The 57,671-nt window shown below is 35.3% G+C and carries 53 protein-coding genes, 4 tRNA genes and 2 pseudogenes (1 of these 59 running past the window's edge); 41 read left to right on the top strand and 18 right to left on the bottom strand.

The annotated features are described in order from the left end of the window. Nucleotides 1-258: 258 nt before the first annotated feature. The 6 genes from gyrA to dnaA all read right to left on the bottom strand — a co-directional run bounded on the left by gyrA (nt 259) and on the right by dnaA (nt 8,931). Nucleotides 259-2,733, bottom strand: coding sequence for a DNA gyrase subunit A (gene gyrA / locus ACTDJC_RS05035; protein ID WP_253628321.1), 2,475 nt, complete (start codon nt 2,731-2,733; stop codon nt 259-261). Between the two features lie 91 nt (nt 2,734-2,824). Beyond that, complete coding sequence (gene gyrB / locus ACTDJC_RS05040; protein WP_440602780.1) at nt 2,825-4,747, bottom strand: DNA topoisomerase (ATP-hydrolyzing) subunit B; 1,923 nt, start codon at nt 4,745-4,747, stop codon at nt 2,825-2,827. A 38-nt stretch (nt 4,748-4,785) separates the two neighbouring features. Next, complete coding sequence (recF, locus tag ACTDJC_RS05045) at nt 4,786-5,913, bottom strand: DNA replication/repair protein RecF (protein ID WP_440602781.1); 1,128 nt, start codon at nt 5,911-5,913, stop codon at nt 4,786-4,788. A 12-nt stretch (nt 5,914-5,925) separates the two neighbouring features. Then, entirely contained in the window at nt 5,926-6,138 is a 213-nt protein-coding gene (yaaA, locus tag ACTDJC_RS05050; RefSeq protein WP_098310159.1) for a S4 domain-containing protein YaaA, read from the bottom strand. A gap of 122 nt (nt 6,139-6,260) precedes the next feature. Further along, nucleotides 6,261-7,406: a DNA polymerase III subunit beta gene (gene dnaN, locus ACTDJC_RS05055; RefSeq protein WP_440602782.1), complete on the bottom strand. Its 1,146-nt coding sequence runs from the start codon at nt 7,404-7,406 to the stop codon at nt 6,261-6,263. A 181-nt stretch (nt 7,407-7,587) separates the two neighbouring features. After that, nucleotides 7,588-8,931, bottom strand: a complete 1,344-nt coding sequence (gene dnaA / locus ACTDJC_RS05060; RefSeq protein ID WP_440602783.1) for a chromosomal replication initiator protein DnaA — start codon at nt 8,929-8,931, stop codon at nt 7,588-7,590. Nucleotides 8,932-9,492: 561 nt separating this feature from the next. Between dnaA and rpmH the strand changes: the two genes are divergently transcribed. From rpmH to ACTDJC_RS05110, 10 genes are all read left to right on the top strand, one after another. After that, on the top strand, nt 9,493-9,627 hold the full coding sequence (gene rpmH / locus ACTDJC_RS05065) for a 50S ribosomal protein L34 (protein ID WP_000831901.1): 135 nt from the start codon (nt 9,493-9,495) through the stop codon (nt 9,625-9,627). Between the two features lie 78 nt (nt 9,628-9,705). Beyond that, on the top strand, nt 9,706-10,071 hold the full coding sequence (rnpA, locus tag ACTDJC_RS05070) for a ribonuclease P protein component (RefSeq protein ID WP_253631055.1): 366 nt from the start codon (nt 9,706-9,708) through the stop codon (nt 10,069-10,071). Nucleotides 10,072-10,110: 39 nt separating this feature from the next. After that, nucleotides 10,111-10,878, top strand: coding sequence for a YidC family membrane integrase SpoIIIJ (spoIIIJ, locus tag ACTDJC_RS05075; RefSeq protein ID WP_098310155.1), 768 nt, complete (start codon nt 10,111-10,113; stop codon nt 10,876-10,878). Then, the gene (gene jag, locus ACTDJC_RS05080; RefSeq protein ID WP_098310154.1) at nt 10,875-11,492 is read left to right on the top strand and encodes an RNA-binding cell elongation regulator Jag/EloR; all 618 of its coding nucleotides are present in this window, start codon (nt 10,875-10,877) and stop codon (nt 11,490-11,492) included. The genes spoIIIJ and jag overlap by 4 nt, the downstream gene beginning before the upstream one ends. 380 nt (nt 11,493-11,872) lie before the next feature. After that, nucleotides 11,873-13,249, top strand: a complete 1,377-nt coding sequence (gene mnmE, locus ACTDJC_RS05085; protein WP_440602784.1) for a tRNA uridine-5-carboxymethylaminomethyl(34) synthesis GTPase MnmE — start codon at nt 11,873-11,875, stop codon at nt 13,247-13,249. Nucleotides 13,250-13,268: 19 nt separating this feature from the next. Then, complete coding sequence (mnmG, locus tag ACTDJC_RS05090; protein ID WP_440602785.1) at nt 13,269-15,158, top strand: tRNA uridine-5-carboxymethylaminomethyl(34) synthesis enzyme MnmG; 1,890 nt, start codon at nt 13,269-13,271, stop codon at nt 15,156-15,158. Nucleotides 15,159-15,179: 21 nt separating this feature from the next. Next, nucleotides 15,180-15,899, top strand: a complete 720-nt coding sequence (gene rsmG / locus ACTDJC_RS05095) for a 16S rRNA (guanine(527)-N(7))-methyltransferase RsmG (RefSeq protein ID WP_230575655.1) — start codon at nt 15,180-15,182, stop codon at nt 15,897-15,899. A 248-nt stretch (nt 15,900-16,147) separates the two neighbouring features. Continuing rightward, a complete protein-coding gene (gene noc, locus ACTDJC_RS05100) occupies nt 16,148-16,996 on the top strand; it encodes a nucleoid occlusion protein (RefSeq protein ID WP_098310150.1) in 849 nt (282 codons plus the stop codon). 241 nt (nt 16,997-17,237) lie between these two features. Then, on the top strand, nt 17,238-17,999 hold the full coding sequence (soj, locus tag ACTDJC_RS05105) for a sporulation initiation inhibitor protein Soj (protein ID WP_098310149.1): 762 nt from the start codon (nt 17,238-17,240) through the stop codon (nt 17,997-17,999). Then, on the top strand, nt 17,992-18,843 hold the full coding sequence (locus tag ACTDJC_RS05110) for a ParB/RepB/Spo0J family partition protein (RefSeq protein ID WP_440602786.1): 852 nt from the start codon (nt 17,992-17,994) through the stop codon (nt 18,841-18,843). The genes soj and ACTDJC_RS05110 overlap by 8 nt, the downstream gene beginning before the upstream one ends. A gap of 18 nt (nt 18,844-18,861) precedes the next feature. Here ACTDJC_RS05110 and yyaC read toward each other — a convergent pair whose 3' ends face one another. Beyond that, entirely contained in the window at nt 18,862-19,458 is a 597-nt protein-coding gene (gene yyaC / locus ACTDJC_RS05115) for a spore protease YyaC (RefSeq protein ID WP_098310147.1), read from the bottom strand. A gap of 435 nt (nt 19,459-19,893) precedes the next feature. Between yyaC and ACTDJC_RS05120 the strand changes: the two genes are divergently transcribed. The 23 genes from ACTDJC_RS05120 (at nt 19,894) to rlmH (ending at nt 38,398) form a co-directional block, all read left to right on the top strand. Continuing rightward, complete coding sequence (locus tag ACTDJC_RS05120) at nt 19,894-20,763, top strand: mechanosensitive ion channel family protein (protein WP_098310146.1); 870 nt, start codon at nt 19,894-19,896, stop codon at nt 20,761-20,763. A gap of 20 nt (nt 20,764-20,783) precedes the next feature. Next, a complete protein-coding gene (locus ACTDJC_RS05125) occupies nt 20,784-20,981 on the top strand; it encodes a DUF951 domain-containing protein (RefSeq protein WP_302850595.1) in 198 nt (65 codons plus the stop codon). A 209-nt stretch (nt 20,982-21,190) separates the two neighbouring features. Beyond that, the gene (gene ychF / locus ACTDJC_RS05130) at nt 21,191-22,291 is read left to right on the top strand and encodes a redox-regulated ATPase YchF (RefSeq protein ID WP_440602787.1); all 1,101 of its coding nucleotides are present in this window, start codon (nt 21,191-21,193) and stop codon (nt 22,289-22,291) included. Nucleotides 22,292-22,483: 192 nt separating this feature from the next. Continuing rightward, nucleotides 22,484-22,771 (top strand): 30S ribosomal protein S6, encoded by a 288-nt coding sequence (gene rpsF / locus ACTDJC_RS05135; protein WP_098310143.1) that lies wholly within the window; start codon nt 22,484-22,486, stop codon nt 22,769-22,771. Nucleotides 22,772-22,801: 30 nt separating this feature from the next. Then, the gene (gene ssb / locus ACTDJC_RS05140) at nt 22,802-23,311 is read left to right on the top strand and encodes a single-stranded DNA-binding protein (protein ID WP_098310142.1); all 510 of its coding nucleotides are present in this window, start codon (nt 22,802-22,804) and stop codon (nt 23,309-23,311) included. A 44-nt stretch (nt 23,312-23,355) separates the two neighbouring features. Next, entirely contained in the window at nt 23,356-23,592 is a 237-nt protein-coding gene (gene rpsR / locus ACTDJC_RS05145) for a 30S ribosomal protein S18 (RefSeq protein WP_098310141.1), read from the top strand. Nucleotides 23,593-23,759: 167 nt separating this feature from the next. After that, nucleotides 23,760-24,698: a YybS family protein gene (locus tag ACTDJC_RS05150; RefSeq protein ID WP_440602788.1), complete on the top strand. Its 939-nt coding sequence runs from the start codon at nt 23,760-23,762 to the stop codon at nt 24,696-24,698. Nucleotides 24,699-24,887: 189 nt separating this feature from the next. After that, a complete protein-coding gene (locus ACTDJC_RS05155) occupies nt 24,888-26,861 on the top strand; it encodes a DHH family phosphoesterase (protein WP_098310139.1) in 1,974 nt (657 codons plus the stop codon). Continuing rightward, nucleotides 26,858-27,304, top strand: coding sequence for a 50S ribosomal protein L9 (rplI, locus tag ACTDJC_RS05160; RefSeq protein ID WP_098310138.1), 447 nt, complete (start codon nt 26,858-26,860; stop codon nt 27,302-27,304). Before ACTDJC_RS05155 ends, rplI begins: the two co-directional genes overlap by 4 nt. A 27-nt stretch (nt 27,305-27,331) precedes the next feature. Further along, complete coding sequence (gene dnaB, locus ACTDJC_RS05165) at nt 27,332-28,681, top strand: replicative DNA helicase (protein WP_098310137.1); 1,350 nt, start codon at nt 27,332-27,334, stop codon at nt 28,679-28,681. A gap of 214 nt (nt 28,682-28,895) precedes the next feature. After that, nucleotides 28,896-30,185 (top strand): adenylosuccinate synthase, encoded by a 1,290-nt coding sequence (locus tag ACTDJC_RS05170; RefSeq protein WP_253631046.1) that lies wholly within the window; start codon nt 28,896-28,898, stop codon nt 30,183-30,185. A gap of 163 nt (nt 30,186-30,348) precedes the next feature. Continuing rightward, a tRNA-Lys gene (locus ACTDJC_RS05175) sits at nt 30,349-30,424 on the top strand. A 12-nt stretch (nt 30,425-30,436) separates the two neighbouring features. Further along, nucleotides 30,437-30,508 (top strand) — tRNA-Glu (locus tag ACTDJC_RS05180). Between the two features lie 21 nt (nt 30,509-30,529). After that, nucleotides 30,530-30,605, top strand: a tRNA-Asp gene (locus ACTDJC_RS05185). Between the two features lie 43 nt (nt 30,606-30,648). After that, nucleotides 30,649-30,721 (top strand) — tRNA-Phe (locus tag ACTDJC_RS05190). Nucleotides 30,722-30,879: 158 nt separating this feature from the next. Continuing rightward, entirely contained in the window at nt 30,880-31,587 is a 708-nt protein-coding gene (walR, locus tag ACTDJC_RS05195; protein WP_253631045.1) for a cell wall metabolism DNA-binding response regulator WalR, read from the top strand. 3 nt (nt 31,588-31,590) lie between these two features. Continuing rightward, the gene (gene walK / locus ACTDJC_RS05200) at nt 31,591-33,426 is read left to right on the top strand and encodes a cell wall metabolism sensor histidine kinase WalK (protein WP_098310134.1); all 1,836 of its coding nucleotides are present in this window, start codon (nt 31,591-31,593) and stop codon (nt 33,424-33,426) included. Beyond that, nucleotides 33,423-34,763: a YycH family regulatory protein gene (locus tag ACTDJC_RS05205; RefSeq protein WP_440602789.1), complete on the top strand. Its 1,341-nt coding sequence runs from the start codon at nt 33,423-33,425 to the stop codon at nt 34,761-34,763. The genes walK and ACTDJC_RS05205 overlap by 4 nt, the downstream gene beginning before the upstream one ends. Further along, complete coding sequence (locus ACTDJC_RS05210) at nt 34,750-35,568, top strand: two-component system regulatory protein YycI (RefSeq protein WP_098310132.1); 819 nt, start codon at nt 34,750-34,752, stop codon at nt 35,566-35,568. Before ACTDJC_RS05205 ends, ACTDJC_RS05210 begins: the two co-directional genes overlap by 14 nt. Continuing rightward, nucleotides 35,565-36,359: an MBL fold metallo-hydrolase gene (locus tag ACTDJC_RS05215; RefSeq protein ID WP_098310131.1), complete on the top strand. Its 795-nt coding sequence runs from the start codon at nt 35,565-35,567 to the stop codon at nt 36,357-36,359. Before ACTDJC_RS05210 ends, ACTDJC_RS05215 begins: the two co-directional genes overlap by 4 nt. A gap of 63 nt (nt 36,360-36,422) precedes the next feature. Then, nucleotides 36,423-37,622 carry a S1C family serine protease gene (locus ACTDJC_RS05220; RefSeq protein WP_440602790.1) on the top strand — a complete coding sequence of 400 codons (1,200 nt, stop codon included), beginning with the start codon at nt 36,423-36,425 and terminating at the stop codon, nt 37,620-37,622. Nucleotides 37,623-37,673: 51 nt separating this feature from the next. After that, nucleotides 37,674-37,859, top strand: coding sequence for a CxxH/CxxC protein (locus tag ACTDJC_RS05225; RefSeq protein WP_098310129.1), 186 nt, complete (start codon nt 37,674-37,676; stop codon nt 37,857-37,859). 59 nt (nt 37,860-37,918) lie between these two features. Next, nucleotides 37,919-38,398 (top strand): 23S rRNA (pseudouridine(1915)-N(3))-methyltransferase RlmH, encoded by a 480-nt coding sequence (gene rlmH / locus ACTDJC_RS05230; RefSeq protein ID WP_440602791.1) that lies wholly within the window; start codon nt 37,919-37,921, stop codon nt 38,396-38,398. Between the two features lie 390 nt (nt 38,399-38,788). On the opposite strand, the gene ACTDJC_RS05235 is transcribed toward rlmH, so the two are convergent. Both ACTDJC_RS05235 and ACTDJC_RS05240 read right to left on the bottom strand, forming a co-directional pair. Beyond that, nucleotides 38,789-38,911 (bottom strand): hypothetical protein, encoded by a 123-nt coding sequence (locus tag ACTDJC_RS05235; RefSeq protein WP_440602792.1) that lies wholly within the window; start codon nt 38,909-38,911, stop codon nt 38,789-38,791. Then, nucleotides 38,904-40,037, bottom strand: a complete 1,134-nt coding sequence (locus tag ACTDJC_RS05240) for an oxygenase MpaB family protein (RefSeq protein WP_440602793.1) — start codon at nt 40,035-40,037, stop codon at nt 38,904-38,906. The genes ACTDJC_RS05235 and ACTDJC_RS05240 overlap by 8 nt, the downstream gene beginning before the upstream one ends. A gap of 822 nt (nt 40,038-40,859) precedes the next feature. Here ACTDJC_RS05240 and ACTDJC_RS05245 point away from each other — a divergent pair. The 3 genes from ACTDJC_RS05245 to ACTDJC_RS05255 all read left to right on the top strand — a co-directional run bounded on the left by ACTDJC_RS05245 (nt 40,860) and on the right by ACTDJC_RS05255 (nt 43,767). After that, nucleotides 40,860-41,855, top strand: coding sequence for a glycosyltransferase family 2 protein (locus ACTDJC_RS05245; RefSeq protein ID WP_098310126.1), 996 nt, complete (start codon nt 40,860-40,862; stop codon nt 41,853-41,855). Nucleotides 41,856-42,027: 172 nt separating this feature from the next. Continuing rightward, nucleotides 42,028-42,186 (top strand): hypothetical protein, encoded by a 159-nt coding sequence (locus ACTDJC_RS05250; RefSeq protein WP_253631038.1) that lies wholly within the window; start codon nt 42,028-42,030, stop codon nt 42,184-42,186. A gap of 18 nt (nt 42,187-42,204) precedes the next feature. Further along, entirely contained in the window at nt 42,205-43,767 is a 1,563-nt protein-coding gene (locus ACTDJC_RS05255; RefSeq protein WP_440602794.1) for a hypothetical protein, read from the top strand. Nucleotides 43,768-43,950: 183 nt separating this feature from the next. On the opposite strand, the gene ACTDJC_RS05260 is transcribed toward ACTDJC_RS05255, so the two are convergent. Then, nucleotides 43,951-44,253 carry a helix-turn-helix domain-containing protein gene (locus ACTDJC_RS05260; RefSeq protein WP_440602795.1) on the bottom strand — a complete coding sequence of 101 codons (303 nt, stop codon included), beginning with the start codon at nt 44,251-44,253 and terminating at the stop codon, nt 43,951-43,953. Nucleotides 44,254-44,397: 144 nt separating this feature from the next. Further along, nucleotides 44,398-44,763, bottom strand: a pseudogene (locus tag ACTDJC_RS05265) (multicopper oxidase domain-containing protein); the annotation flags it as partial. Between ACTDJC_RS05265 and ACTDJC_RS05270 the strand changes: the two are divergent. Then, a pseudogene (locus ACTDJC_RS05270) lies at nt 44,764-44,880 on the top strand (23S rRNA (pseudouridine(1915)-N(3))-methyltransferase RlmH); the annotation flags it as partial. 78 nt (nt 44,881-44,958) lie between these two features. On the opposite strand, the gene ACTDJC_RS05275 reads toward ACTDJC_RS05270, so the two are convergent. From ACTDJC_RS05275 to ACTDJC_RS05300, 6 genes are all read right to left on the bottom strand, one after another. Beyond that, nucleotides 44,959-45,150 carry a hypothetical protein gene (locus ACTDJC_RS05275; RefSeq protein ID WP_098310123.1) on the bottom strand — a complete coding sequence of 64 codons (192 nt, stop codon included), beginning with the start codon at nt 45,148-45,150 and terminating at the stop codon, nt 44,959-44,961. 34 nt (nt 45,151-45,184) lie between these two features. Then, the gene (locus ACTDJC_RS05280; protein WP_440602796.1) at nt 45,185-46,513 is read right to left on the bottom strand and encodes a YheC/YheD family endospore coat-associated protein; all 1,329 of its coding nucleotides are present in this window, start codon (nt 46,511-46,513) and stop codon (nt 45,185-45,187) included. A 151-nt stretch (nt 46,514-46,664) separates the two neighbouring features. Further along, on the bottom strand, nt 46,665-47,348 hold the full coding sequence (locus tag ACTDJC_RS05285; RefSeq protein WP_440602797.1) for an aspartate/glutamate racemase family protein: 684 nt from the start codon (nt 47,346-47,348) through the stop codon (nt 46,665-46,667). A gap of 587 nt (nt 47,349-47,935) precedes the next feature. Further along, a complete protein-coding gene (locus tag ACTDJC_RS05290) occupies nt 47,936-49,045 on the bottom strand; it encodes a YheC/YheD family endospore coat-associated protein (protein ID WP_440602798.1) in 1,110 nt (369 codons plus the stop codon). A 967-nt stretch (nt 49,046-50,012) separates the two neighbouring features. Beyond that, entirely contained in the window at nt 50,013-51,905 is a 1,893-nt protein-coding gene (locus ACTDJC_RS05295; RefSeq protein ID WP_098310119.1) for a PhoX family protein, read from the bottom strand. A 260-nt stretch (nt 51,906-52,165) separates the two neighbouring features. Then, nucleotides 52,166-52,729: a DUF1836 domain-containing protein gene (locus tag ACTDJC_RS05300; RefSeq protein ID WP_440602799.1), complete on the bottom strand. Its 564-nt coding sequence runs from the start codon at nt 52,727-52,729 to the stop codon at nt 52,166-52,168. A 316-nt stretch (nt 52,730-53,045) separates the two neighbouring features. Between ACTDJC_RS05300 and trhA the strand changes: the two genes are divergently transcribed. The 4 genes from trhA to msrB all read left to right on the top strand — a co-directional run bounded on the left by trhA (nt 53,046) and on the right by msrB (nt 57,241). Next, entirely contained in the window at nt 53,046-53,693 is a 648-nt protein-coding gene (gene trhA / locus ACTDJC_RS05305; RefSeq protein WP_440602800.1) for a PAQR family membrane homeostasis protein TrhA, read from the top strand. Between the two features lie 514 nt (nt 53,694-54,207). Beyond that, nucleotides 54,208-54,840 carry an AmiS/UreI family transporter gene (locus ACTDJC_RS05310; RefSeq protein ID WP_098310166.1) on the top strand — a complete coding sequence of 211 codons (633 nt, stop codon included), beginning with the start codon at nt 54,208-54,210 and terminating at the stop codon, nt 54,838-54,840. A gap of 324 nt (nt 54,841-55,164) precedes the next feature. Further along, nucleotides 55,165-56,199, top strand: a complete 1,035-nt coding sequence (locus ACTDJC_RS05315; protein WP_098310116.1) for an AI-2E family transporter — start codon at nt 55,165-55,167, stop codon at nt 56,197-56,199. A gap of 82 nt (nt 56,200-56,281) precedes the next feature. Continuing rightward, nucleotides 56,282-57,241 carry a peptide-methionine (R)-S-oxide reductase MsrB gene (msrB, locus tag ACTDJC_RS05320; protein WP_440602801.1) on the top strand — a complete coding sequence of 320 codons (960 nt, stop codon included), beginning with the start codon at nt 56,282-56,284 and terminating at the stop codon, nt 57,239-57,241. Between the two features lie 105 nt (nt 57,242-57,346). On the opposite strand, the gene ACTDJC_RS05325 is transcribed toward msrB, so the two are convergent. Then, nucleotides 57,347-57,671 carry the 3' portion of an ArnT family glycosyltransferase gene (locus tag ACTDJC_RS05325; protein ID WP_440602802.1) on the bottom strand. It continues 1,121 nt past the right edge of the window, so only the last 325 of its 1,446 coding nucleotides appear in the window; its start codon lies off the right edge, out of view; the stop codon is at nt 57,347-57,349.

Below are 57,671 nucleotides of genomic sequence, written 5' to 3' on the forward strand. Positions count from 1 at the left end.
CCAGGATCAAACTCTCCAATAAAGTGTTTGTCTAGCATCATAAATAAAAATTGACGTTTCACGTTGTTTGTTTCGTTTAGTTTTCAAAGTTCAACATCGCGTTTCAGCGACTTTTATAATATAACATAACATTTCATGTTCGTCAACAATTTGTTGTAATATTTTGTTTCAGTGAATTGCTGACTCTGCCTATTATATAGACTTCACTCCTCCTATGCAAGCACTTTTTATAAAAAAAGAAGAATAAGGAGAATCCCCTTATTCTTCTGAGCTTTCTTGATCTTCTTGTATGTCTTCTTCATCTTCTTTTTGTGTTTTTGCTACCGTCGCTACTTCTTGCTCGCCTTCTAAACGAATTAAACGAACACCTTGCGTATTACGTCCCATTTGAGAGATTTGATCAACCGGCATACGAATCAAAACACCTGCTGCTGTAATCAGCATAATATCTTCTTCACCATTTACAGACTTAACAGCAATTAACTTGCCATTCTTATCTGTAATATTACATGTTTTAAGACCTTTACCCCCACGGCTTTGGAGGCGATATTCTTCAACCGGTGTCCGCTTACCATAACCATTTTTCGTTACAATTAAGACATCCATTTCTTCTTCAACGATTTCCATGCCAACTACTTGATCTTCCTCACCTAACGTAATAGCTTTCACACCTGCTGCATTACGTCCCATCGAGCGAACATCTTGTTCATGGAAGCGAATTAACATACCGTTACTTGTTCCCACAATCATATCTTTTTCGCCTGTTGTTAATCGAACAGAAATAACTTCATCATCTTCACGAAGTGATATTGCAATTAAACCATTATTACGTATGTTAGCGAACGATGAAAGGGGTGTTCTTTTTGCAATACCCTGTTTCGTCGTAAAGAATAAGTAATGGTCATCGCTAAATTCTCGGATTGGGATAATCGCATTTACCCATTCATCTTTATCTACTTCTAATAAGTTGATAATTGGTATACCCTTAGCTGTACGGCTATACTCTGGGATTTCATATCCCTTCGTCCGGTATACTTTCCCTTTATTTGTGAAGAATAGAATATGATCATGTGTAGATGTTGTTAACAAATGTTCTACAAAATCATCATTGTTCGTCCCCATACCTTGAACTCCACGTCCGCCACGATTTTGCGTTTTGTACGTAGAAGCTGGTAAACGTTTCACATACCCATTATGAGTAAGTGTGATTACAATGTTTTGCTCTGGAATTAAATCTTCATCCTCGATTGCTTCCATACCGCCAATTGTAATTTCTGATCTTCGTGTATCATTAAAGCGATCTTTAACTTCTGTTAATTCTTCACGAATAATTTCAAGAACTTTCTCTTCATCTGCGAGAATTGCTTTTAGCTCCGCAATCAACGCAAGTAGTTCTTGATATTCTTGTTCGATTTTTTCACGCTCTAATCCTGTTAAACGTTGCAAACGCATATCTAAAATTGCTTGTGCTTGCTTTTCACTTAAGCCAAAACGTTCCATTAATCCTTGCTTTGCAATGTCTGCTGTCTTCGAATTACGAATTAGAGTAATTACTTCATCAAGATGATCTAACGCGATGCGTAAACCTTCTAAAATATGAGCACGAGCTTCTGCTTTCTCTAATTCATATGCAGTACGTCTACGGATAACGACCTTCTGATGATCCAGGTAATGATATAGACATTCTTTTAAATTTAATACTTTTGGTTCTCCATTTACGAGCGATAGCATATTAATACCAAAGCTTGTCTGAAGTGCTGTATGTTTATATAAGTTATTCAATAACACATTTGCGTTTGCATCTCGTCGTAATTCCATGACGATACGCATACCATTTCGATCTGATTCATCACGTAAATCTGTAATACCATCAATCTTTTTGTCTCGAACAAGCTCCGCAATCTTTTCAATCAACCTTGCTTTATTCACTTGATATGGTAATTCAGTTACAATAATAGATTGCTTCCCATTTGCCTTTTCTTCAATCTCTACTCTTGCACGAAGAATTACTGTACCACGCCCTGTTTCATACGCTCTTCGAATTCCACTTCGTCCAAGAATTTGACCAGCTGTTGGGAAATCTGGGCCGGGAATATACTCCATTAATTCCGCAATTGTAATCTCTGGATTGTGACTTAACGCTAATACCCCATCAATTACTTCACCAAGCTGATGCGGAGGAATATTCGTTGCCATACCAACCGCGATACCAGTTGCACCATTTACTAATAAATTAGGAAAACGCGCAGGTAATACAATTGGTTCTCTTTCCGAACCATCATAGTTATCTTGATAGTCAATTGTATTTTTTGTGATATCACGCAATAGTTCCATAGAAATCTTGGACATTTTTGCCTCTGTATAACGCATCGCAGCCGCCGAATCACCATCGACAGAACCGAAGTTACCATGTCCATTTACTAGCATATAACGTTGACTAAAGTCTTGGGCCATTCGTACCATTGTTTCATATACCGCTGAATCACCGTGTGGATGATACTTACCAATTACTTCACCAACAATACGTGCAGACTTCTTATACGCTTTATCAGCAGTAATTCCTAAATCGTTCATCGCATATAAAATTCTGCGGTGCACAGGTTTTAGCCCATCTCGAACATCTGGCAGTGCACGAGATACGATAACGCTCATCGCATAATCTAAAAACGAGGTACGCATTTCCTGGCTAATATTAATTTCTCGAATTCGGCCTTGTTGTTGGTTGTCTGACATCAACCAGCACCTCCTCATTACATTTCCGATCGATATATCATGTTCATTTATACGTAGAAGACAGGAATACTCCGATTCCTGTCATCAGTCATTAAATATCAAGGTTTTGTACATATTTTGCATTTTCTTGGATAAAGTTACGACGTGGTTCAACTTTATCACCCATTAAAATTTCAAATGTTTCATCTGCTTCGATTGCATCTTGAAGCGAAACTTGAAGAAGCGAACGTACTTCTGGATCCATTGTTGTTTCCCATAGCTGCGCTGGATTCATTTCTCCAAGACCCTTATAGCGTTGAATACCTGGTTTTGGTTGTTTCGGAATCTCCACTAATATATTTTCAAGTTCTTTATCGTTGTAAGCATACTCAACTCTCTTACCCTGTTGCACTTTATATAATGGCGGCTGTGCAATATATATATAACCGTGCTCAATAATTTGACGCATATAACGGTAGAAGAACGTTAATAATAGGGTACGAATATGAGCGCCGTCGACATCAGCATCCGTCATAATAATAACTTTGTGATAACGCGCCTTTTCAATATCGAAATCTCCACCAATACCAGTCCCAAGCGCAGTAATAATTGTTCGCACCTCATCGTTTGATAAAATTTTATCTAAACGCGCTTTTTCTACATTAATAATTTTTCCTTTAAGCGGTAAAATCGCTTGGAAGTGACGATCACGCCCTTGCTTTGCTGAACCACCCGCAGAATCACCCTCTACGATATAAATTTCACTAATAGAAGGATCTTTAGAAGAACAATCTGCAAGTTTTCCCGGCAAGCTCGATACTTCTAGCGCACTTTTTCTGCGTGTTAATTCACGAGCCTTTTTCGCCGCTACACGTGCACGCGCTGCCATCGTTCCCTTATCTACAATTTTTCGAGCGACATTTGGGTTTTCAAGTAAAAACTTTTCAAGTGCTTCAGAGAAAACTGATTCTGTAATTGTTCTCGCTTCGCTATTTCCGAGTTTCGTTTTCGTTTGCCCTTCAAATTGCGGATTTGGATGTTTAATGGATACAATAGCCGTTAAACCTTCACGAACATCTTCACCCGTTAAATTACTATCAGCATCTTTTAAAATATTATTTTTTCGACCATAATCATTAATAACACGTGTTAATGCTGTTTTAAATCCAACTTCATGCGTACCACCTTCATACGTATGAATGTTATTTGTAAATGAATAAATGTTAGTTGTATATCCTTCGTTATATTGAAGAGCAACTTCAATTTGAATTCCATCTTTCGAACCTTCTACATATACCGGTTCCTCATGTATCGGTTCTTTAGAGCGGTTTAAGTGCTCAACATAAGACTTAATACCGCCTTCATAATGGAATTCTTTCTTTTGTTTATGTTCACGTTTATCTTCAATTGTTAGTTTAATATTACGATTTAGAAACGCTAGTTCTCGTAAACGAGTTGCTAACGTATCAAATTCATATTCCGTAGTTTCAGTAAAAATTTCTGCATCTGGTTTGAAACGCGTTACTGTTCCTGTATGATCTGTATCCCCAATCACCTTTAAGTCTGCAACTGGAATACCACGTTCATACTTTTGATAATGAATTTGCCCGTCACGATGAACGAATACCTCTAACTCCGTTGATAATGCATTCACGACAGAAGCACCTACACCATGTAAACCGCCAGAAACTTTATAACCGCCGCCACCAAATTTACCACCCGCATGAAGAACTGTCATAATAACTTCTACAGCGGGGCGACCCATTTTCTCGTGCATCCCAACCGGAATACCACGGCCATTATCTGTTACTGTAATACTATTGTCTTCTTCAATAGCTAGATTAATCTCATCACAATATCCTGCTAATGCCTCGTCAATACTATTATCAACAATTTCCCATACAAGGTGATGAAGACCTTTTCCGCTCGTTGAACCAATATACATCCCTGGACGTTTTCGAACTGCTTCTAGTCCTTCTAACACCTGTATTTGACTTTCGTCATATGCGTTTTCTTCAATTTGTTTTTGTTCCATTGACACAAAGATCACCTACTTTTCCATTTAGACAGAAGCTATTTATCTTCTTCTCCACAATCCACTGTGCCGTTCGTTACATGAATTGTTTTTGCTTGTTTTAATGTATCATGCTCAATTCCATCAACACTTGTCGTTGTCACAAACGTTTGCACCTTTCCTTGAATCGTATTAAGCAGATGTGATTGTCTGTAATCATCTAGTTCTGATAACACATCATCTAATAAAAGGATTGGATATTCGTTAACTTCTGAATAAATCAATTCGATTTCAGCTAACTTTAGGGAAAGTGCGGTCGTTCGTTGTTGCCCTTGCGAACCAAAGACTTGAACATTTTTACCATTAACGAAGAATTGTAAATCATCACGATGAGGCCCAATTAAGGTTGTACCACGGAAGAGTTCACGTTGTTTCACAGATTGGAAACTTTCATAGTATACTTCTTTTATTTTCGACAAATCCATGGATTCTGATACATCTATACTTGGTTTATAGATTATTTCCAGCTCCTCAAGTCCTCTGCTAATTCCTCGATGAATTGGAGCTGCCCATTCTTGCAATAAACGTAAAAATTCAAAACGTTTTTTTAATACTTTTACACCATGTTCAACGAGTTGAAGTGTAAACACATCTAGCATAGCTTCATCATTCATACTGTTTCCTTGCATTTTTTTGAGCAAATGATTACGCTGTGTAAGAACTTTTTGGTATTGACTTAGTTCATACAAATATACAGGAGCTATTTGTCCAAGCTCCATATCTAAAAAACGTCTTCGTACTTGAGGACTTCCCTTTACAAGGTTTAAATCTTCAGGAGCAAACATAACAACATTCATTACGCCAATATATTGACTCAATTTTTGTTGCTCAAGTTGATTTAACTTTGCCTTTTTCCCTTTTTTGGAAACGTTCAGTTCTAAGGACAAAGAGTTATTTCGTTTTTGCAGTCTCCCTTTTATCTTACCACAATCTTCATCCCATCTGATAAGTTCACGATCATTAGAAGTTCGATGAGATTTGGCCATCGCTAGTACATAAATCGCTTCCATCAAATTTGTCTTTCCTTGCGCATTTTCACCAATAATTACGTTTACTTTATCTTCGAAGGAGAGATCTAACTTTTCATAATTGCGATAGTTTTGTAAATGTAATTCTGTAATATACAAAGGGATCCCCCTTTATCCTTGAACTTGAAATGTTCCGATCCCCGGAATTTCAACAATATCATTTGTATATAATTTTCGCCCTCGTCTATTTTCAGGCTCTTTATTCACATACACTTCATACTCTTGTAAAAACCATTTTACCGCTCCGCCTGTATCAATCACGTCAGCCAGCTTTAAAAATTGTCCTAATGTAATATATTCTGTCGAAATTTGAATATGTTTCATACAAATCGCTCACTTTCTAAAAGTGTTCATTCTTTCATTGTACTAAATAAACAAGCATTAGGAAAGTAATAGGGAAAAATCAAAAGGGTTACCAGTACATCTACACTAGTAACCCTATCCTTTTAGTACGTACGTACTGGTAAAATTAATTGAGTAATGGAATCATCGTTCACTGTACGAATTAAAAATGGTCTCATTGCACCAGTGAAGCTAATTTTAATCTCTGTACTATCTAATGCTTTTAATGCATCCATCATATATTTTGCACTAAAGGAGATTTTTAACTCTTCACCTTCAATTTCCTCGCACTGAACTTCTTCTACTACTTTCCCGATTTCTGGAGAGTTCGATGAAATTTCTAACATTTGATCTTCTAAAGTTGATAATTTTACAACATTATTACGTCCATCTCTTGCTAATAAAGAAGCTCGATCAATTGCTTGTAAAAATTCTTTTGTATTTACAAAAATATCGGTTTTACTATCTGGTGGGATTAGTCTTGTTGTATCAGGATAGTTACCTTCTAACAATCTAGAGAAGAATAATAAATGTTTCGTCCGGAATAACACTTGATACTCCGTTATAACAATATCTACCATTTCTTCTGATTCATCAAGAATTTTACTTAACTCACTCAAACTTTTTCCTGGAATAACAACATTTGCTTGAAATTCATTCGAAATAGTTTGTCCCGCAATTTTCGCTTTGCGCAGCGCCAAACGATGACTATCTGTTGCAATACAAATCAATTCGCTGTTATATACTTTCCAGTTTACACCTGTCAAGATTGGACGTGTTTCTGATGTAGATACAGCAAAAACAGTTTGACGAATCATATGTTTTAACAGATCTGTTGGAATTTGAAATACATGATGTTCTTCAATCTGTGGTAACAATGGATACTCAGCTGAGTCTAAACCATTTAAGTTAAACTCGGATTTTCCAGATTTTATTTTCGTCATAAAATGACTTTCGACAGAAATTTCAACTGTATCTTTCGGTAATTTTTTTACAATTTCACTAAAATATTTTGCTTGTAAAACAATACTTCCTGATTGTAGGACTTTTACAATTTCTTTTCCATCCTCTTCAATTGGAATAAAGGATTCGATGGATATATTCGCATCACTACCTGTTAATGTAACACCTTCTTCATGTGCTACGATTTTAATCCCTGTAAGAATTGGAATTGTTGTACGAGAGGAAACAGCTTTCATTACATCTTGTACACTTCTGACAAGGTAATCTCTTTGAATTGAAAAATGCATAACGAAAACCTCCGGCAAGTATAAAATTGATTTTATTTAATAATAATAAAAAATTAGTAGTAATAGTAATAGGTCTTGTGGATATGTGGATAACCCGTTTAAAATGCGGAAAAACAGTCTATCTACATGTGGATAGACTGTGTATAAAATAAAGAGAGTTATTCACGTTATTCACATCCTATTACTTTAAAATATCGTGAATGTCTTCAAGTTGCCTCTGTAATTGTGCATCTGTTTTTAACAGTTTTGAAATTTTTTCATGTGCGTGAATGACTGTAGTATGATCACGACCTCCAAACTCCTCACCGATTTTTGGTAAGGATGAATCTGTTAGTTCACGAGACAGATACATTGCAATTTGACGAGGGAAAGCGACTGATTTTGTACGCTTTTTCGCTTTAAAGTCTTCTAATTTCACTTGAAAAACATCCCCTACAGCTTTTTGGATGTCATAAATTGAAATAATTTTTGGTTTTGAATTTGGAATAATATGCTTTAGTGCCTCAGCAGCTAAAGCGGCATTAATATCCTTATTAATTAAAGACGAATACGCTACAACACGAATTAGAGCACCTTCTAATTCACGGATGTTAGAGTCAATTTGATTTGCGATATAGAGCATAACTTCATTTGGAATATCCAAACCTTCAGCTTTTGCTTTCTTGCGCAAAATCGCAATTCTTGTTTCTAAATCTGGAGGAGTAATATCTGTAATGAGTCCCCATTCAAAGCGTGAACGTAAGCGATCTTCTAATGTAGGAATTTCTTTTGGCGGACGATCACTTGAAATTACAATTTGCTTACTCTCTTCGTGCAACGCGTTAAATGTATGGAAGAACTCTTCTTGTGTTTGTTCTTTTCCAGCAAGAAATTGAATATCGTCTATAAGTAGAACATCGACGTTCCGATATTTATTACGAAAATCAACGGCCTTATTATCACGAATAGAATTAATAAACTCGTTTGTAAATTTTTCAGATGATAGATAAACAACCTTTGCGTTTGGATTATGTTCGATGACATAATGACCGATTGCATGCATTAAATGCGTTTTTCCCAGTCCAACTCCTCCGTAAATAAATAAGGGATTGTATGCTTTAGCTGGCGCCTCAGCTACAGCTAACGAAGCTGCATGGGCAAAGCGATTGCCAGCACCGATTACAAAGGTATCAAATATATATTTTGGATTGAGCATGCTTTGTGGGAAATGATTAGGTTCATCATGCGTTGTTGTATTTTTTTTAACAGGAGGATAGTCAAATTCCTCTTCTGTTTGACTTTGTGGAATGATAAAGCGAATCTCAAGCTCTGCTCCCATTAAATGAATGATTGTCTCCGAAATAAGATCTGAATAGTGGGATTCCAACCAATCACGTGCAAATTCATTTGGAGCTGTAATGGTTAAAACGTCCTTTTTTAAAGAATAAGCTTTTGTAGATTTAAGCCATGTTTCATAACTAGGCTTACTCACCTTTTTTTCTAGTTCTTTTAAGGTGCTATTCCATAAATCTGAAATGTTTTCCAAAGTTGTCCCTCCTTTACAAAAGATGATAAGTAACAAAGTGTTTAATGTTTGTACAACGTAACAAAACAACACTGTATATTTATACGTAACACTTTTTAAAAGTGAAAAAGCGGTTCAAATACGAAATAGAGTTTTCGACAAAAAAACACATTGTGGAAAACTCCTTATGCACATGTGTTTATACATGTCCACAAGTTATTCACAAATTGTGGATAAATAATAATTGTGGAAAACTTGTCCAAGGTGAAAACACAACTATAATATCAAAAAAAGATAGCAATAGCAATGTATTTCAAAAAGTTATCCACAAAATCAATACCTTGTGGAATAAACTTGTCCACAATACGATATACTGTGTAAAAACAAAAAATGATTTGTGGATATAAAAAAGTGGTGAAAAAAATTATCCACAACCAATGAAAGATACTGTGAACAACATTGTGAATAGGTAAAAAATGAATATTTTATTAAAATCTCGAGAGGCATTGACATTCTCCTACCAAATTAACTATAATTTATAGGACTGTCTTTAACAGTTATTCCTCAGGGAGGTGTCATATAATGAAAAGAACTTATCAACCAAATAAACGTAAGCGTAGCAAAGTACATGGTTTCCGTAGCCGTATGAGCACAGCGAACGGACGTAAAGTTTTAGCAGCTCGTCGTCGTAAAGGTAGAAAAGTATTATCTGCGTAGGCCACTGATCGTTCAGTGGTCTTTTTTTCTAGTAATTATGAATTTTCCGCTGGCGAAATACAGGAGTGTTCAATTGATATGAAGAAAAAGAATCGTGTAAAGAAGAATGAGGAATTTCAAGCTGTTTTTCAAAATGGAAAATCAAATGCCAATCGTCAATTTGTTGTATATCAGTTAGAAAAACCAAATCAACCATATTTTCGAATTGGTCTTTCCGTTAGTAAAAAACTAGGGAATGCGGTCATGCGTAATCGTATTAAACGTATGATTCGTCAAGCTTTTACAGAATTAAAAGATGAGATAGATTCTGGAAAAGATTTTGTTATAATAGCAAGGAAGCCTTGTTCAGAGATGAACTATGAACAATTAAAGAAAAGCTTAATTCATGCTCTGCAGCGCTCAGGAGTAAAACAGGCAAAAAATGGCGAAATAAGAGGAAAATGAATTACACTATATACATACCGAAACAAGGAGGAGCAGGCTGTGAAAAAAAAGATAAGCCTACTAGTCATGGTTATTGCTGTCACGGCAATTTCTGCTGGCTGTAATCAAACAAATCAGCCGATTACACCGGAAAGTACAGGAATTTGGAATGAATATTTCGTATATCCACTTTCTCAGTTAATCACGTTTTTTGCAAAATTATTTGGCAATAACTATGGTTTAGCGATTGTTGTTACAACCCTTATCATTCGTTTTGCATTGCTACCATTAATGATTAAGCAAACAAAGAGTACAAAAGCAATGCAATTATTGCAACCTGAAATGGCAAAATTAAAAGAGAAATATAGTTCTAAAGATCAAGCGACTCAACAAAAATTGCAACAAGAAATGATGCAATTGTATCAAAAATATGGTGTAAATCCATTAGCAGGATGTTTACCAATATTTATTCAAATGCCAATTTTATTTGCATTTTATCATGCGATTATAAGAACAGCAGAAATTAAACAACATACTTTTTTATGGTTTGACTTAGGTCATCCTGATCCATATTACATTCTGCCAATTCTTGCGGCAATTACAACGTTTATTCAACAAAAGTTGTCAATGGCTGGTACTGCTGGGCAAAATCCACAAATGACAATGATGTTATGGCTTATGCCTATCATGATTTTAGTTTTCGCAATTAACTTCCCAGCTGCATTATCTCTTTACTGGGTAGTAGGTAACATCTTTGGTATTGCACAAACATATTTGATCAAAGGGCCGGATCTTAAGGCTAGTAAGGCAGGAGGATCAAGTAAGTGAGTATGATTACTGCTAAAGGACAAACAGTCGAACAGGCAGTGCAATCCGCATTAGAACAATTACAAGTATCAAGCGATAAAGTGGAGATTCGCATCATTGATCAAGGTAAAAAAGCTTTTCTGGGTTTCATTGGAGGGCGTCCTGCTATTGTAGAGGTTATTGTAAAAAAAGATCCTGTAGAAGAAGCGGAACTTTACTTGAAAAGTATCATAAAAGAAATGGATGTTGATGTAACTGTTGGAAAAGAGGTAAAAGGACGTGAAATTCATTTTACACTTTCCGGTAGTGAGGTTGGTGCGTTAATTGGAAAAAGAGGGCACATACTAAATTCTTTACAATATGTAACGAAGCTTGTTGCGAATCGTAGCACGAAACAATATATCGGTGTAACAATCGATGCTGAAAATTATCGTGATAAGCGAAAAGATACACTAGAGTCACTTGCACTTCGGTTAGCAAAGCAAGTTAGCAATACGAAAAAAAGAATTGTGTTAGAACCAATGCCTTCTTTTGAAAGAAAAGTTATACATCAAGCACTTGCGAGTCATCCATATGTGATTACGACATCTGAAGGGAAAGAACCACATCGACATGTTGTCGTATCTCCAAAATAAAATGAAACTTCCATCCTGAGGGATGTATCCTAAATGGTTGGCTAGTTGAACGAATCAGGTTTTTATGGGCAGCCTATCTGCTTTGAATTTCTTAGAAGATTGAGATGGGAGTTTTACTGTCCTTTAGAGCGGGATAAACCGGTAACTCATTTGAGTGCCGGTTTTTTACTGGATAAAATATGAAGATAGGAATTTTTCTGTGGATAAATAAAACGCATTAAATTTATACACAGTGGATAAGTTTAGTGCGTTTTATGAGGGGACATAATAAAATAAGTTATTATTCTTTTTTACACAGTTTCGTTATGGTATCCTAATAATTTAGTGAAAGAAAAAATCGTGTTGAAATAGAGAGAAATAAGTAAGTGAGGTGAAAGAACATGGAATTTGATTCAATTGCTGCAATTTCCACAGCTCTTGGAGAAGGTGCAATTGCCATTGTTCGAGTAAGTGGAGATGATGCGGTAGAGAAGGTAAATCGCATTTTTAAAGGGAAAGATTTAACGACAGTTCCATCTCATACAATTCAGTATGGGCATATTGTGGATTTAGATACAAATAAAGTTATTGAAGAAGTTATGGTTTCAATTATGCGGGCACCAAAGACATTTACGCGTGAAGATATCGTTGAGGTAAATTGTCATGGTGGCCTTGTTTCTGTAAATAAAGTATTACAACTTATTTTATCGCAAGGTGTTCACTTGGCAGAGCCAGGGGAGTTTACAAAGCGTGCTTTTTTAAATGGACGTATCGATTTATCGCAAGCAGAAGCGGTTATGGATTTAATTCGTGCGAAAACAGATCGTGCAATGAATGTTGCGATTAACCAAATGGAAGGTCGTTTATCAAAATTAATTGGTCGTCTGCGTCAAGAAATTTTGGAAACATTAGCTCATGTAGAAGTGAACATTGACTACCCGGAATATGATGATGTAGAAGAGATGACGCACGGAGTTTTGATTGAGAAGGCGGAATACGTTCAATCAGAAATTGGGAAGCTATTGCAAACTTCAAAGCAAGGAAAGATTTTGCGTGAAGGAATTGCAACGGCTATTATTGGAAGACCGAATGTTGGAAAGTCATCTTTATTAAATAGTCTTGTACAAGAAAAGAAAGCGATTGTAACGGATATAGCAGGAACAACTCGAGATGTTATTGAAGAATACGTGAACGTACGCGGTGTACCGCTTAAACTGATTGATACAGCTGGAATTCGTGAAACAGAGGATATTGTAGAACAAATCGGTGTAGAGCGTTCAAAAGAGATGATGAATAAAGCAGATTTAGTTCTTCTAGTTGTAAACTATAGCGAAGTGTTAACAAACGAAGATGAAGAATTATTCCGAGCGGTGCAAGGAAAAGATTTTATTGTTATTGTAAATAAAACAGATTTACCTCAGCAAATTGATATGGAGCGCGTTACACAATTAGCTGGTTCAGCTCGTGTTATTACAACAGCTTTAATCGAAGAAAAAGGTGTAGATGAGCTAGAGCAGGCAATTGCTGATCTCTTCTTTGAGGGAGCAATTGAAGCGGCAGATATGACATATGTGTCAAATGCGCGTCACATTGGTTTATTAGCACAAGCAGAAAAGACGATTGGTGATGCAATCGAGGCTATTCATAGCGGCGTACCAATTGATATGGTGCAAATTGATTTAACAAGAACGTGGGAAATACTCGGTGAAATTACGGGAGACACTGTACATGAAAGTTTAATTGATCAGTTATTCTCTCAATTTTGTTTAGGAAAGTAATCGTAAGGAGGAATGGAAAATGGGATACAACGCTGGTTTTTATGATGTTATTGTAATCGGTGCGGGTCATGCGGGGTGTGAGGCTGGTTTAGCGGCAGCTCGTATGGGAGCAAAAACATTAATGTTAACAATTAACTTAGATATGGTTGCGTTTATGCCGTGTAACCCTTCGGTTGGTGGACCTGCAAAGGGAATTGTTGTTCGCGAAATTGATGCACTCGGCGGTGAAATGGGAAGAAACATTGATAAAACGCATATTCAAATGCGTATGTTAAACACAGGAAAAGGTCCAGCCGTACGTGCGCTTCGTGCTCAAGCAGATAAATTTGCATATCAACATGAATTGAAAAAAACAATTGAAGAAACACCAAATTTAACATTGCGTCAAGCTATGGTTGAGCGCCTAATTGTAGAAGACGGCGTATGTAAAGGTGTCGTCACACAAACAGGAGCGGAATATACAGCGAAAACAGTTGTTATTACAACAGGTACGTTTTTACGCGGTGAAATTATCGTTGGAGATTTAAAATATTCAAGCGGGCCAAATAACCAACAACCATCTGTGAGATTATCAGAGCATCTAGAAGAACTTGGATTTGAACTTGTGCGCTTTAAAACGGGTACGCCTCCGCGTGTAAATAGTAGTACAATTGATTATAGCAAAACAGAAATTCAACCAGGTGATGATACACCACGTGCATTCTCTTTCGAAACAACGAAGTTCATCATGGATCAAATTCCATGTTGGTTAACATATACGAGTGAAGAAACGCATCGTTTAATTGATGGAAATTTACATCGTTCTGCCATGTATTCTGGCATGATTAAAGGAACAGGCCCAAGATATTGTCCTTCAATTGAAGATAAGGTTGTCCGTTTCCACGATAAACCACGTCATCAAATCTTCTTAGAGCCAGAAGGACGAAATACACAAGAAGTATACGTACAAGGTTTATCAACAAGTCTACCAGAAGATGTACAACGTGAGATGCTAAAGACCATTCCTGGCTTAGAAAATGTAGAAATGATGCGTACAGGATATGCAATTGAGTATGACGCGATTGTACCAACACAACTGTGGCCAACACTTGAAACAAAAAAAATAGAAAATTTATATACAGCAGGACAAATTAATGGAACATCTGGTTATGAGGAAGCTGCAGGTCAAGGGTTAATGGCGGGTATTAATGCAGCCTGTCGTTCGTTAGATAAAAAAGAAGTGATTTTAAATCGTTCAGATGCGTATATTGGCGTTTTAATCGATGATTTAGTAACAAAAGGTACAAATGAGCCATACCGTCTATTAACATCTCGTGCAGAATACCGTTTATTATTACGTCATGACAATGCAGACCTTCGTTTAACAGAAATTGGCCATGAAATTGGCTTAATTCCAGAAGCGCGTTATGAACGTTTTACAGTAAAAAAAGAGCAAATTGAAAAAGAAAAAGAACGTTTAGCAAGTATTATTATTAAGCCGCGTCCTGAAGTACAAGAGCTAATTCGCGAAGCTGGCGGAAGTGAACTAAAGGATGGTATACGTGCGAGTGACTTATTACGTCGTCCAGAAATGACATATGAGCATATTCATCTTCTTGCTCCAAGTGAAGAAGAGATTAGTGATGAAGTGGCAGAGCAAGTTGAGATTCAGCTTAAATATGAAGGATATATTGAAAAATCCTTACAACAAGTAGATCGTATGAAGCGTATGGAAAGCAAAAAGATTCCGGTTGACATTGATTACGATGCGATTTCTGGAATAGCTTCTGAAGCACGTCAAAAATTAAAAGATGTCCGTCCGCTATCTATGGGGCAAGCATCTCGTATTTCCGGGGTAAATCCAGCTGATATTTCCATTTTACTTGTGTATATAGAACAAGGAAAAATTGCACGAGTATCGAACCAATAAATAGTTAGGAGATATAGCGAGATGAATATAGAACAATTTCAATCTATGCTAGTAGAAAGAGGTATTACTCTTTCTGCTAGGCAGTTAGAGCAATTTGAAATCTATTTTGAAACGTTAGTTGAGTGGAACGAAAAAATGAACTTAACAGCAATTACAGAGAAGGAAGAAGTGTATTTAAAGCACTTTTTTGATTCCATTACAGCTGCTTTCTATCATGATTTTTCAAAGCCATTTTCTGTTTGTGATGTTGGTGCAGGAGCGGGGTTTCCTAGTATTCCTTTAAAAATCTGTTTTCCAAATTTAAAAGTCACAATTGTCGATTCCTTGCAAAAACGTATTACATTTTTAAATCATTTAGCAACAAAGTTAGAATTAACTGACGTAGCGTTTTGTCATGATCGTGCTGAAACATTTGGAAAAAAAGAAGGCGTACGTGAATCTTTTGATATTGTAATGGCACGTGCGGTTGCTCGTCTCTCTGTTTTAAGTGAATTGTGTTTACCGCTTGTGAAAGTCGGGGGAACATTTATTGCAATGAAAGGTTCCGCCGCAAACGAAGAAATTGAGAATGGCAAGTATGCTCTGCAAGTGCTTGGTGGCGAATTGAAAGGAATTGCTACGTTCCAATTACCATTTGAGGAAAGTGAACGTAACATCTTATCAATTGAGAAAAAGAGAAAAACACCAAATAAATATCCGCGTAAACCAGGGACACCGAATAAATTACCTATTGAAAAATAAATCTTATTAGACGTAAGATTAAGTTATATAAAGTGAAGCTTCTATCAGTAAGTTTGTTTATCGTTACTGATGGCTAGTTGAACGAATCGGGCTTTTACAGGCAGTTATCCACCACCTATCTTTTTGGATTCCTCACAATATTGAGGCGGGGGCTTACTGTCCGTTAGAGCGGGATAAAGACGTAAATGTTTCACATGGAACATTTTTGTATAGAGTATTCAATAGGATTCAAAGGTGGTGGAATATGTATGAGAAACACGTTTTCTCGTTTATTTGGCTTTGGAGAGAAAGAGGCTGAATTAGCACTACAAGAAGAAAGCCATGAAGAGATAAAGCAAATTTCGTTATCAAAAATTGTTCCAAATCGCTATCAGCCACGTACAATTTTTGATGATGCTCGTATTGAAGAGCTTGCGCTTACAATTCATACGCATGGATTAATTCAACCGATTGTTGTTCGCCAGTATGAAGAAGAGAAATATGAGATTATTGCTGGTGAAAGACGTTTTCGGGCTGCAACAAAATTAGGATGGGAAACTGTCCCAGCTATTGTTAAAAATTTGAATGATACTGAGACCGCTTCTGTTGCCCTAATTGAAAATTTGCAACGAGAAGAACTTACGGCAATCGAAGAGGCTGTTGCTTATCAAAAGCTAATTGAATTACATAATTTAACGCAAGAAGCACTAGCGCAGCGACTAGGTAAAGGGCAATCTACAATTGCAAACAAACTAAGATTATTAAAGTTGCCAGAAGATGTTAAACAAGCATTATTAGAGAAGAGTATTACAGAACGCCATGCTCGTGCCCTTATTCCGCTTAAAAATGAAGAGCTTCAATTAAAGATTTTACAAGAAATTATTGAAAAGCAATTTAATGTGAAGCAAACAGAAGATCGAATTGATAAATTGTTAGAAGAAACGAAGCCGAAACGAAAAGCAAAGCAAAAAGCAGTAAGTCGCGATATGCGTATTGCAATGAATACAATTCGTCAATCTTTACAAATGGTTACGAATAGTGGCTTGAATGTGAATTCGGAAGAAGAAGAATTTGATGAATACTATCAAATTACAATTAAAATTCCTAAAAAAAAATAAGAGAATAGAAAGACCTCAACCGTTGGTAGAGGTCTTTTTGCTTTATCACGCATTAATAGCTAGTAAGACCTCGGTGATGGAGGTTTCGCTTTATTAGTACTATATTTTCTTTTAAAATTAAGAAGGAGTTTGTAAATAAATTTTGAAGTTTAATATAAACAAAAGAAACATGATTGTTTCATGTTAAAATAAAAACAATCATTTGTAGAATAAGACAGAAAGGTTGAAAGTAGGTGACATCATGGGGAAAATCATTGCCATTGCTAATCAAAAAGGTGGGGTTGGAAAAACAACGACATCGGTAAATTTAGGAGCTGGATTGGCACAAGTAGGAAAAAAAGTACTTCTTGTTGATATTGATGCACAAGGGAATGCAACGACAGGAGTCGGAATTGAAAAATCAGATTTAAATGAATGTATTTATAATGTGCTTGTAGAAGATACGGATGTTCGTGGGGTTATACAGAAAACAGCAACTGAAAATCTAGATGTGCTTCCTGCTACTATTCAGCTAGCGGGAGCTGAAATAGAACTTGTACCGACAATTTCCCGGGAAGTTCGCCTGCAGCGTGCGCTGCAGCCAATTCGTGATGAGTATGATTATATTATTATTGATTGTCCCCCATCTTTAGGTTTATTAACCATTAACGCATTAACTGCTGCAGATTCTGTTATTATTCCTGTTCAATGTGAGTATTACGCCTTAGAGGGGTTAAGTCAATTATTGAATACAGTTCGCCTTGTACAAAAGCATTTAAATAAAAATTTAGCAATTCAAGGTGTTTTACTAACAATGTTGGATGCTCGTACAAACTTAGGATTACAAGTAATTGATGAAGTGAAGAAATATTTCCGAGATAAAGTATATAGTTCGATTATTCCGCGTAATGTACGTTTAAGTGAAGCGCCGAGTCATGGTAAACCAATTATGATGTATGATGCTAAGTCGAGGGGGGCGGAAGTGTATTTAGATTTAGCAAAGGAAGTGATTGCAGGTGGCTAAAGGACTAGGAAGAGGAATTAATGCGTTTTTTCCAGATTTGGATGTGAAAGAGGAAGAAACAATTCAAGAATTGCAAGTAAACGAATTACGTCCTAACCCATATCAGCCGCGTAAATATTTTCACAAGGAAGCAATTCAAGAGTTAGCATTATCCATTAAAGAACATGGGATTTTACAACCGCTTATCGTTCGAAAAAGTATTAAAGGATACGAAATTGTTGCAGGAGAACGGAGATTTCGTGCTGCAAAAGAAGCAAATCTCGAAACAGTTCCTGTTGTTGTTCGAGATTTAAACGAGCAACAAATGATGGAGCTTGCGCTACTAGAAAATTTGCAACGTGAAGATTTAACGCCTATTGAGGAGGCGTTAGCATATCAAATGCTGATGGAACAACTTAAGGTAACACAAGAACAGTTAGCAAAGCGGCTTGGAAAGAGCAGGCCACATATTGCAAACCACATTCGCTTACTGTCTCTCCCATCTTTTGTACAAGAGATGATTTCAAATGGAACGATTTCTATGGGACACGGACGAACATTACTTGCTTTAAAAGATAAAACACAAATTAATAGCTTATTACAACGAATTGAAAAAGAAGGATTAAATGTCCGTCAGTTGGAGCAAATTATTCAGGAGATGAATGAATATGTTTCACGTGAAACAAAGAAACAAAAACCAGCAAGAAATATTTTTTTTGAGGAGCAAGAAACGGTGTTACGAGAGCGATTTGGAACTGCTGTGAAAATTAAAGAAACGAAACAAGAAAAAGGAAAAATTGAAATTCAATTTTTCAATAAAGGTGATTTACAACGTATTTTAGAACTTTTAGCAGGAGAACAGTAAAAAATAAACCATCTTGACTTATAGATGGTTTATTTTTTTCATTACAGCAAGTTTTTTATCTGTTTCAATAATACTTTCCGCAATGCTGGTGGCCATGTTCATAACAAGGTTTAATCTTGTATTTTGCAGTACAAAAAATTCCATAAATCCATTTAAATTTACAATGCCGTGGATATGCATATCACCAATTGCAGGGAGTTTTTTATTCATAGCGGCTCCAGGTTTACTAGGTCCTTTTCCGATTGTAATGGAACCAATATTTTGAGATTTTCCTAGACACGCATCAATTGCGATAATAAAGGGATCCATAAATGTTTTATGTATTTCTGTAATCGTTTCTTCTAAGTTTAAAGCGTGGACTGGTGATTCTAGTGTTCCGTATAAATGAAAATGTTGAATGTTATAATCTTGTAGTTTTGAACCAACAAGGGGACCTAATGCATCACCAGTTGATCGGTCTGTCCCAATACAAAGTACAATAAGTGGAGAGTCTTTTTCAATTGGGAGATGAGAGAGCAGAAAGCTACTAACTGTTTGATTGCAATTTGCATCATGATACATAACTTGCTCCGAATCTTTTTCGAAAAAAGGTAAGCGAAAACTTCCGATATTCATGAAGCATCCATCCTTTAATAGAATTTATCAAATTCATATGAATTTGATTTTCCCAAAAATTATTGCATGTCATATATTCTTTTGAATGTAAGAATTATATTGAGTTTATGGTTAGGGGAACTGCATTTTATGCTATGTGTAAATTAAGAAAGTTTCCATTCCCCCCCTGTTGATGGAGAATGAACCCTGTTGTAAAAAGATGAAGTATGAGTAGAAAGAGATATACACTTTTGTATCTAAATATTCATAAAATATAAATGCGGGTGAAGTATGTCGTGTAGCCTAAAGAATACTAGTACTAGTATATAAAAAAAGTTGTTATTTTATACCTTATAGAGTGTAAAAATAAAAGCGTATGAAAGAACTTTTTTCGTAAAATATAGGAGAAATTCTGTTACAATAAATAATGAATATGAGATAGAAAGGTAGGTCGCGATGAAAGGACTTCACGACTTATATACAAAATTGTTAGATGCAGGATTATGGGAAAATATTGGTCTTGGTTTACTACAAATTGCACTTATTTTCCTTATTTCAAGCATAGTTATTCGAATTGGCAGGGCAATTATCAGTAATGCTTTCAAAATAAAGACAAAATCACCAATTCAAATTTCTGAAAGAAGAACGATGACGTTAGCAAAGTTATTAGAAAATATTTTTACGTATGTTATCTTTTTCGTTGTAATAATCGCTATTTTAGGGGTATTTGGAATTGATACAAAAGGATTATTAGCTGGCGCAGGGGTTGTTGGTTTAGCAGTTGGTTTTGGTGCACAAAACTTAGTTAAAGATGTTATCACTGGATTCTTTATTTTATTAGAGGATCAATTTTCTGTAGGGGACTATGTACGCTTAGGCCAATTTGAAGGAGTTATTCAAGAGATTGGATTACGTACAACGAAAATGAAGAAATGGACAGGTGAAATTCATATTATTCCAAATGGAAATATTAAGGAAGTAACAAATTTCTCTGTTAGTAATAGTGTCGCCTTTGTAGATGTATCTATTTCATATGAAAGTGATATTGAACATGCAGAAAAAGTTCTTGAAAAGTTATTGGATGAATTACCAACAAGGTATGAGCAAATGGTTGCTCGTCCGCAATTATTAGGTGTACAGAGTTTGGCAGCGTCAGAAGTTGTTTTGAGGGTTACAGCTGAAGTAGAACCGATGCAACATTTTGTGGTAGCGAGAGCGCTTCGTAAAGAAATTAAAAATCGTCTTGATTTACATGGTATTGAAATTCCATATCCACGTATGGTTCTATATAACCGTGAAGAGCTGATGAGTGAAAAGGCAAATTAGCAGTGAGAGGAGTTTGGGGAGTGGAGCAAAAGCAATATAACTTGTACGATGTAGTGGAAATGAAGAAAGCTCATCCATGCGGTGAAAATCGTTGGAAAATTATTCGCATGGGAATGGATATTCGTATTAAGTGCGAGGGGTGTGGCCATTCGGTAATGATTCCTCGAAGAGAGTTTGATCGTAAGGTGAAGAAAATACTTATAAAGCATGAAGAATAGATGAAAAAATAAACAGTAGCTGATGCAGCTGTTTATTCTTTTTTCGCCATTACTACCTGTAAAAGCTCGATTGGTTTAACTAATAATTAGTGTGGGATAAAGCGCCCTCTCCACTTCATAGAGTTTCGTTTTATGAAACTCTATGAAGCTTGTCATTTTATTCGTTACTATCTATAATGATGGAAGATTGAGACATAGGAGTGAAGAATATGGGATTAACGGCTGGTATCGTTGGACTACCGAACGTAGGTAAATCAACATTATTTAATGCAATTACACAAGCGGGGGCAGAATCCGCAAACTATCCATTCTGTACAATAGATCCAAACGTTGGGATTGTAGAGGTTCCAGATTATCGTTTAAATAAATTAACTGAACTTGTTGAACCAAAGAAAACAGTGCCAACTGTCTTTGAATTTACGGATATTGCAGGTATTGTAAAAGGTGCGAGTAAAGGTGAAGGATTAGGAAATAAATTCTTATCCCATATTCGTCAAGTAGATGCAATTTGCCAAGTAGTTCGTTGCTTTGAAGATGAAAATATTACACACGTAGCGGGTAAAGTAGATCCGATTTCAGATATTGAAACAATCAACTTAGAACTTATTTTAGCGGATTTAGAATCTGTTGATAAACGCATTGATCGCGTGGCAAAATTAGCGAAGCAAAAAGATAAAGATGCTGCATTTGAACATGAAATTTTAGTCCGTTTAAAAGAAGCGTTCGAAGAAGGAAAACCGGCTCGTGCAGTTGAATTTACAGAAGAGCAAATGAAAGTAGTAAAAGGTCTTCACTTATTAACAATAAAAGAAATGCTATATGTAGCAAACGTTGGTGAAGATGATGTAATGGATCCATCTGGAAATGAATATGTACAAATTGTAAAAGAATTTGCTGCAAAAGAAAACTCTCAAGTAATTGTTGTTTGCGCAAAAATTGAATCGGAAATTGCTGAGTTAGATGAAGAAGAAAAGAAAGTCTTCCTTGAAGAACTAGGCATTGAGGAATCTGGTCTAGATCAATTAATTCGTGCGGCGTATGATTTATTAGGATTGGCTACTTATTTCACAGCAGGTGTACAAGAAGTACGTGCTTGGACATTTAAAACAGGAATGAAAGCACCGCAATGTGCTGGAATCATTCATACAGATTTTGAACGTGGATTTATTCGTGCAGAAACAGTATCTTATGATGACTTAATGGAACATGGTTCTATGACAGCTGCTAAAGAAGCTGGAAAAGTACGATTAGAAGGAAAAGAATACGTTATGAAAGACGGAGATGTTGTGCACTTCCGCTTTAATGTATAATTTTTTTATTTCCTAGGAAAAAAATAAAGTATTTAACTTGGCAAATTCATTAGGTTTGCCAAGTTTTTTATGTTTTCGTGAGTTGCTTCCTCTAACTTACTATGATATAATCTAAACTCGTGAGTAATTACTATAAATTAATTGCTCCTTGCCCAATTTGGGCCGTTTAGACCAAAAGGAGGTGAAAGTGTAATGAAAAAGTACGAAATCATGTACATCATTCGTCCGAACATGGAAGAAGAAGCTCAAAAAGCTTTAGTTGAACGTTTTGCAGGCGTTTTAACTGACAATGGTGCAGAAATCATTAACACAAAAGATTGGGGTAAGCGTCGTTTAGCTTACGAAATCAACGACTTACGTGACGGTTTCTACATGATCTTAAACGTAAATTCTAACCCAGAAGCGGTTAATGAATTTGATCGTTTAGCTAAGATCAGCGAAGATATCATTCGTCACATCGTTGTTAAAAACGAAGCATAATCATTAAGATATATAGGGAGAGTGGTTCGATTGATGAATCGTGTTATACTCGTTGGTCGTTTAACTAAGGACCCTGACTTACGTTACACGCCCAATGGTGTTGCAGTAGCTACTTTCACGTTAGCTGTGAATCGCGCATTTACGAATCAGCAAGGTGAGCGTGAAGCTGACTTTATTAACTGTGTAATATGGCGTAAACAAGCAGAGAACGTGGCGAATTATTTGAAAAAAGGTAGCTTAGCAGGCGTAGATGGACGTCTTCAAACTCGTAATTACGATGGACAAGATGGTAAGCGTGTATATGTAACAGAAGTTCTAGCGGAGAACGTACAATTTTTAGAACCGCGTAATAGCGGTGGTGAGCAACGCGGTTCATTCAATCAGCAACCATCGGGAGCAGGTTTCGGAAACCAAGGCTCTCAAAACCCATTTGGTCAATCTGGTAATAATGGTCAGAATGCTGGCTTTACTAGAAATGACGATCCATTTGCAAATGTAGGTCAACCAATTGATATTTCAGATGATGACTTACCATTTTAATGGTATAGAACGGGTATTTTAAAACAGAATGGAGGGAAATGAACATGGCAGGTGGACGCAAAGGTGGACGTGCGAAACGTCGTAAGGTATGTTTCTTTACATCTAACGGTATCACTAACATCGACTATAAAGATGTAGATTTACTAAAACGCTTCGTTTCTGAGCGCGGTAAAATTTTACCACGTCGTGTAACAGGTACTAGCGCAAAATACCAACGCAAATTAACAGTTGCAATCAAACGTGCTCGTCAAATGGCACTTTTACCATATGTTGGTGAATAATAACGCATGAAATGCACAGTAGAGTGTCACTCTACTGTGCATTTTGCTATTCTTTTCTTTTTTATTCCTAAGAGCTTCATCTTAAGATTTAGAAGGAAGAAAATCAGTCGGAGATGAAGAAATCCCACTGATGGAAGTTTCACTTTATAAGAAAGAAGGTGTGGATAATGAAGCGCACACGACTTATTACAGAAGGAGCAGTTTTACTTGCTTTATATGCTATCTTGCTCCTCGCCTCTCTGTATATGCCCATTTTAGGGGCTATATTTATATTTGCATTGCCGTTACCATTTCTTATTTTTACGATAAGATCCCCATTAAGTAGTGCTTGTATGTTATTAGGAGCAGCGATTCTTGTAACACTTATTGTTAGTTCGCCTCTTAGTATTGTGAATACACTTATGTTTGGGATAACGGGTATTGTATTAGGACATATGTATAAAAAGAAAAAAAGTATTATTGAAATTTTATTGGTAGGGACACTTGTATATCTTGTGAGTTTTGTATTGCTGTATGTTGTCAGCGTAAAGTTTTTTAACATCGATTTTATTAAGCAAATGGAAGACATATTTAAACAATCGATGGAACAAAGCGAGAAATTTATGAAAATGGCAGGTGCACCTGTAAATGAAGAGCAACTGGCTGAATTGAAAAAAGTAGGGAATATGCTTCGCTTGCTTGCACCAGCTTTACTTGCTATGGGGTCATTTTTTTATTCTTGGATTACGATTTTAATTGCTAATCGTGTCTTAAAACGATTAAAGTACACGGTGGAATCTTGGCCGACATTCCGTGATATACAGATTCCTAAGAGTATCGTTTGGTTGTACGTCGCTGTTATTTTGCTTTCTTCTTTTACGAAAATAGAAGCAGGCTCATATTTAGAAATGGTGGTTTTAAATTTATCAACAATTTTCACCTTATTACTGTTGTTTCAAGGTTTTTCGTTCCTTGCTTTTTTTACAAATGCAAAAGGATATACTAAAGCTATTCCAATTTTAATTTTTGTCGTAGGTTTGTTTGTACCAGTTTTGTTCCCTCTTGTGACAATCTTAGGTATAATTGATTTAGGCTTTTCGTTACGGTCGAAAGTACAGGTAAAATAAGTAGTTGAAACAAAGTGTTTTTTATAAGCCTTTTTTTGTAACGAAACATAGAAATATAAACTTTTATCCTGCACTTAATGGGACCGTAAGACTCTGTAAATAGGGGATAAGTCTGGTGAATTTGACTAAATATCAGTAGCGGAATGAAGACCTAACTGATAGAAGTTTCACTTTATAGGAGTTGTATATATGCCTGAATTTTATAAGAAACAGCGGTTTTTGTATCCTGTTTATGTGTTGGCATTTTTAGCGTTTGTACTCATTACAATTCTCGTCTATTTTCATTGGTTGATGGGGATGATTTCCTTCGTCGTCTTTTGTATCGTTTTATTTTTCACTATTAAATTTGAGCTTGCATTTCAAAAACGCTTTGAAAAGTATACGAATGATACGATTACAAGAGTTAAAAAGGTAAGTAATGAGGCTTTCAATCAAATGCCAATTGGAATTTTACTATATAACAAGGATTATGGAATCGACTGGGCAAACCCATATTTATCTTCCTGTTTAGGGCAGCATTCGTTAGCTGGATGGCATCTGTATGATCTATCAGAGACCCTACTTCTATTTACAAAAGGTGAAACAGCTAATGATATTGTATCTTTGAACAATCGGAAATTTCGCGTGTTTGCCAGAAAAGAAGAAAAGTTAATTTATTTCTTTGATGTGACAGAGCAAACAGAGATTGAGAAAATGTATGAAGACCAAAGAACGGTACTCGCTGTCATCTATTTAGATAACTATGATGAAGTGACGCAAGGACTAGATGATCAATTGCGTACAAACATTACAAGCCATGTTACATCTTTGTTGAATGAATGGGCTGTGAAACATGGAGCTTATTTGAAACGTGCTTCATCCGAGCGATTTTTCGTTGTATTAAATGAAAGTATTTTAGCGCAAATGGAGAAAGGGAAATTTGATATTTTAGACCAAGTACGTGAAGAAACGTCTAAACGAAATATTCCTCTTACATTGAGCATTGGTGTTGGTTCTGGTGATTTATCGCTAGCGGAGCTTGGAGCTATGGCGCAATCAGGTCTTGATTTGGCACTTGGACGAGGCGGAGATCAAGTGACAATTAAACAGGCGACAGGGAAAGTAAAGTTTTATGGCGGGAAAACGAATCCGGTGGAAAAACGTACTCGTGTACGTGCACGTGTTATTTCTCACGCTTTAAAAGATCTTGTGCTAGAAAGCAGCAATATTATTATTATGGGGCACCGAGCACCGGATATGGATGCTATTGGGGCAGCAATTGGTATTTTAAAAGTAGCACAACTTAATGAACGAGAAGGATATATCGTATTGGATGAAAATGATTCTGATAAAGGAATTAAACGTCTAATGGATGAAGTTAAGCAGCAAGGTGAATTGTGGTCGCGTTTTATTACACCGCAACAGGCGCTGGAATTTGCGAATGATGATTCGCTTCTTGTTGTAGTGGATACACATAAACCGTCCATGGTCATGGAAAAAAGGTTGCTTGATAAGATTGAAAATGTAGTTGTAATTGACCATCATCGCCGTGGTGAGGATTTTGTTGAAGACCCATTGCTTGTCTATATGGAACCATATGCGTCTTCCACGGCAGAACTTGTAACAGAGCTATTGGAATATCAGCCTAAGCGCTTAAAAATGAATATGCTAGAGGCGACAGCTTTACTTGCTGGTATTATCGTAGATACAAAGAGCTTTACATTCCGCACCGGAGCACGTACGTTTGATGCAGCTTCGTATCTTCGTTCACATGGTGCAGATACTGTGTTAGTACAAAAGTTATTAAAAGAGGATATGGAGCATTATTTACAGATTGCAAAAACAATCCGAAATGCATACATTTATAAAAATGGGATTGCGATTGCAAAGGTAGATGGTGATGGGTTTTATGATCAAGTATTAATTGCACAATCGGCTGATACATTACTGACAATGACAGGAATAGTAGCTTCTTTCGTAATTGCGCGGCGTAGTGAAACTGTTATTGGTATTAGTGGGCGTTCTTTAGGAGAGGTAAATGTACAGCTTATTATGGAGCATTTAGGCGGGGGCGGTCATTTAACAAATGCTGCAACGCAGATGCAAGACATATCAATTGATGAAGCAGAAGTAAAACTACAATCTGTTATAACTGAGTATTTAGAGGGAGGAACACAATCATGAAAGTAATTTTTCTAAAAGACGTAAAAGGTAAAGGTAAAAAAGGGGAAGTAAAAAACGTACCAGACGGTTATGCGAATAACTTTTTATTAAAACAAGGTCTTGCGGTTGAAGCAACAAATGCAAATGTGAAAACATTAGATGCGAAAAAACGCAAGGAAGAAAAAGATGCAGAATTAGAGCTTGAAAAATGTAAGGAGTTAAAAGAAACTCTAGAAAAGTTAACGGTAGAATTAAAAGCAAAATCAGGTGAAGGTGGCCGTTTATTTGGCTCTATTACAAGTAAACAAATTGTAGATGGTTTACAAAAAGCTCATAACATTAAACTTGATAAACGCAAATTTGAGATGGATGACGCAATTCGTGCGTTAGGATATACGAATGTTACTGTGAAATTACACCCACAAGTGACGGCGACAGTAAAAGTACATGTTACTGAACAATAAACAAAAGATTGAAGAGGAGGTTTGCGCATGAGTGACGTATTTGCTGATCGTACCCCTCCGCATAATATTGAGGCTGAACAAGCCGTTTTAGGGGCTATTTTTCTCGATCAAGAAGCATTAACATCAGCTTCGGAAATGCTAATGCCAGAAGACTTCTATCGAACGGCACATCAAAAGATTTATCAAATGATGCTTGATCTTTCTGATAAAGGAGAGCCAATTGATTTAGTTACTGCAACAGCAGCGCTTGCTGATCAAAATTTGTTAGAAGAAATTGGCGGTGTTTCCTATTTAGCTGAACTAGCGGAAGCTGTACCGACAGCTGCCAATGTAGGATATTATGCACGCATTATCGCTGAAAAATCGATTTTGCGCCGACTTATTCGAACAGCAACGCATATTGTGTCGGATGGTTATGAACGAGAAGATGATGTAGAGAGCCTGTTAAATGAAGCAGAGAAAAAAATACTAGAAGTATCTCAGCGTACGAACACAAAAGGATTTCAAAATATTAAAGATGTTCTTGTGACAGCTTACGATAAAATTGAATTACTGCATAATCAAAAAGGTGAAATTACAGGAATTCCAACTGGTTTCACAGAGTTAGATCGTATGACAGCAGGTTTCCAGCGTAATGATTTAATTATTGTAGCGGCGCGTCCATCTGTAGGGAAAACAGCATTTTCTTTAAACATTGCTCAAAATGTTGCTACGAAAACGGATGAAAATGTTGCGATTTTTAGTTTGGAGATGGGATCCGATCAGCTCGTTATGCGTATGCTTTGTGCAGAAGGAAATATTGATGCGCAGCGTCTTCGTACGGGATCTTTAACTTCAGAAGACTGGGCGAAATTGACGATGGCGATGGGGAGTCTCTCAAATGCAGGTATTTTTATTGATGATACACCGGGGATTCGCGTTAGTGAAATTCGGGCAAAATGCAGACGCTTGAAACAAGAACACGGTCTTGGAATGATTTTAATCGATTATTTACAACTTATTCAGGGTAGTGGAAAATCGGGTGAAAACCGTCAACAAGAAGTATCAGAAATTTCTCGTACACTAAAAGGGCTCGCTCGTGAACTAGAAGTTCCAGTGATTGCCTTATCTCAGCTCTCTCGTGGTGTTGAGTCCCGTCAAGATAAGCGTCCAATGATGTCTGATATTCGTGAATCAGGAAGTATTGAGCAGGATGCTGATATAGTAGCCTTTTTATATCGTGAAGACTACTATGACCGGGAAACAGAAAACAAAAATACAATTGAAATTATTATTGCTAAGCAGCGTAATGGCCCAGTAGGCTCAGTTGAACTAGCGTTTGTGAAGGAATTTAACAAATTCGTGAATTTAGAACGGCGCTTTGATGAGGGGGCCTAGTGAGGGTATAAAAAAGAAACACATTTCTTATAATAAAATGTGTTTCTTTTTTTGTTTGTGAAAAATAAGGTTATCATAGTAAAAAAAATATTTCTTACGAACAAAAAGAATAAAAGGGAAAAAAATGTTCGTTTTTAAATTGACTTCTCTTTGCATTTTGGTACAATTATATTGTTTGAAAAGTTCGTTTGAAAATTGTGGAGGTGCTTGAATAATGTCTTCAGTAGTAGTTGTAGGAACACAGTGGGGAGATGAAGGAAAAGGTAAAATTACTGATTTCCTTTCTGAACATGCGGAAGTAGTTGCAAGATATCAAGGTGGAAATAACGCAGGACATACAATCGTTTTCGGCGGTGTTAAGTATAAATTGCACTTAATTCCATCTGGTATTTTCTATAAAGAAAAAATTTGTGTTATCGGAAATGGTATGGTAGTAGATCCGAAAGCATTACTTGAAGAATTAAAATATTTACATGATCGTGGTGTGAGCACTGATAATTTACGTATCAGCAACCGTGCGCACGTTATTTTACCTTATCATTTAAAACAAGATGAGTTAGAAGAAGAGCGTAAAGGTGATAATAAAATTGGTACAACGAAAAAAGGTATCGGCCCTGCATACATGGATAAAGCAGCTCGTGTTGGTATTCGTATGGCAGACCTTTTAGATCGTGAAGCATTTAAAGAAAAACTTGAGCGCAACCTTGCGGAAAAAAATCGTTTATTTGAAAAAATGTACGATGCAGAAGGTTTCAATGCTGGCGAGATTTTTGAAGAATATTATGAGTATGGACAACGAATTGCACAATACGTATGCGATACATCTGTTGTCTTAAATGACGCATTAGACGAAGGTCGCCGCGTATTATTTGAAGGTGCACAAGGCGTTATGCTTGATATCGACCAAGGTACGTACCCATTCGTTACATCTTCTAACCCAGTAGCTGGTGGTGTAACAATTGGTTCTGGTGTTGGTCCTTCTAAAATTCATCGCGTTGTAGGTGTATGTAAAGCATATACAAGCCGTGTAGGTGATGGTCCATTCCCAACTGAATTACATGATGAAATCGGCAATCAAATTCGTGAAGTTGGTCGTGAATACGGTACAACAACAGGTCGCCCACGCCGCGTTGGTTGGTTCGATAGCGTTGTTGTAAGACATGCTCGTCGCGTTAGCGGTCTTACAGACTTATCTTTAAACTCTATCGACGTATTAACAGGTATTCCAACTTTAAAAATCTGTATTGCGTATAAATATAACGGAGAAATTCTTGATGAAGTTCCAGCAAACTTAAACATTTTAGCAAAATGTGAGCCAGTATATGAAGAGCTTCCAGGCTGGACAGAAGATATTACAGGTGTAAGAACATTAGCTGATCTTCCTGAAAATGCAAGACATTATGTAGAGCGTGTGTCTCAATTAACAGGTATTTCATTATCTATGTTCTCTGTTGGTCCAGACCGTAACCAAACAAACATTGTTCGTAACGTATACGGCCTATAATCTTGTCTTTTTTTTAAGAGTACGGTATATTGAAGAAAGGACTCATATTGAAATGAGTTCTTTTTTCATGTTTTTATAAAAATATGAAAAAAAGTATTGCAAAGATAAAACATCTTATGATATTATAAGTCTTGTCGTCACGAAACATGACATTGGTGAGTATGAGCCATTAGCTCAGTTGGTAGAGCATCTGACTTTTAATCAGAGGGTCGAAGGTTCGAGTCCTTCATGGCTCACCATTTTATTTTCGTGGCCCGTTGGTCAAGTGGTTAAGACACCGCCCTTTCACGGCGGTAACACGGGTTCGAATCCCGTACGGGTCACTTTTTTTTATATATTATTTTGGTCCCGTGGTGTAGTGGTTAACATGCCTGCCTGTCACGCAGGAGATCGCCGGTTCGACCCCGGTCGGGACCGCCACTTTTGTTTAATACCACAATTAGTGGTTTTATATATATGTTTTGGCTCGGTAGCTCAGTCGGTAGAGCAGAGGACTGAAAATCCTCGTGTCGGCGGTTCGATTCCGTCCCGAGCCACTCTCAGGATATTAGGTGGGCCCACTTAATATCCTTTTTATATTGTTCAATTTTACAAATGAGAGTAGTTCTTTTACAATAGAATGAGGGAGCCTCTAGCAGTTGAAGCTAGGGGCTTTTCTGTAAGGAAAGCATTAAACATGCAGGAGGAAACTAAAATGATGGGAAAGAAAATTTTAGTCGTTGATGATGAGAAGCCAATTGCAGATATTTTAAAGTTTAACTTAGAAAAAGAAGGTTTTGAAATTGTGATGGCGCACGATGGTGATGAAGCAATTGAAAAAGCAAATGAGGAACAACCGGATATGGTTTTATTAGATATTATGTTACCGGGAAAAGACGGTTTAGAAGTTTGCCGTGAAATACGAAAAAACCATGAAATGCCGATTATTATGCTAACAGCAAAGGACTCTGAAATTGACAAGGTGCTTGGGTTAGAACTTGGTGCAGATGATTATGTAACAAAGCCGTTTAGTACACGTGAGTTATTAGCACGCGTAAAAGCGAATTTACGTCGTCATCAGCAAGGAGGAGCAGCTGAAAAAGAAGAAAATGCAGAGATGATTATCGGTCCAATTGTGATTAATCCAAACGCATATAGTGTAACAAAACGAGAAGAAAGTATTGAGTTAACACATCGTGAATTTGAATTACTTCATTATTTAGCAAAACATTTAGGACAAGTTATGACACGCGAACATTTATTACAAACGGTTTGGGGTTATGACTATTTTGGTGATGTGCGTACAGTAGATGTAACGGTTCGTCGTTTGCGTGAGAAAATTGAAGATAATCCAAGTCATCCGACTTTAATTGTAACAAGACGCGGTGTTGGATATTACTTACGTGATCCAGAGCAGGAGTAATATATGAAGAAAGTTGGTTTTTTTCAGTCTATTCATTTAAAGTTCGTATTAATTTACATGCTATTAATTTTAATGGCGATGCAAATTATTGGTGTATATTTCGTTCGTGAGTTAGAAAAGAACCTTGTGAAGAGCTTTAAGGAATCATTAACACAACAAACGAATTTACTCGCTTACAATTTAAAGCAGGAATTTACAAAAGAAAGAGAAAAAACAGATCCCACTCTTGAAGGAGCAATTCAAACGAGCATAGAAGATTTTTCTTCTGATCGAAAAGCTGATATTCAAGAAGTTAGGGTGATTGATGCAAATAGCCGTGTATTAGCGACATCACATCAGTATAATCAAGGGATTGTTGGAAAGAAAACAACTGATCTACTGGTAAAGCGAGCTTTAGTACAAGGAAAACCCGTTGAAAAAATGGAAATAGATCGCAACACAGGGAATCGTGTGGAAGTTGTTGCCACTCCAATTCAAGGAGACAATAAGAAAACACTTGGTGTAATTTATATTGTTGCTTCTATGGAAGATGTTTATAAACAAATGAAGCTTATTAATCAAATTTTTGCAACGGGAACGGTTATTGCACTGTTGGTAACAGCTGTGCTAGGTACTTTGTTGGCACAAACCATTACAAGGCCAATTTCAGATATGAGAAGGCAAGCCATTGAAATGGCAAAGGGGAATTATTCTCGTAAAGTAAAAGTACATGGCAATGATGAAATTGGTCAACTAGCATTAGCATTTAATAACTTATCGAAGAAGTTGCAGCAAGCTCGTTCTTCTACGGAAAGTGAGAGACGAAAGCTTTCATCTGTGTTATCTCATATGACAGATGGGGTAATTGCAACGGATCGAAAAGGAGATATTATCTTATTAAATGATCCGGCAGAAAAAATGCTAAATGTTTCACGTGAAACAGCATTAGACCAGTCTGTTTTAGAAATATTAGGCATTCAAGAAGAATACACATTAGATAATTTATATGAAGAACCAGACTCTGTTATATTAGATTTTAGTACAAGGGATGAGCCATATATTTTGCGAGCTAGCTTTTCTGTTATTCAAAAAGAAACTGGAAAGGTGAATGGTTTAATTGCAGTATTATATGATGTAACGGAACAAGAACGAATTGATAGGGAACGCCGCGAATTCGTAGCAAACGTTTCACATGAACTTCGTACACCATTAACAACGATGCGCAGTTATTTAGAGGCATTGGGTGAAGGAGCGTGGCAAGATGAGAATATTGCACCGCAATTCTTACAGGTAACACAAGAAGAAACGGAACGAATGATTCGCCTTGTAAATGCACTATTGCAGCTTTCGAAATTGGATAGTACAGAATATCGTTTAATGAAAGAATGGGTAGACTTTACACAATTCTTTAGTAATATCATTGACCGTTTTGAAATGTCAAAAGAACAAAATGTATCTTTTAATCGTTCATTTTCTAAGAAATCACGTTTTATTGAAATCGATGAAGATAAAATTACACAAGTTCTCTATAATATCATTTCAAATGCGTTAAAGTATTCTCCAGAGGGTGGAACAGTGACATATCGTTTACGAGAAAGAGAAGATATGTTAGAAATAAGCATTAGCGACCAAGGAGTGGGCATTCCAAAAGAGAACGTAGATAAAATCTTTGAACGTTTCTACCGTGTTGATAAAGCGCGTTCGCGTAAACTAGGCGGAACGGGATTAGGTCTCGCGATTGCCAAGGAAATGATTCAAGCTCATGGCGGCTCAGTTTGGGCAAAAAGTGAAGAAGGAAAAGGGACAACCATCTATTTCACGCTTCCAATGGAAAAGGAAGAAGAGGATGACTGGGAATGAAAATTAAGAATTTAAAGTCAGTCTTGCTTATTAATTTGGTTGTTATTAGTTTATTTCTTACTTTTAATTTATGGACTTATGTGCCGGATTCTAGTAAATCACAAAATGCAAAGTATTTACAAGATAATACAGAGATGATGCAGAAGGGTCCTGAAAATGTCGTTTTGCCTTCTTTAGTTCTTTATCATAAAGAGAATACACACCTTGGAAGCGAAAATATAGATACTATTGATCCTTTGTATAAATTACTTGAGAGAGGAGAATTGTATGATTTTAGAGATATATCAAATGATATCCCAAAACATCAATTCCTCTCCTTCGTTCGTGGTAAAAATAAGATTGAAATGATTTTTCCTACACATATACCTTTGGATTCTATGAGAAGTGTTTTTACAATTAAAGAAAAAATCCCAGAATCATATAGCTTCAATCGTATAATGATTGATTTACAAGGAAGCCGGGATGGTAACATTCCTGTATATTTCATTTCGTATGAAAATCGCAAAGTATATCAAATGGTATTAAAGGGAATTACGCTCAAAGAACTTGATGCAGCACGTGACCAATTTACAGCTAATGCGAGGGAATACTCTCAATATACATTAAGTGATACAAGAGAGATCTTTTTACCAGATACGAAAACAGATATGCAAAGTATGGGATATTTAATAAGTGATATACCTGAGGATATATTTATAAATGCATTATTTACAGATCCTCGTTATGTAAAAAAAGTGTCTGATGATCAGGAAAACACATATACAGATGGAATTCGTCTTATGCAAGTACTAAAGAAAAAACAAATGCTGCAGTACACAAATTCAGCTGCATCAGATCAATCACACATATATGGAAACGCTCTTGTTCAACGCAGTTTTGATTTTCTTAATAGTCATGGTGGCTTAACAGATTCTTATCGTTTTGATTATATGAACTCTAAAACAGGACAAACAACGTATCGTTTATATGTTGATAGCTTACCTGTATTTAATGAAAGTGGTATGGCGACGATAGAACAAGCATGGGGGACAGAGGAATTAATTTCGTATAAGCGTCCATTATTTAAGTTATCGACATTAAAGTATGGTGATGATCAAACAATTTCTCTTCCAGATGGTAAGACAATGATACAATCTTTAGAGAAGAATAAAAAAGTGGATATGAAATTAATTCAGGATATTCGGTTAGGATATAAACTTACACCAGAGCTGGGGGCCGATGGGAAAAAGATTGCTGCAGTAAATTTAAAACCTATTTGGTACGTTGTGTATGGTGAAGATAATAACATTCTAGAATGGAGTGAGGAGAAAGGGGGAGAGCTCATTGGATTGGAATAGGATTAAAACAATTTTTATTGTTGCCTTTTTCATTTTAGATCTCTTTCTTCTCTTTCAGTTCATTCAAAAGCAAGATAGTAATCAACTTGATTATATGACGGAAACGAATATTGAGGAACAATTGAAAGCAGATAAAATTACAGCTGATAATTTGCCGAAAGAACCGACGAAAGATACGTATATTATGGCGAAAAATAAGGTTTTTTCTGATGAAGATATACGTTCTTTAAAAAATCAAACGGCGTCTCTACAAGATTCGAATACAATTTCAAGTAAGCTTAAAGAACCATTTGGGAGTTCGAAAGCAACAATAGGTGATAATTATAGTGAATTTCTACGTTCTTATGTAATTGATGGGCAAAAATATAGTCCTGCTGGGAAAGTAGAAGGATCGAGAGTATATTTTTTTCAAAAATATAAGGATAAGCCCATTTATTATAATCAACACGGTATGATTGTTGCGGAGTTAAATGAAAAGAAAGAAATTATATCGTATACACAAACGATGTTATATGATTTTAAAGAGATGGGAGAGCAAAATAAGGAATTGGATATTATTTCTGCTCGGAATGCATTAGAAACGTTGTATACGAAAAATGAATTAAAGCAAGGGAGTCATGTAAAAGGAGCAAAACTAGGATATGCAACAGTGGTAGCTTCTTCTTCTTCAAATGTGCAAGTTCTTGTTCCAACGTGGAATTTGTATACAGATAAAATGGATTACTTTGTGAATGCAATAGAGGGACAAATTATTCAATTGGGCAAGGACAACAAGGAAAACGAGCAATGGAGTGAGGGTAAATGAGTTTGCATTTTAGTGTACTTGCAAGTGGCAGTACAGGAAATGCGCTGTATGTAGGGACAGAGCGCCAAAAATTATTAGTAGATGCAGGGCTAAGTGGAAAAGCAACAGAAGCTTTGTTTCAGCAAGCTGAACTAGACATAAATAGCATATCCGGTATTCTTGTTACACACGAACATAGCGACCATATTAAAGGACTAGGCGTGTTAGCACGTAAGTATGATTTGCCCGTTTATGCAAATGAGAAAACATGGAACGCGATGGAACATTTAATCGGTAATATTCCAACAGAGCAAAAATTTATTTTCTCAATTGGAGAGATTAAAACATTTGGAGATATTGAAGTGGAATCATTTGGTGTTTCACATGACGCTGCTGAACCAATGTTTTATGCGTTTCATCATAATGGAAGAAAGTTAGTGCTTATTACAGATACGGGATATGTTAGCGACCGAATGAAAGGAATTATTAAGGGAGCTAATGCTTTTGTATTTGAAAGTAATCATGACGTTGAAATGCTGCGAATGGGACGTTACCCGTGGAGCATTAAACGAAGAATTTTGAGTGATGTAGGACATGTTTCTAATGAAGACGCAGCTCTTGCGATGACCGATGTGATTACAGATGAAACGAAGCATATTTATTTGGCTCACCTTAGTTTAGATAATAATATGAAAGAACTTGCTCGTATGTCTGTTGAACAAGTACTTGAAGAAAAAGGACTTGCTGTAGGAGAAGCATTCCAGCTGCACGATACGGATCCCAAAATGCCAACTAAAATTCAATACGTATAATTCTTCATTTTGGTAAACAATAAAGGAGAATATAAATGCTTTCGGAAGGCTAGGTGAGCATAAATGTCCTTTATTGATGAAGAAGATTTACAGATGAAACGAAAAAGAAAGCAAAAGCATAAACATATTTTCGTTTCTGTTGTAGCGGGAACCGTCATTGGTGCTACATTATTTGCTTTTGCTATTCCAACGTTTTCAAAATTAGGTTGGACTACAATAAGAGAAACAGAAGCAAGTGAAGAGAAACAGTATATAGCGCAGTCTACTCCTCAAGTTACGAATACAGGAGATCATTCTGGCTTTGTTCAAGCTGTTGACCGTGCTTCAGAAGCGGTTGTTGGTGTTATTAATATTCAGCGTGATAATTTTTCAGAAGCAGATTCAGAAGCAGGAACAGGATCTGGTGTAATTTACAAGAAGGAAAAAGGAAACGCATATATTGTAACAAATAATCATGTTGTAGCAGGAGCAAATCGTATTGAAGTAAGTTTGAGTGATGGAAAAAAAGTTCCTGGAAAGATTTTAGGAACTGATGTTGTGACAGATTTAGCTGTCTTACAAATTGATGAAAAATATGCGAAGAAGGTTATTGAACTTGGTGATTCTACAAAAGTAAAACGTGGTGAAGCTGCGCTTGCAATTGGGAACCCTCTTGGTTTAGAATTCTCAGGTTCTGTAACACAAGGGATTATTTCAGCAAATGAACGCATTGTACCGGTTGATTTAGATCAAGATGGACATTATGATTGGCAAGTAGAAGTATTGCAAACGGATGCAGCTATTAATCCTGGTAATAGTGGCGGGGCTCTTGTAAATGAAGCAGGGCAGCTTGTTGGAATTAACTCCATGAAAATTGCTGCAAAAGAGGTAGAGGGAATTGGACTTGCAATTCCTATCGCAAGAGCTGTTCCAGTTATGAATGAGATTGAAAAGTATGGGAAAGTAAGAAGACCTTACGTTGGAGTTGAATTAAGGTCTTTAAATGAAATTCCAAATTATTATTGGAGTCAAACATTACATCTTCCAGCTAATGTAACAGAAGGTGTATGTGTTTTAGATGTGAAAAGCCCATCTCCTGGTGCAGATGCAGGTTTACGCGAATATGATGTAATTGTAGCAGTGGATGGAAAACCAGTTCAAGATATTATTGCATTCCGAAAAATCTTATATAATAAGAAAATTGATGATAAAATGACAATGACATTTTATCGTGGTGCAAAAAAAGATACAACAACTGTAAAATTAGGCAGTCAGCAGTATTAAAACAGGAGGCAGCCCCTCCTGTTTTCTGTTGTGGATAAGTGAGGTGAAATTATGAAATTACCTTGTTGTTTAGAACATGTGGAACTAGCGTTAGATATTATTGTGGATGAATGTGAAGTGCCGCCGTTTATCCACACTGTGGATAATAAAGATAATGAGCAAAAAACGTGTGAATTTTGTCAAAATAAGGCGACATATGTTGTATCGAACACAGATTCCCACACAATATGTGGATGATGAATGTGGATATGTGGATAACTTTTGTGGATAACGTGTTTGTAAGGTGGGGAATATATGTGAATATCTTAATTATCTCAATCGGAAAATTAAAAGAAAAATATTTAAAACAAGGCATTGAAGAGTATTTAAAACGATTATCCGCCTATGCAAAAGTGGAGGTTGTTGAGTTAGCAGATGAAAAAGCACCGGAAAATTTAAGTGAAGCAGAAATGCAAATGGTAAAAGAAAAAGAAGGAATTCGTATCTTAGATAGAATTTCTGATGATACGCATGTAATTGCATTAGCAATTGAAGGGAAACAAAAATCATCAGAAGAGTTTGCTGCCAACTTAGATCGCCTTGCTACATATGGGAAGAGTAAAGTGGCATTTGTTATTGGAGGATCGCTTGGGTTAAGTCAAGAAGTGATGAAGCGCTCCAATGAGTCATTGTCTTTTTCAAAAATGACGCTGCCCCATCAGTTGATGCGATTGGTACTGTTAGAGCAGGTGTATAGAGCGTTTCGAATTAATCGTAATGAACCGTACCATAAGTAACTGAGGTTATTTCTTAAAGGCTCTTTTCGTAAACTTTGTTGCTATGAGCTATAAAAGTAAAAATCGGTACTTGGATTTTTACGATTTTAGCCTCTTATTTTCTATAAGTATGAAATCTACTTACTAGGGAAAAGAGCACGAAACCAATATTTAATAAGGGAATAAATGTATATTCAAAAAGCAACAATCTGCGAAAGCAGCCTTCTTAAAAGAAGGCCGAAGATTAATAAATTAACCAAAATTATGACTAGCTCTTACAATTGGGAGTTGGTCTTTTTTGTGCCATGTAAATGTTAAATAATGTCGTACATCATTTTCCTTTATGATTAGGCGGTGTTGTTCTACTTTTATACATATGGGAAGGGGATTATGGAATATTACACATAATCTCTATATCAAATCAGGAGTCAAATTATTCAAGTAATCGGCATCTCCAACAGCGGTACGAATACCAATGGATACAGCCTGCCACATATCATCCGCCAAGTATAAGGATACGCATGGTTTATTCATTTTTACCCCCTTTTTTTGCATCTCCATCTATTCCCCATACCTTTCGTAGTTCTGTTGGTATGAGAAATGGGGTATATTCATAATCGGTCATAGAAAGTGACTGACGCCGGAGTAGTGCCAGCCCGAGCTGATTAGCCATACTTCCAAAAACACCTGAATAATCAGAATCAAGAAAACCCATTAGTTCTTTGAGTTTCATTAACTTTTGCCAATTGGAGCGGGGCACTTCCATCCAATCGGCAATTTCGTCCCCTACAATTTCTCGAATTAGAGCAGGAATAATGTTATCAAACATCTGGCCCGGAATTAGATCTGCATGATATTCAAGAAGAGCCTGAGTCATCTGAATTCCTTCGGGGGACGGACCATGATGCCTTCTTCCAATAGTTTCTGTTAACATTATTGATTGTTCCATGGTCTCTGGGATAATGTCCTCCCGAATTCCTAACATGGATCCTACGATTTTCCAAAAATACAGATAATCTTCGGCCTGTTTTTCTGTTATATTCATACCTAAACGACGAAGGCCATCAATGATAACACTAGAGAAGGTTAATAGAGTACCCAACAGATCCTCCTGACAAATGGGGATACCATTTTCTTTTTCGTCCCATCTACCGGTTTGTTGGACCAAGTGACGAATAGCCGAATGCATTAAACGGACTTTTTGGATCGCTTTGATTCCTTGTCCTTCGGATTCAAGACCACCTGGTGCCATGACATGAAGCATGAATTGTCCTGTTTCAGCTATCCTGCGGTAGGCATTTTGACCTAAACGATAACTGAATGTAAGGACCTTAACACCTTTACTTGCTGCATAACAATACACAAGTGAGCCTGTTGCTAATAGTAAAGTGATAGCAATACCATGTTCCCGAAATAAGTCAGTTGCGTTTCTCATTCGGGCCCAGTCAACCCCTTCTGGACAATAAGCCGTATCTCTCAGCCAACTTTCGATGTTATCAGGAAGCTCTTCTGGATAAGACTGGTCATTGTTAATTAATTCTTTCAACAAAGAGTTTACTGCACCAACCTGACTATTTTTGAACAACTCTTTAATAATTCCATCCGGAATAGGGTCACCTTCCATCCGTAAACTCTCCATAAACTCGTCGGTATATAACATCTATTTCCCCCCCTTAACTGTTTATTGTTTATATTCTAGTCAACCCGAAGAAGGACAAGAATATATTCAACGTTATATATATTCTATTTATACAAGTAATATGAAAATCTATGAATAATTAATAACATTGAAGGCAGTATGAATAAATATAGGCAATAATAGACTCTCGAAAATAATAGGCGGTGAATTGATATTAGGAAAACAGTCAAGCAAATCTAAATTTTAATGGAGATAATATGGTGAAGGACATAAAAAAGAGTGTTCAATGGAGATTTGACATCGAAAAAAATTAAATGAGAGGTTAAAAATGTTTGACGGGAAAAGAAAAAAGCAATGCTTCATTTGATTATTTTATTATTGGTGTACTGGTAAGCGGCTAGATTGGCGTATTAGTTGAATCTATTCTTACAGAACAGCTAGAAGGAAATTCTTTAAGGGTGGACTGTGGTATTTTTTATGCTTGAATATATAAATTGATTTTAATTTTTCGACATCTAAGTCGCCGCTATGCAAAATGCAACATGATCTACACTCGTTTTCTCTTTCTGTTTTCACTTCGCATGTGGCAGGAAAAGGCCCTGACGGCTTCTATGAATGGCCAGATGCCCTAGTCCCCCTCCTTAAAAAGAAAGGGGTTTTTATATCGGTTTTTTTTAATTGGTAGTGATATAGAAGCTAAAAAATACCGAATAATAGATTGTTAGTTAGATAGTGGTTTATATTACATTTTATGGTTAAATATGTTAAAATAGCTTGTGCGTTAATAAAGATAAAAGGTTCATGTGTTAGAATGGGATTTTTTGAAAATGAAGGAGTGAAAACATGACGAATAATTTACCCCTGCTGTCGATTGTTGTTCCTTGTTACAATGAGGAAGCGATGTTAGAGGAAACAACAAAAGAACTGACAAGGATTATGGATGATTTAGTTGCAAATAAAAAAATAAGTCATGAAAGCATCATTTTTTATGTAGATGATGGGAGTGCAGATAATACTTGGGGCATAATTGAAGAGAAAATAACAGTAAATCCATATGTTCAAGGATTAAAATTAAGTAGAAATTTTGGTCACCAAGGAGCATTAATCGCTGGTTTAGAATCAGCAAGAGAATTTTCAGATTGTGTGATTTCAATAGATGCTGACCTTCAAGATGATGTTAATGTTATCTATCAATTTATTGATAAGTATCAAGAAGGTTATGAAATCGTATACGGAGTTCGTGATAAAAGGGATACGGATACTAAATTTAAAAGAAATACCGCTTTGTGGTTTTACAGACTAATGGGAAAAATGGGTGTTAAGTTAGTACCCAATCATGCAGATTATCGTTTAATGAGCAAAAGGGCATTAGATGAATTTATAAAATACCAAGAAGAAAATTTATTTATTCGTGGAATCGTTCCTCTTTTAGGTTTTAAATCTACTAAAGTTTATTATGATCGTAAAGAAAGATTTGCTGGCGAATCTAAGTATCCGTTAAAGAAAATGATTGCATTTGCTTTCGATGGACTTACTTCGTTTAGCGTGGCACCAATACGATTTGTTTCATATTTAGGGTTTTTGATGGTGTTGATCGGAATTGGAATTGCTTTTTATACAGTATTTGCAAAAGTGTTTTCATATACAATTAGTGGTTGGACTTCATTGATGTTATCCATTTGGATTGTCGGAGGCGTGCAATTATTAGCAATTGGAATTATTGGTGAATATATAGGGAAAATTTTCAAAGAAACAAAAGGACGCCCGAGATATACAATTGAAAGAAATAGCGTTCTTGAGAAGCAAAAAGAATACTTATCAGACTTGGTAAAAAGATAATAAAAAAATAGAAACTTGTAAAAAGCTTGATTGTCTAGCCTTATTCCTTTATGGACGTCCGCAAATCTTCTTGTATAAGAAGGTGCAGGCACATTGAATTATGGATGAAGAGAAACTACATCCTATGGGACGGACGAAACTTACGAGTATTTTCTAAAGGTTATTTTAGGCTTTGCCTAAACGAAATTCATCCCCATCTTACCGCTGGGCGATTGCCCGTCAAGCGTATGAAGATGGGGATGAACTTTGGAATACGTTAAATTTGACGGAGCATTTAAAGCGGATGTATGAGCTAATCATGAAATGTTCCCGGCTTGAATTAAATGAATGAGAGGAAGACTTAAAAGAAATGAAAAATTCAGCTAGGTTTAATGAGCTCAGGACAAATAAAAGATCATTTGAACAACTAAATATTTTCTTGTTTTTTTATTCCTTTATTATTATGTTGTTTTTTACAGAAACTTCTCCATTTTTTGTATTAAGCGAGTGGGTAGATTCGAATGCCTTTTTTACAGTTGGAAAAGGTATGGCTAATGGACTAGTACCCTATCAAGATCTTTTTGAACAAAAGGGGCCTTTGTTATATGGCTTACATGCACTAGCTTATTTTGTTTCACATACAACGTTTTTTGGTGTATACATATTGGAAAGTCTTGCGATGTTTGCCAATATGGTTTTAGCATTTAAGATTTCACGTCTTTATTTGAATTGGATGCCTTCCGCTACTATAGCTATTTTTTTCCCGATATTAATATTAAATCAAAATGCCTTCCGTTTTGGGGATAGCGCTGAAGAGTTTTCGATTCCTTTCATAATGGCTCTTCTATATATAATATTTAAATATTATAAGTATGGCTCTGATTCTCTTTTTAAACGGTCAATTTTTCTTTTAAATGGGATTATGATCGGCTGTGTATTTTGGATTAAATTTACTCTTGTCGGAGCTTGGATTGGATTCTACCTCGCAATTTTGATCATTTGTATTTATGGTAAAAGATGGAAAGATTTAACGAATGCTATTGTTTACACGTTTGTGGGGTTAGTTCTTGCAAGTATTCCATGGTTGATCTATTTTGGTATGAATCATGCAATTCAAGATTTAATCGATGTGTATTTAAAATTTAATCTTGGTACTTATTCATCACAAGTTGGTACAACTGAAAAACTCATCAATTTTGCGTTTACTTTTGGGGATGCATTTAATGGCAATTTTGAAAGTAAAGTGATGATTCTTATTGGTTTGGTTGATTTTATGTTTACATGGAAATATTTTAAAGACAAGAGCCAAAAATGGTTGCTTTTAAGTACTGTCATTTTCTTAATAGTAGGGATATATATTGGAGGAAGAGGCTATCCATACTATTTTCTTCTTATAACTCCGCTAGGATTATTTGGATTAATAGCAATCGGTAATTTTATTCAAAATTCTAACATACAATCGCAGATTAAGTTGGATAAAAGTAAATGGTTTGCCCTGCCAATGATGGCAATAACAACAATTTTTCTTTGCTTTGGTTATAATTCAAATATGAAATCTTCCAAGCTATATCAGAAGGAGCCACTTGCACAAGAAAAATTTGCAAAAATCATGCATGAAGAACCGAATCCAACATTATTAAACTATGGTTTTTTAGATGGGGGATTTTACTTAGCGGCAGATATTGTACCGAATGTCCGCTATTTTGAAAGACAAAACATTAATTATGAGGAATATCCTGAAAATATGGATGAGCAAAATCGCTATATAAGAGAGAAAAAGGTTCAATTTGTTGTGTTAAGGGTTGATCCAGCGACAAAGCCGAATCAGGTAAAAGTTCCTTACTTGAATCAAAATTACCATTTGGTTGCCGAGCAAGAGCAATTTGTGGAAGGATCCCGAGTTAAATATTTACTCTATAAGCAGAAAGATTAAATATTTGATAAGGATCTCCACATTGAACAATAGATTTACCTATAAAACGAATGTTCTAAAAAAACCAGATGGAATGATGTTACTAATAGATGGCTTCGGTATTGTGGTCTTACCCCTGTCAAGTAGACAGTAAAAGATTAGGTGTCTTTTCATTAAGCAGCCTTAGTTCTAAATTCAGCAGGACTAAGGTTGTTTAATTTTTTGGAATCGTTTGTTATTGTAATACCCCATCTCCTTTTTCGCAGCCAAGAGCTTTTTTAAGTATGCATTTTCTGCTTCTAATTGTTCTATTCTGTCATCTTGACTTGTTTTTATTGAATTTTGATTTGTTTGTCCAGATCTTCCTCGTTTTTCTTGTAGGCCAAGAATACCCTTGCTATTATAGTTTTTAATCCACCTGTCTATAACTGAATACGTAACTCCTAATTCTCTTCCAATTAATTTACTACCCATTCCTCTATGTAAGTACATTTCAATAGCTTTCATTTTAAAATCAATCGAAAAAGTTCTTCTTTTTTGTTTTGAGATTTGAAAGGGACAAAAAATTGAACCTGTTAAGATGATTGTTGAAAAGTTGACCATTAAATTTGAATATTAAATTCAATGGTCGTTGTGTTGATTTTGCTTACTTTATTTATTTTTACGATATTTATGGCAGTCAAAACATTGAGCAAAGGAGTTATCGCTGCATTGTTCTGAATTTCGTTCACATGGGTTAAAGGTAGGATTAGCTAGAACCTCATATGGTCCCATCATATCGTGATCTTCATGTTCAAGAATGTGGCAGTGCCACGGGTAGATTCCTGTAAATGGCCCAAAACGTACAATAATCCGGATAACTTCTCCGGGATTGGCACGAACAGTATCCTTCCACCCTTTCTCGCCTGGATCGGGTGGCATTGGCGGCCCGACTTTGAGGTTAGAACCATTTGGATCGCCAGTAAATACAGCACGATTCAAAATTTGAAAATTTACAAGATGCAAGTGAATCGGGTTAATGAATCTCTTTCATTCTCAAAGATGACATTACCACATCAATTGATGAGACTAGTGCTTTTAGAGCAAGTGTATCGTGCATTTCGGATTAATCGTGGGGAGCCCTACCATAAGTAAATGAGGTTTTATGTGTACGAAAGAGTTGAAAGAGACTGTCTCTGTAATAAACTGATGAGAAAAGATTTCTTATTTTACTTATCGTAATGCAAAAAAATTTTGTTTTAAAACCTTGCTAAACCTTTTGTATTCAAAGAGTGGTGGGGGAATATCTGGTAGGATTCTTCTGTCACTTTTTGTCCAATTTGCTTTTTTCTCAGTGGCATAATTTATAACAAAGCCCAATATTTCAGTTTCAGCCATTATTTTTGAGCGAGTTTCTTCATTCATTTGTTTCAATCCAGCTCTAATGTATTGATTGAATTTAAAACCCTGCTAGGGACTTGGCATATTCAAATGGGGTTGGAAGTATATAGGGTAGGATTCTTCTGTCACTTTTTGTCCAATTTGCTTTCTTTTCTGCAGCATAATTTCGTTGCACTTCCAACAACCAAATCTTGCACTTTTTATCTAATATGAGATCAATAGCAACATCACCGAAGTGTGCTTCTTCAGCATTCTCCATAACGTTTAAAATATTAATGCATAATTGGGTAATTTCAACTATTTTTTGTTTAATTTGATCTTCACTCAAATGATAGAGTTCCTTAAGAGCTACTTCTCCTGGTATAACTTTCTCTCTGTGACTTGAATTTGTTATTACACTTCCAACCTTTGCTACTCTCGTTTCCAAGCCTGAATATTTCCAGTTTTTAGTTTCATCTTTTTGGAGGTATAGTCGGAAGTCGATTTTTTTCCCAGAGTGGTTAGAAGGAATTTCCTGTTGAATAATATATTTTCTATTTTTCTTTATGCTTGAATTTAATTTCTCTTCTAAAGTCTCTATTGATTCAATAAGAACCTTATTTCCAGTGTTATATGATAATATATACCCTCTATCCGCTTTTTTTATATGAAAAATTCCCCTACCTCTACTTAATGAGGTAGGTTTCAAAAAGACGGATTCATATTTTGTAAGCATTTGAACCAAACTTTCTACCCCGTTATACTTTCTTGTAATAGGTAAATGCTCTCCTATATAAGGTATTTTGGATATTTTGTGCCAAAAAGAATATTTATTGCCATTTCGATATGGATAGTTAAATATATTTTTACCTATATGTTTTTTAAAGTGTCTATAAATGTTTGGCTTCATATTAGAACGATTGTAGATTGCACAAGGATAAGGAAAGGTGCCTTTCATGAATTTATTTGTAGTTGGTTCGTAATAATAGCCGGAAATCGTTTTATTAGATTGATTAATTGTTTTCCTATTAAAAATATATATTAACCCCTTAATCTTGTCATAATTTGAAAAACGTAACTTGACGATCTCTTGCATATTATTGTAGTACCCAGGTGTTAATAGAAAGCCAATAACTGGACCTAAGAATAAATGATTTTTATTAAAAAAGGAATCATATGGCAGTTCGGGTATAGATATGTTTTCGTTCAAATAGGATGAGAGTTTAATTTGATTAAGTTTTAGATTATTATCGATTTCAATCGTAAGTTCTTTTTTGAATTCGCCAAAATTTAGTATGATGGAATTTGACTCAATGTTTAATCGTTTTAATGTTTCATCATTCAAATTAATATAAAGTGGATCAAGTTCCTTATCAATAAGGGCCGAACAGATAAAGTGTTCTGTCATAGCTTATGCAACTCCCTAATCTTTTGTAATTATCATATTTAATATGAGATCTTTTTGTGTAAAAAGATTACCATAATTTAAAAAAATTGCCTTATAACTACGTTGTTTTTGTTAAAATTTATGTCCGATCTAATATGTTTTAACGATAGCACTATGTTGCTTTTTGTACAGCCAATTTTGCTAGTAATAGAGTTGGGTCAACCATCTTCATGTCTGTTTTGAATAAATGAAACAATAATGGTATTTCAGTGCAACCACCTATAATCACGGAAATTCCGATTTCTTTATAGACATTTAAGATTCTGTTAAGATCTTTTAAATATTGATTAGATGAAATTTTTCCTAATTTAACATCTTTAATGGTGTTATCAATGATATTTTGTTCTTCTTTAATAGGAGTGATTATTTCATAAGGGGTATTATGAAATGCTTTTTGATATAATCCATCATTTATGGTTGTTTCAGTAGCGAGTAAAAGGATTTTTTTATTGGTAGAGTCTTTTTCTTCTAAAAATACTGATTCCACAGTGGTTTCAATTATGCTATAGAACGGTATTTGAATGGTTGCTTTTATTTGTTCTAGCCATATATGTGCTGTGTTACAGGGCATAATAATGAAATCTGCACCTGCTTTTTCCAATAATATTGCAGATTTGATTAGCTCGGGTAATGGATACGAATGTTGCGTTCGAGGAGGGATTTTAGGGTTATTGTAGATAATAATGCGATGATGTTCTTGTTCTGTTTGTACAGGAGTGTTTAAAATAATTTTATGGAATAAGTCCAATGTTGCTGCTGGACCCATTCCTCCAAGAATTCCTATAGTTTTAGACATTTAATTCTATTTTCTCCTTTGTTAAACTTAATTAATTATCATTCTAGTGGTAATAATATGTTTATAGAAGAATTGTAGTGTGGACGTTATTTTTAATTATCGATAACTATTTCCAATTCGTGGTTCTGCCAGCCAAAGGCATGAGATTACATGAGAATTTGCACCACGAATAAATGGAAGGATATATCTGAAAAAGAACCTCTTAACATTGTTACAAACAACGAAATTTAAATACTAAATAAAAACCTCATTTAGACATACTAGGGGGAACCGTATCATAAGTAACGGCAAATTATAAGAAACAACGGGTAAATAAAAACTCAAATATCCGTTGTTTCTTTAGTTTAAATATAGAGATTTGCCAAGCATTGTATAAACGAATTCCAATAAATACATGAATATCACATTTCGTTCTATTAAGGTAGAAACTTTTCTCGCATTAACAAGTGATTAAGAAAAATAATTATCATATTAAATCACCATAAATAAGAAAGGTATAGGGGTGGTAAAGAGTGACCATTGTTTTTTAAATCTGGCCCCAATCTACATGCTGACATAAAAAATAAAAGTTAGATTAGAATTCATAATTATTTTTGTTGCTTCTCTCTAGTAATAAATTTGGCATATTCCAGGGGATTGAGGTATGCTCGATCAATCGTTTTTTTATCATGTGCCCGTAATGTATTTTTTCCGGTTTTTACGTTACATTCTATGAACCATAAATGGCCTGTTTTATCTAGTCCAAAATCAATACCGATTTCACCAAAGGCACCGTAGGATAGTTCAATTTTCTCGTAAATATAGAGAAGAAGCTTCTCCAGCTGTTTTTTCAATTTTGTGGTTTCATCATCTGTATAACCCATCTTATTTTTGAAAAAATCATCGAATGGATAAATCGTCGATTGTGTACGGGTATTCGTAACAGGTGAATTTTTTGTACCTAATCGTATAGTATGCGCAACACATTCTAATTGCCCCTGACCATTACGCTGTATCTCAGACCTTATGTCCGCAGTTCTATCATTTAATTGAATTAAGTCAATGGCTTTTTGCATAATAAATGGCTTGCCATTATAAAATAACTTAATTGCCTTAAATAGATCATTAAAATTTTTAAAAGTGGCCGTCTTTAAAGAGGATTTACCAAAACGAGTGTATTCATAGCCCTCCGAGTTCATAGTTACGCACATAATTCCGATTCCATTATTTTTACTTAGGGCCTTAAGAAAAACTCTAGAGCTTTTTTTGAACATTTTCTTTAGATCTTTTTTGTTTTTACAGAATCTTGTTTCTGGTAAATGAGGTCGTAATTCTTCATATTGTCTTAATTGCTGATCAACATGCCATTTATCAAAACAGTGTTGGCTATTTATGCTGGGAATGCCCATTTCTTCAAATGTATTCCTAATTTTATCAACAATATTTCCCTTATTTAAATTGGATGACCTACGGTTATAGTAAACATCTGGAAATGGAAAGTCAGCTTGAGTCCATTTTTTTTCCTCTGTATCAAAAAAAGTCCCATTTATAAGCTTTTGTTCAAAATTCACATCTTTGTCCGAAAAAAAATATAAATTTGTATTTGCAATTTGGTTCATCTTTTGAAGTCTACCCTTTTTCTGTTTATTAAGTTTTCTATCGATGACACGCCTTTTCACATGTACACCTACGTAAGGTTTATTCTCATTTAAATCCATATTAAATTGACCTCCCAAATATAGATGTTCTATTGTATGCTTGCTTTTTTGGGAGGTATAATCATACAGCCCTTTTTATATAACTTTGTTACCCACTTTTATTATTGCATTGGGACGATTAATGACTAAAGAGAAATAAATTGTTTTGTAATTTCATTAATTTTATAAAAACCCTTCATTGGCCTTATCTTCTAGCTAATTTTTTACATACATATTTGTTTAGTCCTTGTTCAACTAAGGCTGGCTGATAGATGAATAGAATTCAATAAAAGTGATAAGGTTAGTATCGTCAATGGCACTAATCTTATTTAAAAAAGTAAAGAGTTTGGAACTATTTCCAAACTCTTTTTAGGTTTAACCCTTCTTGAATATAATCCCAAACTGAAACCGGACTTATTATCATCTGGTAAATTAGAACATAAGCTAGAAATCCCAATTTATTTTTTCTTATTTTTAAATCAAGATTTCTAAAAATTCGTTTTTGATATCGATACATAAAATAATTTTTTAATATGGTTAAAGGTAAGACAAATAATGTCGTAGCACCAACGATCCAATAGTATCCAAAAAACGCAAGAACAAGACCCGGTAATCAACAGAAAGTATACACTATATCCAATTAGCATAAGACAGTAGAATTAAACAAATATGCGATATTAAAACTGTTTTTCATTCAATAAATAAACTAGAGATTATGTTTTTATCAAAAAATGAAATGGTTATTTGGAAGAATCAGAGGATGGGGCATTTAATTTATTAAAGAGAATGAATTATAGAAGATAAGAGGTAGATCAAAACTAATAACCCCTATGGTCTAGTTCACAAATATGTGAACTAGGCCATAGGAGCTGTAGGTTATATTTTATTTATTTCGCATTAACGGGCAGTAAGACCCCGATTGATTCAACTAACCATCAGCGGGGGATGAAGCCTCCCCACTGATGGAAGTTTCATTTTATCAGAGTTATTATTTTTTATTTCCAAAAGGTAGTCCAGATATGTAGCCAACTCCTCCAGTCTCCTGAATGCCTATGCCTTGTTTCATCGCTTCTTCTAATTTAGTTTTGTCGACGGCTGTAATTTGTTTGCCTTCAAGGTCTTCACCTGGATGCTGATAGTTGCTTAAGATATAACGGAAGCCGTTAGCATCGTCAACTGCTCTTAATCCTGTTGCTTCTGCGCCAGCAGGAACTGAAAGAATTCTTGATAGTTGCTTAGTTTTAACATTATAAGCCCATACAAAGTTATTTGTGTGCATAGAGCTGTCTTCTCCAATGAATAACGTGTTTAAATCGTTTGAGAAGGTTAGGTTATCAGGATTTGCTACTTTGTCTGGTGCAGCTGTATTTCCGTAGGCATCTGGAGTTTTCAAATCTTCTCCAACAATAAGTCCTTTCATACTAGCAGGTACGAATTCACTTTCGATGTGACGGCCGCTGTTATCTTTTTGTTCGCTGTTTAGGTCTATCTGCCAGGTTACGCCAGAATTAATAGCGGGTAGCTGAATATCGTCTTGAATACTGCCTTCTTGTTTTTGCATACTGCCATTTTGATAGGACATAGCGATATACGCTTTTTTATCTTTCTCATTAACAGCGAGGCCTTCCATTTTATTAAATTCAGATGTTGCACCTAATATAGCGCCATATCTGCGAGATTCTAAGAATGCAGCTGCTTTTTCCATTCCAGGTTTTACTTTAAGGTACTCGATGTTTTTATTTGCTGATGTTTTGACTGCCGTATAGCCAGCGGTAGGCTGAGTTGCTGTATCAAAAATATCACTGAACTTGACACCTTTATCAATAATAGCTTTTATTTCTTCATCAGTTGAATGACCCAGCTTAATCCATTCTAAGTTTCCTGCACCGCCATTTTCAGCACTTGTTTGTTTAAATTTAGCTGCGTATAGCGTTCCTGCAGAAAAATCTTTCTTTTTATCTGCCACATACATAAACATCATCGTATTTCCGCCATCATCACCAAATATTGCCGTTTTATCATCAGGTAAAACTTGCATCAATTCATGAGAAAATCTTCCTGTACTATAATGTTTGACAACGGAAGATTCTCCTTGTGCATTAACGGAGATTTCAGGAATCCAGCCATAAAAGTAAGGGTTTGCTTTAGATTTATCACCAAAGTAGTAGTTAGCAAAGTTTGTAACAGCTTTATACGAACTGGATGTAGGATCTTCGAATGAGCGTGCATCTGGTTCATATTCTTCTGAGCCAAGATGAGTGTTCCACTCTGTTGTAGTTCCATTACATGGATTCCAAAGACCATTTACGTTTGAAAAATCAATTTTTTTGGCGTTATTAACAGTTAGTTCGCCATTTTCTTTATTTTGATCAACTTGTGTAAGAGTCATAGATGCCGGTAGACCAGAAATTGACTTTCCTGCATTATCTATTGAATCATATTCATAATGAGAGATAATATAAGATTTTCCAGCGACCGTAATAAAACTATTGGAGTCAGGTGCATCAGATATAAAATAAGAAGGCTTGTCCGGAACACTTTTATCGACAATTGGATTCCCTTTCACGTCAATAGGGGTGCCCGCTGGGATCATTTCACCTTTATTTTTTACAATTTTATCTTTGGATAAAAATAGAGAGTTGTAATCAAGAGGCGTTTCTTTCACACTGCCGTCTTTATAGGTGATTTTCACCTTAGCCTCTGAATAAGTTTTGACCATGTTTTCAATAGTAGTTGGAGCTTTCATAGAAGTAAATTCTACGCGCTCTATTTGGTTGTGTTTTTGAGACTTAGAACTGTGATCAAAATCGGATGCAAAAGTCGGAATTGCAGCGGAAGCCATTATAGCCATAGAAAGACCAACTGAGACTGCTTTTTTCATAATGATTTGATTCCTCCTAAGATTTTAATAATTTTATTAAATCATTAAATTGTTAAGAGGATATTAAGAAATACTTTTTACTGTTGAGAATTTATTAAAATAATAATAAATTTATTGGAAAATTGGCAAGAAGACCCCACCTTCAATACCCTCTAAATATCGTCTCATTGCTCGTATTTTTTCTTTTGAAGAAAATTTAGCCATAAAAAACTACACCTCCAATTGTTAGAATATGTCTAACAATTGGGGTGCAGTTCAAATTAGGAATTCTTCATTTCATCCACTATTTTTTCTGCTAAACGTCGATACATATTACTCATGGTTACGAAAGATGTAAGCAATAAGAACTTCTCAAGATTTTCATCTTCGAAGATGGCTGCTTCTGCTTTCACTGCGTCTACTCGATTGTTTACATCATTTTTAAAGGTGTTGATATTTGTTTCTGTTAGATGGAGGTAATTTTTATAAAGAGCATCTAGTTCAAAATCGTCTTCGTGTACTAATTTTTCATTCATTTCAACTAATGAGCTTTTTATGTCGTTAATAGAAAGTGCCCCTTTTAACTGATAAATTAAACTAATTAAGATTATATGCTCTTTAGAGTATTTTTTATTTTTAATAGGAAAAAACAGTTTTCCTTTTGCATAGTTGTTAATCATGGTTTTCGTTAGTACTTTTTCATCTTCATTTCTAGTTGTCATGTTGTAGCTATTTTCAAATAGCTGAACGACCTGATCTACATATAAATCTACGTTAGGGATATCTTCAAGTGTAATTTTTTTTTCTAAATGTAATGTTTCTAGTAAATCTTTTATATTTTCCATATGAAATCCTCACTTTTATAGGAATGATGTAAATTTTTATGCCGATATGCCCACCTCAAGGTTATGAGAAAACAAGGTGAGGGATGGCTGCTGGCATGCGCTCGGTTGGTTCAACTAATTATCAGTGGGCGATAAAAAACTCTCACTGATGGAAGTTTCACTTTATTAGTGATTATAACTTTCTGTGGTTATTCCTGCATATTTAATTATAGTATTATGAAACAGATCTCTTGTAAATGTTGACCTTTAGAATTAATTACTATATAATCACATATAGTTATTAAAACTACATGTGATTATATAGGGGGGCGTTAATGTGAATTCTTATGTGAGAGAACCGGTTAATGCATTTACGCATTTTGGAGGCGCAGTTTTATCATTTGTCGCACTTCTTGCCATGTTAGTGAAAGTTTCTATAAACATGCCGTCTGTTACTACAATTTCAGCAGTAATTTTGTTTGGAGTGGGGATGATGATTCTCTACGCTGCATCCACTGTATACCACATGGTTGTTGCAAATGATCGTGTCATTTATTTTTTTAGAAAACTGGATCATTCCATGATTTTTGTTTTAATTGCAGGTACATATGCACCTTTTTGTTTAATTACGTTACAAGGCGACAAAGGTTTGCTATTATTCGTATTGGTGTACGCAACTGCTGTGTGCGGAATTATTTTTAAAATGTTTTGGTTTAGCTGTCCTAGGTGGTTATCGACATCTATTTATCTTTTAATGGGATGGTTGATTATATTCTTTTTTGCTCCATTATCAGCAAACCTCAGTGCAAATGGCCTCGTGTTATTGATATTAGGAGGGGTATTTTATACGATTGGCGGATTTATTTATGGTGCAAAACCGAAATGGTTGGAATTTAAATATATGGGCCATCATGAAATCTTTCATATTTTTGTGTTACTAGGTAGCCTTGCTCACTTTTTATGTGTTTACTTCTATGTAATTTAGTATTTGGATATAAATAAAAGTTAAGTTGTGATAAGAAACTTTACAGCTTAATGAATTTTTGTATATAGAGTGTCGTATAGATGGATAAACTCACAAATATTGCATAGATAACTCCTATCTAAGGAAAAAAGATAGGAGTTTTTTCGTTAAAAAAGAGCCAGGAGTAATACCCTCACTGATAGAAGTGCCATCTAATTGTAATGATTTTATAAATAAAGGAATTTTGTGGGTTATATACTATTTTTTTTATCATTTATTTTTCTCCCGAATGCTGTTATTATATTGATATCGTTTTCATAATGTATACTTTTCATTTTGAAAGCGCTTGATTCAAAATTTATATGCACTTCAAATGTATTATCTGTTGCAAATTTTTCTAAAGACAAGCAGTTCCTCTGCTACATGTTATTGGAGAAGAGGGACTGCTTTTTATTGTTAAAACTATTAAAAAATGAATGTATGATGTAAGGAGGTATCGTTGTGAAAAACAGTTTTGTTTTTCACAAGAATATATATGGGTGATGTTGGATTATTGCTTTCCGGTGCAGTGCTCTTTTTAAATAGCCTTGTAATGCTAGGAAAAGCGGAAGAAAAGAGTATTGGTGTTTTTAATTTATTTGTAGGTGTACTGCAAATTATTATTCCTTTTTATTTAATTGTAGTGTCCGATCAAAGCAATTGGACAGTGTATTTATATGCGGCTACTTTTTTATTTGGTTTAACTTATTTATACGTAGGAGTTACTTTCATCGTAGGATTAAAAGGTGATGGATTAGGCTGGTTTTCTCTTTGGGTAGCAATTATTGCACTATTCTACATGGTTGTGGCTATTATACATTTTCAAGATATTGTTAATGCGTTAACTTGGTTAATGTGGGCGTTTCTATGGTTCTTATTCTTTATCTCTAATGTGCAGAAAAAGAATATCAATCATTATATTGGAAAAATAGCTTTTGTACAGTCATGGGTTACACTGACGTGCCCAGCGCTCCTCTCCTTGATAGGTGTATGGAAAAACTCTTATGTATATAACCTATGGATATATGTATCGATTCTTTCGATTATATATTTCTGTGTTTGTACATTTAAATTGAAAGCTAATGTAAATGCTGCTCAAAAAAATATAGATGCACACACGAGTTATTAGTTAGTTGCTAATCCTCTCAAGGATTGATGAATGCTTCGATTATATAGGTGTTTGGCATCCTGAAAAAGTAGCTTAATAGTTGATATTAAAGCATTTCGTAAGAGGAAAAATAATAAATAACATTGTCTTTTATAAAGAAAACAAGCTATTAATAGCTTGTTTTTTTTATGTTACATTGGTGTAGATACATATTGTTTAAAGAAAATTTAAATTTACCAGTAAAACTTTTTATTCAGTTTACAAGAATACGTTCTGAAAGTACCATTTATATTGTAAAATGAGATTAGTACGAATTATAAGGACAGGAGAGATCAAGCTTCGATTATGCAAATGAAAAACCTGTTTCAAAGCAAAGGGTTTCAGAGGTTAGTTATATTAGGGTTACTTGTGCTCATATTATATGGGTTGAAAAGTATGTTTAACTTAATCTTAATTACATTTATTCTTACGTATTTAATGGACCGATTTCAAAAATTTATCTCTCGTAAACTGGACCATTTTTTACCGATTAATAGAAGAATAATTATTGCGTTTCTCTATATAACATTGGTTAGTGGGATTGTTATTACATTATACAAGTATTTACCAATTCTAATGATACAAATTACACAGCTCGTGTATCAGTTCAATATATTTGTACGAAATCCACCTGATAATGAGGTAATTAAATATTTAGTTTCTGCAATTGATCATATAGAGTTATCGAAGTATGTGAATCAAGGTGTTGACATCATTTATAGTTCATTAGCGAATATTGGGAAAGTAAGCTTGCAAATTTTACTTTCACTCATTTTAAGCTTATTTTTCTTGTTAGAAAAATCTCGGATTGTTGCATTTACAGTAAAGTTCAAAGAAAGTAAATTGGCTGTTTTTTATAATGAGATTGAGTATTTTGGAAAGAAATTCGCTCGTTCGTTTGGAAAAGTAATTGAGGCCCAATTCTTTATTGCTGTTATAAATTGTGTGTTATCTGTTATTGCCCTTTGGATTTTAGGTTTTCCGCAGTTGCTCGGGTTAGCTTTAATGATTTTCTTATTGGGTCTTATTCCTGTTGCAGGTGTAATTATATCACTGTTTCCGCTTTGTATAATTGCTTACAATATTGGGGGCACTGTATATGTACTATACATTTTAATTATTGTGGCAGTCATTCATGCGATTGAAAGTTATTTCTTAAATCCAAAATTTATGTCAGTTAAAACGAATCTACCTATTTTTTATACATTTATGATTTTAATTTTCTCTGAACATTTCTTAGGAGTTTGGGGATTAATTATAGGGATTCCGATCTTTATGTTTTTATTAGATGTGTTAGAAGTAACAAGTGATGAGAAAGAAGAAATGGTGAACAAGAAATAAAAAGCATCTATTTTGATGCTTTTTTATTTATAACTTACATTTTTGTATGCCATACTGTAAGAAAAGATAGTGGGGTGAAGAAGTGGCTGTAAACGAAAAATATGAATTTGCAACATTTGCCGGAGGGTGTTTTTGGTGCATGGTGTCGCCATTTGAAGAGATGGATGGCATTATAAAGGTTGTATCTGGATACACAGGTGGACATAAGGAAAATCCAACGTATAAAGAAGTTTGCTCAGAGACAACAGGGCATTATGAAGCGGTACAAATTACTTTTGATCCAGAGCGTATGCCGTATGAGCAATTACTTCACTTATATTGGCAACAAATTGATCCAACTGATGCTGGAGGTCAATTTCATGATCGCGGACAATCGTATGAAACAGTCATTTTTTATCATAGTGAAGAGCAACGCGAGGCGGCAGAAGCGTCTAAACGTGAATTAGAAGAAAGTGGACGATTTTTGAAGCCGATTGTCACAAAAATTTTACCGGCTGCAGCATTCTATCCTGCAGAAGAATACCATCAAAGCTATCATGAGAAAAATTCGTTTCGATATGCGTTATATCGTCAAGGTTCGGGACGTGATGCGTTTATCAAAAAATATTGGCCAAAGGATAATACTCATCTAAAAGAAAAACTCACAGAAGTGCAATTTTATGTTACACAAGAAAATGGAACAGAACCACCATTTCAAAATAAATATTGGGATTATAAAGAAGAAGGTATTTACGTTGATATCGTTTCAGGAGAGCCTTTATTTAGTTCTTTAGATAAATTTGATAGCGGTTGTGGGTGGCCTAGTTTTACGAAGCCGATGTTATCAGCAAGTATAAAAGAAAAAATAGATGTGAGCCATAATATGACGAGAACGGAAGTACGTAGTAAAGATGCAGATTCTCATTTGGGACACGTATTTCCAGATGGGCCGGGACCTAATGGTTTACGCTATTGTATTAATTCTGCTGCACTTCGTTTTATCCCTAAAGCGGATTTAGAGAAAGAAGGATACGGAGATTTTCTCATCTTGTTTAGACGCTAAAAAATATAACAGCCTGTTCCGCTTATTTCATTTTTGGAACAGGCTGTTATTACGTTATTTTTATTTCATGTATAAACCGTTTCATTTAATTAAGTTTTACACTTTTTATAGAAATGGTAATCGTGTGAGTTTTTTCATATATTGATGAATCACATAGATTCCATAGCTTTGAATAATAAAGAAGCTTGGAATGATAAAATATCGATATCTTGTCTGTATTTCTATTAAAAAGTGAATAGATATATATCCAATAATAAGTAATAGGAATAATGTATACTGAAGGTTTTTCTGCTTTGTGAAAAGAAGGTATAATAATCCAATCATACCAAATAGCATGGTTGCAATATAAATATACTTTTCATATTCCATGGCTGTATCAGCTAATTCTTTTTTATTTAATTGATTTAAGCTCCAGTAACCGGCGGAATCA

Origin of the sequence: Bacillus sp. GB_SG_008 (assembly GCF_052038115.1) — a bacterium.
Classification (GTDB): domain Bacteria; phylum Bacillota; class Bacilli; order Bacillales; family Bacillaceae_G; genus Bacillus_A; species Bacillus_A rhizoplanae.

What these genes read in the sequence shown, in the direction of transcription:
- ACTDJC_RS05275 (WP_098310123.1), bottom strand. Translation starts at nt 45,150, where the DNA reads ATGAATGAAGAAACTCGCTCAAAAATAATGGCTGAAACTGAAATATTG.
- ACTDJC_RS05245 (WP_098310126.1), top strand. Translation starts at nt 40,860, where the DNA reads ATGACGAATAATTTACCCCTGCTGTCGATTGTTGTTCCTTGTTACAAT.
- ACTDJC_RS05290 (WP_440602798.1), bottom strand. Translation starts at nt 49,045, where the DNA reads ATGGATTTAAATGAGAATAAACCTTACGTAGGTGTACATGTGAAAAGG.
- ACTDJC_RS05205 (WP_440602789.1), top strand. Translation starts at nt 33,423, where the DNA reads ATGAAAATTAAGAATTTAAAGTCAGTCTTGCTTATTAATTTGGTTGTT.
- ACTDJC_RS05120 (WP_098310146.1), top strand. Translation starts at nt 19,894, where the DNA reads ATGAAAGGACTTCACGACTTATATACAAAATTGTTAGATGCAGGATTA.
- yyaC (WP_098310147.1), bottom strand. Translation starts at nt 19,458, where the DNA reads ATGAATATCGGAAGTTTTCGCTTACCTTTTTTCGAAAAAGATTCGGAG.
- walK (WP_098310134.1), top strand. Translation starts at nt 31,591, where the DNA reads ATGAAGAAAGTTGGTTTTTTTCAGTCTATTCATTTAAAGTTCGTATTA.
- noc (WP_098310150.1), top strand. Translation starts at nt 16,148, where the DNA reads ATGAGAAACACGTTTTCTCGTTTATTTGGCTTTGGAGAGAAAGAGGCT.
- ACTDJC_RS05285 (WP_440602797.1), bottom strand. Translation starts at nt 47,348, where the DNA reads ATGTCTAAAACTATAGGAATTCTTGGAGGAATGGGTCCAGCAGCAACA.
- ACTDJC_RS05155 (WP_098310139.1), top strand. Translation starts at nt 24,888, where the DNA reads ATGCCTGAATTTTATAAGAAACAGCGGTTTTTGTATCCTGTTTATGTG.
- gyrA (WP_253628321.1), bottom strand. Translation starts at nt 2,733, where the DNA reads ATGTCAGACAACCAACAACAAGGCCGAATTCGAGAAATTAATATTAGC.
- ACTDJC_RS05295 (WP_098310119.1), bottom strand. Translation starts at nt 51,905, where the DNA reads ATGAAAAAAGCAGTCTCAGTTGGTCTTTCTATGGCTATAATGGCTTCC.
- ACTDJC_RS05215 (WP_098310131.1), top strand. Translation starts at nt 35,565, where the DNA reads ATGAGTTTGCATTTTAGTGTACTTGCAAGTGGCAGTACAGGAAATGCG.
- ACTDJC_RS05150 (WP_440602788.1), top strand. Translation starts at nt 23,760, where the DNA reads ATGAAGCGCACACGACTTATTACAGAAGGAGCAGTTTTACTTGCTTTA.
- soj (WP_098310149.1), top strand. Translation starts at nt 17,238, where the DNA reads ATGGGGAAAATCATTGCCATTGCTAATCAAAAAGGTGGGGTTGGAAAA.
- ACTDJC_RS05310 (WP_098310166.1), top strand. Translation starts at nt 54,208, where the DNA reads ATGGGTGATGTTGGATTATTGCTTTCCGGTGCAGTGCTCTTTTTAAAT.
- ACTDJC_RS05170 (WP_253631046.1), top strand. Translation starts at nt 28,896, where the DNA reads ATGTCTTCAGTAGTAGTTGTAGGAACACAGTGGGGAGATGAAGGAAAA.
- rpsF (WP_098310143.1), top strand. Translation starts at nt 22,484, where the DNA reads ATGAAAAAGTACGAAATCATGTACATCATTCGTCCGAACATGGAAGAA.
- ACTDJC_RS05315 (WP_098310116.1), top strand. Translation starts at nt 55,165, where the DNA reads ATGCAAATGAAAAACCTGTTTCAAAGCAAAGGGTTTCAGAGGTTAGTT.
- ACTDJC_RS05240 (WP_440602793.1), bottom strand. Translation starts at nt 40,037, where the DNA reads ATGTTATATACCGACGAGTTTATGGAGAGTTTACGGATGGAAGGTGAC.
- ACTDJC_RS05220 (WP_440602790.1), top strand. Translation starts at nt 36,423, where the DNA reads ATGTCCTTTATTGATGAAGAAGATTTACAGATGAAACGAAAAAGAAAG.
- ACTDJC_RS05300 (WP_440602799.1), bottom strand. Translation starts at nt 52,729, where the DNA reads ATGGAAAATATAAAAGATTTACTAGAAACATTACATTTAGAAAAAAAA.
- ACTDJC_RS05260 (WP_440602795.1), bottom strand. Translation starts at nt 44,253, where the DNA reads ATGAAAGCTATTGAAATGTACTTACATAGAGGAATGGGTAGTAAATTA.
- gyrB (WP_440602780.1), bottom strand. Translation starts at nt 4,747, where the DNA reads ATGGAACAAAAACAAATTGAAGAAAACGCATATGACGAAAGTCAAATA.
- rsmG (WP_230575655.1), top strand. Translation starts at nt 15,180, where the DNA reads ATGAATATAGAACAATTTCAATCTATGCTAGTAGAAAGAGGTATTACT.
- walR (WP_253631045.1), top strand. Translation starts at nt 30,880, where the DNA reads ATGATGGGAAAGAAAATTTTAGTCGTTGATGATGAGAAGCCAATTGCA.
- ychF (WP_440602787.1), top strand. Translation starts at nt 21,191, where the DNA reads ATGGGATTAACGGCTGGTATCGTTGGACTACCGAACGTAGGTAAATCA.
- yaaA (WP_098310159.1), bottom strand. Translation starts at nt 6,138, where the DNA reads ATGAAACATATTCAAATTTCGACAGAATATATTACATTAGGACAATTT.
- rplI (WP_098310138.1), top strand. Translation starts at nt 26,858, where the DNA reads ATGAAAGTAATTTTTCTAAAAGACGTAAAAGGTAAAGGTAAAAAAGGG.
- rnpA (WP_253631055.1), top strand. Translation starts at nt 9,706, where the DNA reads ATGAAGAAAAAGAATCGTGTAAAGAAGAATGAGGAATTTCAAGCTGTT.
- dnaB (WP_098310137.1), top strand. Translation starts at nt 27,332, where the DNA reads ATGAGTGACGTATTTGCTGATCGTACCCCTCCGCATAATATTGAGGCT.
- mnmG (WP_440602785.1), top strand. Translation starts at nt 13,269, where the DNA reads ATGGGATACAACGCTGGTTTTTATGATGTTATTGTAATCGGTGCGGGT.
- rpmH (WP_000831901.1), top strand. Translation starts at nt 9,493, where the DNA reads ATGAAAAGAACTTATCAACCAAATAAACGTAAGCGTAGCAAAGTACAT.
- ACTDJC_RS05235 (WP_440602792.1), bottom strand. Translation starts at nt 38,911, where the DNA reads ATGAATAAACCATGCGTATCCTTATACTTGGCGGATGATATGTGGCAG.
- rpsR (WP_098310141.1), top strand. Translation starts at nt 23,356, where the DNA reads ATGGCAGGTGGACGCAAAGGTGGACGTGCGAAACGTCGTAAGGTATGT.
- ACTDJC_RS05255 (WP_440602794.1), top strand. Translation starts at nt 42,205, where the DNA reads ATGAAAAATTCAGCTAGGTTTAATGAGCTCAGGACAAATAAAAGATCA.
- ACTDJC_RS05225 (WP_098310129.1), top strand. Translation starts at nt 37,674, where the DNA reads ATGAAATTACCTTGTTGTTTAGAACATGTGGAACTAGCGTTAGATATT.
- dnaN (WP_440602782.1), bottom strand. Translation starts at nt 7,406, where the DNA reads ATGCATTTTTCAATTCAAAGAGATTACCTTGTCAGAAGTGTACAAGAT.
- ACTDJC_RS05280 (WP_440602796.1), bottom strand. Translation starts at nt 46,513, where the DNA reads ATGACAGAACACTTTATCTGTTCGGCCCTTATTGATAAGGAACTTGAT.
- mnmE (WP_440602784.1), top strand. Translation starts at nt 11,873, where the DNA reads ATGGAATTTGATTCAATTGCTGCAATTTCCACAGCTCTTGGAGAAGGT.